This is a genomic window from Streptomyces sp. NBC_00989 (assembly GCF_045162655.1).
In the GTDB taxonomy this organism is placed as follows: Bacteria; Actinomycetota; Actinomycetes; order Streptomycetales; family Streptomycetaceae; genus Streptomyces.
Window position 1 is genome coordinate 170,363 of record NZ_CP108729.1, and the last position, 57,671, is coordinate 228,033.

Here is a 57,671-nt window from a genome sequence, read left to right on the forward strand (position 1 = left end):
AGTGGCCGTCCTCGGAAAGGACATCGAGAACCGCGGCTGGCCGCCCGGGAGCTTCCGCGGACTGATCCTCGTCCACGCCGGCCTCGACACCGACCGTGCGGCCCTGCGCCACCTGCCCCACGACCTGGAGCTGCCCAGGGGTGCGGTGGTGGCCGTCGCCCGGATCTCCGGGGCGCACACCGACTGTGACGGACAGTGCAGTACCTGGGCCGACCTCGAGGCGGAGTGGCACTGGGAACTCTCCGACGTCGTCCAACTCCCCACCCCTGTCACAGGTGTGAAGGGACGCCAGCGGATCTGGGTGCCCGACGACGACCTGCGTCACCGCGTAGCAGCAGCGCTCCCCCAAACCGCTGCCGGCCTCGCAGCCCATCTCCGCAGGGAACCCGCCGCGCCCACCTCCGACGCTGCCCGTCCGGCCGTGCCCGCGACGCCCGCACAACCCGGAGGGAGTTCAGCGTGTCTGTCCACACCCACCCGATGACCTTGAGGGGAACGCTCGCCGACCCCGCTGTACTCATCGACGGCCAGGCGTATTTCCGGCTGGCGTACACGCCCGAAAGCCACAACAGCGCCCCCGCGGGACACGAACTCGAAGTCCGCGAGGCGGTGCTGCCCTGCGCGCTCGCCGACCCCGAGGCCGCTGCGGACCTCGCCGCGCTGCCACCCGGAACCCCGGTGACGGTCAGCGGCTACCTCGCCCTACCCGACACCTACACCAGCGACCTGCGCCTGGTGGTCAACACCGCCGACACTCCGCCTCCAGAGCCGGGACAGCCCGTCGCATTACGGCCCGCGCTGCGACTGGTCCGCACGCGTAACCGCGCCGGATCGCCCGGCTGACCGCGCCCGTCACCACCCCGTTGAAGAAGGAACTCCCCAATGACGACTTCCGTCATGCCCAAGCCGCAACTGGCACTGACCGTCGCGCAGGCCGTCGCCCTGACCATGCTCCGCGACGGCTACCGGCAGCGCCAGATCACCTTCCGCACCGGCACCGAGCCCAACGACCTGTACCGCCTCGCCGCCCTCCACGACATCACCGCCCCGCACGGCACGGTCGAGGGACACAACTGCCACGAAGCCCGCGACGAAGACCCCTGCACCACGTGCACGCGCGCCCACGGGCGAGCACACGCCCGCGAGTACGCCCAACGACGCAGGACGGTCGGTGCCCTCCCCCGCGCGCTGCGCCCCCGCGGCCGGAAGATACGGAGGGCCGTGAGGTGACCGCACCCCTGCCCATCCCTTCCCCTGGTGAAGCCGACCGGCTGATCATCCTGGACGGCTACCTCGACGACGGGACGCTCCCCGACGGTCTGGCCGCCGAAGCGCCGGTCCGGTTCCAACTGGTCGTCTCTCCCACCGAAGACCGCATCGACGAACTCGTCATGCCCTGCACGGTCACCAACCCGGAACTCGCGTACGCGGTCGTCAACGACCTGGGCGCCAACGACCTGCTCCGCGTCAGCGGGCATCTCCTGCTCCCACACGACCCCCGTGACGGAATCCGGCTGGAGGTCAGCGCCATCCGCGCACTGGAAAACGGCATCGACCTCTGCCAGTCCACCAGCGAGGACGAACTGGGACCCGCAGTCCTCTCCGAGCACGGGTACATCGAGCGCTACGCCGACTACCAGACCTGGAACGACCCCGACACCTACCTCACCAGCATCTGGCACGCGTCCGGCGAATGGGTCAACTCCACCGACGACCCCAGCACCCTCAGCGACCTCATCGCCGCCCACCGACGGCGCTCAACACCCACTCCCGCCAACGACACACGTACGGAGCCCGCCCCCGTGCCCCCGCCCAGCAGGCGACGCCCGACGCGCCTGCACCGCGTCCGGAGCTGGCTCCGTCAGACCTGGCTGAGCAGCGTGGGGCATCCGTAGACCCTCTGACCAGCACCTCGAAACGGCCCGGGGCGGCCGCCGGCACGTGAGCCCGGCCGCCCCGGATGCCACCCCTCACGCACCAGGGAGCCCCTCGATGGACATTCGCATCACCTCGTTCGGGTACCTCCACGGGCCAGCCCCCGCCGGCGCCCACATCCAACTCGACCTGGCCCAACACTTCCGCGACCCGCACTTCGACCCGAGCCTCCGCGCCCTGACCGCCCGCCACCGCAAGGTCGTCCGGGCCGTACGGAACACGCCGGGCATCCGGCAACTGCTCGCCGCCACCGTTGCCCAAGCCCAGTCCTACGCCCGCGGCCCCGGCGCCGGGCAGTACCCGTTGCACATCGCGGTCGGCTGCGCAGGAGGGAGGCACCGCGCCGCCGTCACGGCCTACCTGCTGGCCCGACGCCTTCGCCGCCGCGGTCACCAGGTCGATCTCCAGCATCGCGACATGCACCGGCCCGTCGTCGAACACGCGGCCTGACGGCCCCCCGTGCCGCCCCACCCCCGCCGCGGGCTGGGGCGATGCGGAGGCCCGGACAGCCCGGCGCCTACCCCACAAGGAGCGTTCGTGAATCTCTCGTACTCCACCGCGCGCACCCTCGGCGCGGACCTGCTCGACAGCATGAGCGTGGTCGGCGGCGTGGTCGTCGGCACCACGGTCGGGCGCATCGCACACGCCCGCACCACCGACCAGCACGGCTCGGCCAGCCGCATCGCCGCCGCCGTGGCCGCCAGCCTGACGGCCGCCGTCATCACCGACGGCGTACTGAACACCGCCACCGGCTCGTGGCGCAGCACCCTGAACACCGCCGCCCTTGAAGCTCACGCCACGTCCTACGACCAGGCACGGCCCCGTATCGCGGCGCAGGCCGCCACCGAAGCCGCGCGAAAAGCCAGGTCCCGCTGGTACTGGAACGACCCGCGCAACCCCGCCGGGCATGACGCCCTCTGGCACGGCTACGAGGACGGCACCGCCACCTACTACCTGGCCCCCGGCCAGTACCTGCGCTACCAGCCCAAGCACAGCGAACTCGGCACCACGCTGTCCCTGGACTGGACCGAGCAATACACCCTGGAGACCGCGGACGGCACCACCGTCCTGACCGGACCGGCCCACCTGCTGCAGCTGCTCGACTCCCGCCACACCATGCCCATCCCCGCCATCGAGCGCACCGAGGAACTCGTCCGCATCGTCGACCGGGCTCTCGCCGAACAGCCCGGGGACGACCTGACGTGCCCGAGTATCACCAGCGACGCCATCCGTCGCCGGGCGGCCGCTCAAGGCATCGTCGACGTCACGCACACCGAGGCCGTCGACGTCATCAACGAGCGCCTCCACCAGCGCAGGCTCCGTCTCGCGCCCGACCCCGACGGCCACGACGAGCTGCCCACGCCGCACGCGGAGGCGGCCCGGTCATGAACGCACCCGCCATCGAACCGATCTGGGACCCCGTCGAACGGCTCGGCGACGCGCTGCGCGCGGGGCTCGGGGAGGCCTGGGAACCGACCATGGGCTCCGGCGCCCCAACCGCGATCCTCACCAACGCCGCCGCGCGCCGGTCGGTCGGCGCCGACCCCGACCCCGAGACATGCCGCATCACCCTCCAGGCATGGATCGACGGCGGCGACGGCCGCACGCCGACCGCGATCTACACCGCGGACATCACCGACCACCGCGACCTCGCCCACTGGCTGTCCTGCGGCGACCTCACCGGGCCCGCCGTGGTGATGGCCCGGACCCTACGCCTGCTGCTCGCCCAACTACCCTCCCCCAGCGGCTCGCAGGACAGGGGCGACAAGTGAGAGCACCTGCCCAGGCAGAGCAGGGATGGGACGAGGCGGCCTTCAACTGCGGGCGGTGCGGTGCCAGGAACCGTCACCACCGAGGACAACTACCTGAAGACCGTCGGCGCCCACCGCGACGCCCACGCGGTATTCGACCGCCTCAACCAGATCGAACGTGACGGCCTCGCCTCGACCCTGCGCGTGGTCCTGGCCGATCCGGACCTCGGCCGGGAGTTCCTGGCCCTCATGGACAACAGCAACCAACTACCCGTCTGAACCCCAACACCCAGGAAGGAGCGGCTCCGTGAGCCTGACCGGCAAAGAAGAAGGCATCGAGCACGGCACTCTGCGCGGCTACCGGCAGCACACCCGCAGGAAGGTTGAGGTCACCGAAGCGTGCGGCTGCCTGCAGGCCAAGCGCGACGACGAAACGGCCAAGTCCGAGGCGCGGCAGGCCGACAACGCCCCCCGAGCTGACCAGCACCGCTGGAACGGCGGGAAGTTCGCCGGCACCTCCCGCCCGGAGGCGAACACCGCCGTACGGGCGCCCTGCACCACCGACGGCTGCGGCCGGCAGTCCGTCGGCTCCTTCCCCGAGCATCGTGGCTGGGTCCGCGTCCACGTGGCGGGATCGACCGAGCCCGCCCGCGACTACTGCTCAGGCGCCTGCGCGACGTACGGCATCGCGCTCGCCGAACTCCGCATGGACACCGCTGCCGCCTGAGCTGACGGCCGCCCGTGCCACCCCAACCCCGCCTGCGGGTCGGGGTAGTGCGGCCGGCCGGACAGACCCGACCGGCCCCCAAGGAATCCCCGAGAGGAGGACCACCCTCATGACCGTTGTTCAATTCGACCCCGCCTCCCGCAGCGACCGTCCTCACGAGGACACCGGCCCTGAGCCGATCGTCGCCCTGCACCAACGGGTAGAAGCCTTCGACCTGTCGCAGCGCGAGCAGCAACGCGACGAAGAGGACGCCTTCCAGGCCGTCTTGAACGCCGGCGCCGTCCTCACCGGCTCCATGCCGGACACCCTCGACACTGTGGTGGAGCCGATGTCCTGGACCGGGCACCCGCCCGTCCCGGACCGGCAGTTGATGGCCTCTGCCGTCACCTACCTTGGCTCCGCAGGCGGAGAGCGCGGCTGGTGGCTTCACTACACCCGCCGCGACGAAGGCTCCGGTGAGGACGATGGCCTGGCCCACGTCCTCACCCTCATCGCCCCCTGCTCCTGCGGCACCTACCTCAGCGTGGAGTTGGCCGACGAGGACCACCTGATCGTCCTGCTGGACGAACTCGACACCGCCCCCGGCGCCCCCGTCGACTGCGACTACCGGCTGCGGATCCGCGCCAGCAGCTACGCCGACCCCGCCCACAGCAGCGTCGAGCCGTCTCCCTAGGCCCCGCTCGCCGCCCCATCGCGCGCGGACCGATGTACACCCACCCCTACCTGGTGACCTTCCGCCTGCGGCGCTGGCCCTGCCCGCCGCGCACGAGGCACTGCCCGATGACTACCAGCCAGTGCTGGGTCGTGTCGTCGAGGTCGCCAACCTCATCGGCATCCATCCGGACCAGGGCCATGCACTCCCTGGTCCGAGCGTGGCAGTCACCGCTGGGAACTCAGCACCATGCGGCGCCTCCAGCCGGTCAGGGCCCGCGGAGTACAGGGCCTCTGAACTCCTCAACAGTCCCTGCTCGACAAGATCGCCGCCGACAACCCGGCCCACGCCATACGGCTCGCCGCATAGCCCTCGCCACCGCACCCACCAGGGCGGAAAACCGGAGGGCCAGCCCATTCCCTGGCCTGACGCTCCCGGCCGCCTCACACCACAGACAGGAAACCGCTCGTGAAGATCACCGTGGAACACGCCGCTTTCGCCGCCGCCGTCACCTACGTCTCACGCGCGCTCCCCGCCCGGCCGCCCGTCCCCGTCCTCGCCGGACTCCGCCTCGACGCGAACAACGGCCGACTACGCGTCAGCGGCTACGACTACGAGGTCTCCACCGACACCTCGGTCGCCGCAACCGTGACCAAGAAAGGTCGTGCACTGGTCAGCGGGCGGCTGCTGTCCGACATCGTCTCCAGGATCCACGGTGACGTACATCTCGAACTCAAGGGCCCCCGCCTGGTACTCCGCGCCGGAGCCGCTCGGTTCACCCTGCACACGCTGCCCTTCAGCGAGTACCCCGCCTTCCCGGAACCCGGCAGCCCCGCCGGCACACTGCCCGGCCCGGCCTTCGCCGAGGCCGTCGCCCAAGTCGTGTGCGCGGTCAGCAAGGACGACACCCTTCCCTTCCTCACCGGCATTCAGCTGCACCACGACCAGAAGGCCGGCACCCTGACCCTGGCCGCCACCGACCGCTACCGATTCGCGGTGCGCACCATCCCCTGGAAGAACTGCGACCTCACGGCCGACCACACCGCACTCGCCCCCGGCAAGGCCCTCCTGGACGCCGTGAAGACCGCCGCCGCCGACACCACCGTCGACCTCACCCTCGCCGGAGTCGCCGGGGCCGACAGCCTGTTCGCGGTACGCGGCGAGCACAGCACCACCACACTGCGCGCCCTCGACGGCGCCCTGCCCACATTCAAGAACCTGTTCCCCACCAAGTTCCATCACACCGCGACCGTGAACACCGCCGCACTCAAGGCCGCCGTTCAGCGCGTCGCCCTAGTCGCGAGCAAGGACTCCCCGGTGAGGCTCACCTTCACCCACGACAACACCCTCCGTCTGGAGGCCGGCACCAGCGACGAATCCCAGGCCATCGACACCGTGGAGAGTCCCCTCGAAGGCGATGAACTCACCGTCGCCTTCAACGCCGTCTACCTCCTCGACGGCCTCAACGCCCTCACCGCCGACACGGTCGACTTCCACTTCGTCACCCCCACCAAGCCCGCCCTCCTACGCGGCCACGACACCGACGACCAGGCGCTGCAGTACCTCCTCATGCCGGTCCGCCTCAACGGCTGACCCGTCACGGAGACCGACCCGCGGACACCTTCCGCACCACACGATTCCTGAAGACGCCCCTCCGTCTTCACGCCGTCAAGACTCCTATCGACACCGGCAGCGAAGCCCCCGTGAGGAATCGCCCCCACATCCTGCGTAGCTATCCCCCCGCTCCACGGCGCTCCGGCGCCACCCCAGCCCGGGCCCGAGTGCTTCACAGCACACAGGCCCGGGCTTCCGCGTATCCGCCTGAACCCCGAGGGGAACCCTGATGTCGCTGGCCGCACCCCTCGCACCCCTGCACACCGAACGTGCCGATCCCGACGACCACCAGCAGATCATGCGGCTGGCCATCAACCGGGTCGCACGCGCACGCGGTCTCGCCGCTCCCTGGACCGTGGACCTGCCCCCGCAGACCAACGCCCGGGTCACCAAGCTCCTCGACCGCCAGGCCGACCTGGCCGGCTGGGACGAGAACCAACTGGGCGGACTACGCGAACAACTCCTGGACCCTGACCAGCGCAGCGCATCCGGCGCCTGGTACACCCCACCGCCCCTCGCCCACTCCCTCGCCGGCGGCGCCCTCCACACCCTGCTCGAACACGACCCGGACCACCGGCCGGAGCGGATCTGGGACACGATCGCCTTCGACCCGGCCTGCGGCAGCGGAGTCTTCCTCGCCTACACGGCGCGCCACCTCACGGCCTACTACACCGAGCTGCTGCGCTACCACGGCGCTCCCCGGCCCGACCAGGACAAACTCACCGCCGCGATCGCCCAGTCCTGCGTTTTCGGCATCGACACCGACCCCGTCGCGGTCGATCTCGCCAAATCCGCCTGCTGGTTCGCCGCCAACGGCGCGGCGCCCATCGACTTCCTCGACGACAACATCGTCCACGGGAACGCGTTGAACGCCGACCTTCCGCCGGCCGTCACGGACCGCATCACCCACGACGTCCCCCTCGCGATCGTCGGCAACCCGCCGTACAAGGACAAGGCCCGAGGCGCCGCGCCCTGGATCGAGAAGCGGCGCAGCAAGAAGCCCACCCCGGAAGACCTCGCGCGCCCCAGCCTCGACGAATTCCGGACCCCCGGCCAGGGCCGCATCGAGCACCACCTGTCCAACCTCTACGTGTACTTCTGGCGCTGGGCCCTGTGGCGCGCGTTCGAAACCCGCCAGCACGCAGCCACGATCGCCTTCGTGTCCCCGTCGGCCTGGCTGATCAGCCCCACCTTCAACGAGATGCGCAGCCGCATGCGGGCCACCGCCGACCACGGCTGGGTCATCGACCTCACCCCGGAAGGCAAACGGCCCCCACTGGACACACGGATCTTCCCGGGCGTCGGCCTCCCCCTCTGCGCCGTGGTCCTACGCCGGCTCGGAGGACCTCGCCCCGACGAGATCGCCGACATCAAGTGGCAGAAGGTCACCGGCAGCCGCGACGAGAAACTCGACGCCGTCGACCGCGTCCTCTACGAAGCCCTCGTCTTCTGACCACCCCGGCCCGACGGGCCCGTCCCAGAAACGCGAGACGCAATGTCCCCAGATCGCAGCAAGGCGGCCAAGCCCGCCCGTATCCGCCGCATGCGCACCAAGGGCTGGCGAGCCGGAGAAGCGAAGATCGTCGACCGCAGCAGCCGCTACGGCAACCCCTGGCGCATCAAAGGCAGTGTCCTCATCAACCCTGACGACACCACCCAGAACCTGCCGACTCCCGAAGCGGCCCGGGAGGAAACCAGCAACCGCTACCGGACCTGGCTGGACGGCCACGGCCCCGACACCTACACCGTCGGCCGTAAGACCTTCGACCGGCGCCGCGTCCTCACCGGCCTGCCCCGTCTGAAGGGACGTGACCTGGCCTGCACTTGCTCGCTGCCCCGTGCAGGCGAGCCCGACCACTGCCACGCGGGCGTCCTCCTGGACCTTGCCGCCCAGCCCGAGAGGAGCACCACGTGACTGGCCGCATAACGGTCCCCTCGCCCTGCGGCTACCCTGCCGCGACCCTGCACCTGACCATCGACACCGCCGAACACCGCCGCCGCCAGGAGATCGGGCTCGGGCACATCAGGGACTCCCACTGCGCCCTGCTCGACACACTGATGTCCCTCCCCGCCGGCATTCCCGTCCCGCTCGACGTCCTGAGCCGACGTCAGCAGCAGGCCGTGAGCCGAGCCCCCGCCGGCGTCCTCGACCTGGCCCTCGGCATCGTCACGCGGCACGCCGTCCGACCCTGCCGCGTCGACCTCGCCACTGTCCATGCCACCTGCACCCGCGACAGCATCGCCCGGGCCAGCAACTACGCCCCCATCTGCACCCGCGCCGTCGTCACACCCACACCACCCCGCCGCAACTACCTGCTCTCCGAAGCGGACTTCTGGGGAATCGGCGTCTTCCTCGACCACGGCCACGGCGACCTCGAGACACTCGTCCCGCCTGAACCATGGCGGCCGAAGCGGCACACGCCAGCCGCATGGCGGTTCGCGGAGACCGCATACGCCTCCTACCTCACTCACGCCTCCACCTCCGCAACCACGATCCCCAGCCACGCAGGAGAAGCACCCCGTGGGTGACAGCACCGGCATCGAATGGACAGACCGCACCTTCAACCCCTGGTGGGGATGCTCACGGGTCTCAACCGGGTGCAAGAACTGCTACGCAGACGACAACGCCCGCCGCTGGGGCCACGACCTGTTCCACCGGGACGGCGACCGCCGCATGATGTCCGAGCAGTACTGGCGGAAACCCCGGACCTGGAACCGCGAGGCAGAGCGCACGGGCGTACCCCTCCGGGTGTTCACGGCCTCCATGGCCGACGTCTTCGAGGACCACCCTCTCGTCACCGCGGCCCGCGAACGGCTCTGGCACCTCATCGAGGAGACCCCGTGGCTGCGGTGGCAACTGCTGACCAAGAGGCCGGAGAACATCGCCACCATGGCGCCGTGGGGAGAGACGTGGCCCGACCACGTGTGGATCGGCACCACCGCCGAAGACCAGCGCTGCGCCGACGAACGGATCCCCCATCTTCTCCGGATCAAGGCCCTCAGGTTCCTGTCCTGCGAGCCACTCGTAGAACAGATCAACCTGGAGCCATACCTCGGCAGCAGGCGGCCCGACACAGATTCTCGCGACGCGCGCATCAGCTGGGTCATCACCGGCGGCGAGTCAGGAGCGAAAGCCCGGCCGATGAACCCGGACTGGGCCCGCAACCTTCGCGATCAGTGCCGCCAGGCGGACACGGACTTCTTCTTCAAACAGTGGGGAACATGGGGTCCCTCGGGCCGTATCGCCATCGGCGGCAATAGGCCCGGCATCATGCTGGTCGGCGATCCAGTCGACAACCTCGGACACCGCACAGAGATGATCCGCCGCGGGAAGAAACAGGCCGGCCGACTCCTGGACGGCCACCTCCACGACGCCGTGCCGTCCCTCAGCCCTGCCGCACGATAGCGCCCCGGGTCTGACTGCCCGCGCCAGACCAACGCCCGGCTCCAGACCCCGTCTTGCGCGCTGCCGTGACGCAGGTCGGGACAACTCCCCCGCCCTCTCTACGGCGGAACGACCGCGAGCCATCTCTCGGGAGCCGCGGGGGACAGACCGTTCACCCATACATGGACCGCCGCCCAGGGGCGCCGCGGCCGCCGACGACCTTCACGAAGGAAGCAGCAATGTCCGCGAGCACGGACTACATCGAACCTGCCCACCGCCCCGCCACCTGGGCGGCCATGGCCCGCGACTACGCCGCACGCGGCTGGCTCCGCCACGAGATCGCCTCCGCCCTGTGTGTCGACGAGCCGACCGTCGACCGGCTCCTCGCCGCCGGAGATGCCTCGCCCGATACTGCTGCCGCTGAAGACACCAGCGAGCGCGCGTCCGAGACCGAACCCACCACGCCGGATGTGCATTCCGTCTGGGAGGACCTCGGTTCGTGACCGCGCCAGCTACCCGCACTTGGCGTCCGGACGGGCCAGGCTCGTTCCAAGCGCCCCAGGGCGTGCACGCCGTACGGGACCAGCACGGCCGCCTCTGGACTCGCGGCCCCACTCGGTGGACATGCACCGGCTCGCACTGGATCCGATGGCGTGTCCTCGTCGCCGAGCACGGACCGGTCACGGAAGCGTGCGCCCTCCCCGCCCACCAAGACACGCCCGGCAAGGGGCAAGCGGCAGCCACAACCGCCCAGATCCCCGCTGACCATCCGCCTGGATGCGATCTGTAGCCGGGCCGCGAGCACGGCTCACCACCGTCGGCTCGGGCTGATCCGAGCCCACACCTCTACACCGGAAGTACAGCAGTCCGCCCCGCGAGCCCGGGGCGGGCCGTCAACCCTGCCCAACTCCCCTGCCGAAGGAACCCATGACGACCAACCCCCAGGAACCTCATACCGCGGCAGCCGCCGCAGCGACCGCCCTGATCGCCGCGCACCCCTCCCTCGCTGCGGAATCGGTGGACGTCACTGACGTGACAGGGCTCGGACCAGCCGCCCTGATCCAAGTCGACGACAGAGAGACCCTGCGCGCCTGGGCACAGGCTCTGAACACGACCGGCCACACGACGGGCGCAAGCGCCTACGGCACCACGGAGCCCAGCCACGACGGCATGCCGGACTGGCTGTGGTGGCGCATGACGTACATCGACACGACCGTCGACCAGACACCCATCCGACTGTGGACTATGGAGACGTCCAACCAGCCGCGCGCCCTGGCCGCCCTCCTCGCCGCCACGGCACACGCGGCCAACGGAACTACGCGGCGGACCGCGGAACCCTGCCTGTGACCGCTCGGCGATCCTGCACATCGCGGACACCGACCCCTCGACCACGAAACAGACCGCTGATGACGCGACGCATACGCACCTCACCCCGTCCGATACGACGCTCCGCAGTCCTGTCCGCGTGCGGCCGGTACCGCAACCTGCTCGCACGCGAATGGGCAGACACCGGCAAGACAGCCTGCTTCCTCCTCTTGAACCCCTCCACCGCCGACGCCACCACCGACGACAACACCAGCAAACGCTGCATCTCGTACGCCCAGGCCTGGGGCTGCGGAAGCCTCCTCATCGTCAACCTGTACGCGTGGCGGGCCACCCAACCCCGCGACCTCGAAGCCGCGGACGACCCGGTCGGCCCGGACAACGACGCCTACATCCAAACAGCCGCTGCGGTTGCCGAGCACACCAGCGGCCCGCTCGTTGCCGGTTGGGGGACTCACGCTCTCCCCGATCGTGTCGCGGACGTGCTCGCTCTTCCCGGTATGCACCGGCTGAGCACGCTCGCCACCACCAAAGCCGGCCACCCCCACCACCCCCTGCGCCTCCATGACGGACTCACTCCGCAACCCTGGGAAGCCCGGCCCGAGCACCGCCTGGACTCCCAGGACGATCGCTACGCGGTCGTCCTCGCACGACCTGATCTGCCCGACATCCGTCTCGGCCCCTACGACTACCTCCACCAGGCGATGTCCTTCTCCACCAGCCTCCGCCTGCAGAGGCACAACACCCAGCATGTCGCCGGCACGACCGTGGGCGTGCACCCCTTCCTTCCCGGGCTCGACCACGCCGACCCGCAGGTACCGAAAGACCCCTACGAACTGGCCACGTTGATGCACTACGAGCCGGGTGGGGACGGCACCGGCCGAGACTTCCCCGACCTATGGTCGCGCCTGTATGCGCAAGAGGGGTATGAGGGAGCTGTCCGTATCTGGAAGAGAGCGTGTGCCGCGTACGACGGGTTCCTCGGCTCCGCAAAGTCCGGATGACGCACCCGGCTCCAGCGACCGACTGCCCACACTGACGTGAGGCCCCGCTTCCCCGGAACTGTCCGGGGAAGCGGGGCCTTTTCTGTTTCCCGAGCCCGGCCGGAGCCGGACCGCACCGGCGTCTCCCAGAACGTCAGTCGCCCGGCGAGTAAGGGAGTTGGCCAGATTCGCGCTACCGCGGGAATGGACCGGGCTCGGAGACTCTGGCGAGCGCGGCGATCATCCGCTCCAGACCCCAGCTGGCATCGACCAACTTGGGTAGCCTCCCCCTCTTCTTCAACTCCCCCAGGTGATCCTCGAACTCGTCGTGCTCCTTCTCCGGCGCGAAGACCACGACCAGGTCCTCGAAGTCGAAGTCGAAGTCGCTGACGTGGCGCCACTCCCGCTCCCACCAGAACTCCTTGCGGGTCTCTCGCGGCTTGCCCATTGTTTCGATGAAAGGGGTCAAACGCAGGATGTCTGCCTTCGCTGCCGCCTCCACTCCTCCCTCGGACGAATCGCCGGCGATTCTCAGGACCTCATCGACCATGTTGTCGATCGGGTTGGTCAGAAAGTCGTGACCGGGCGTCATGTCGAGGTACCACACAGGGTTGGCGCCCCTACGCCGCACGAAGGTGCGGGTGAAGGCCAGGCCGTAGCCGTTGAACTTCATGGTGCGGTTGGGGATCTGCTCGCACATCATCCACGCATGTTCGAGCGGCGTCTCGGTGAAGCAGACGGTCCGCTGAGTGTCTGCTACGGCCTCGTGCTTCGCGGCAAGGTCGCGTGCCATACCGAAGACGTTGCGGGCCTCGATCGAGCGATCTCTCAAGATCGCCTTTAGGTTGTCGCTGGCGGTGTCGCCCGCGGTGGCACGAGTGAAGTGGACCACGAAGGCGGACAAGTCGGTGCGCCGATGGAGCAGGGCCTCGATCGATGGCATGGATGTCTCTCCTGGAAGATGCCGTGACGGGGTGACCAGTGACAACGCAGCGAGTCTGGCCAACTCTCCGGCGACTGGCCAGGTTTGGCGCCTGGCCACATCGACTGCGGGAACGTCGCTGACTGTTGGATTCACAGACTGTGAATCAACCGGGGAAGGCAGACTGCTTCCATGGCACGTCCCTCCCGGAAACCGACTCCACCTACAAAGCCGCTGCTCAAAGCACCCATGCGGATCGGGAGTTTCAATGCTGCCGCCACCATCAGCGAGTTGCGCCGCCTCCATGCGGCAGCCGAGGACCCGGACCTCGACCAGATGGCGGCCGACGACGAGGTGTACCAAGCTCTTCTCTACCTCGAAGCGCACGCTGGCGCCCTGAAGACCGAAAGCGCACAACGGGAAGCCGCGGTCTACCGCGTGAAGCTCTGGGAGTACGTACGAGAGCAGACCGACGTCCACCAGGCGAAGGCCATCGCCCATGCGCGCGCCGCAGGTGTGGAGTGGGCGGACCTGGCTCCGGCGATGGCCGTCAACGCCCCGAGCGCGGCGTACAACAAGGCCGTACGCATGCGGGCTGCACTCCTCGTTGACCCTGACACCGGCGGACGGGCCCTGCGCCGCACACCCGAAGCAGTCCTGGAGGCCGAGCGTGCGGCATCTGCACGAGTTGCCGCCGAGCACCGCGCCCAGGCTGAGGCAGAACGTCGGCACCGAGTCCTCGCGCCCGTCGCCCAGCGCCTCCTCGATCACCGTTCCGGCCTCGACAACGAGGAGAACGTCACCTACTGGCTGGACCAGATCGATGCCGTACTCCCCTGCCAGACCCCCACCCAGTTCGTCAGTCTCGAAACCTACGTCCAGGCGACGGTCCGTGCGCTGCGGCAGGTCGAGCGAACAACGGCGCGGCCAGCAGCGACCACCGTCGACGCTCAACTCGCCTATGCGGCAGCGGTCGAACTCCTCCCCCAGTGAGACAGGCGACAGTCTCACCAGAGTCCCGCCCGATCCTGGACGCACTCCGGGGAGGCGGTCGCCGTCCAGCCCGGCGTACGCACTCCTGCCCCTGCGTCGTGCCGGCTGGAGCTGAAGCGGTCCTGCGGTGAACCGGCCGGCGGACGGACACACCGAAGGGCCACGAGAGAGCTCTGAGGGGACCTCCCGACCTAGCACACAGCGACGCGAGAGTCACAGAACGGACACGGCGGGCACCCCTGGCCGCTGCGCCGGTCATCATCGGTGACGTGATGACAGCGTGGTGGCGCAATTGGAGATTGCTCGTCGTTGCTGTCGGTGCCCTCCTTGGCCCCGCCTGTTTGGTCTATGGGAGTTGGCGCCTCGCGCAGGGCCAGTTCGACGTGATCGACGGCTTGCTCGTGGCCGGGGCGTTAGTCGGCTCCGGTTCCGCAGTCCGGACCCTTCTCGTCGTCACTGGAGTCTGGGCACCGAGCCTTCAGATGCGGAGACTTGAACTCCCGAGCGAGGTACGGATTGCTTTGCCCGGTGGTTCGGACTCGGATCAAGAAGCAATCGAGCTGCTCCTGGAGGAGAGCCGCTTCGACGGATCTGTTTCAACGGATGGCGGAGATACCTATGTCAACATCTTCGTCGCGCTGCCCGGCGAAACGGAATCGGTCGGACGGCTGGGCCTGTCCACGGACTACGAACTCCTCCTGAGCATCGGCCGCCGTCACACTGCCAGCATCGTGCAGGCCGCTGAGGCACGCTGGCCGGCCGAACTGCTCCCCGACGAGGGCTTCTGGCTGCGCGCAGCGCTCCTCATCGAGGGCCAGCAAGTCTCAGCAACGGCGCCGTTCTACCTGCCTTCGCGAGGCGAGAGTTTTACGTGTGACTGCGAGCCCGGTCTGCCGCACAAGGAGACGTGTTCGCCACGGCCGTGGGTACGTTTCCCATTCCGCACCCCTGATCTCTCCGGTCGCATCCGCGGCGAGCTGGTCGTCTACTACGAAGCGGCTGCGGTAGTGGTCGTGCAAGTCGTGCTTCCGGTCGACCGGCCCGGTCATCCGCGCGCGTCGGTCGTCAGGAAGCTGACCAGTTCATTCACGGATCTCGGCAAGCTGGCCGAGCGCACCGCGTCTGTGGTGATGCTGCCGCGGACGCAGCGGGTGGTCGTCAACGGTGTCGGCTTCCTCGACAGCCCGTTCGTGATCGGAGCTGGTGCAGCAGATACCTCGGCGCTCAATGGCCGCACCGCGTTGTTTGAAAGCCATTTCGAGGTGGTCAGGCGGTGGCCGCTGAGAGGCACGCGCCTCCGGTCCTGCTATGACCAGACATTCGCCAAGAGCCACGCTGAGTACGAACGCGATCTGCGGCGCCTGGCCCGGGAGGGAACCGAACTCTATGTACGGTTGTTCAGCCCGCCACGAACCGGCGACACTGCTTTCACTCTGCCGGCGCTACTCCGTCACGAGGCCCGCATCCGCGACAGGCCCCCGACGCTGCAGATCATGGACAAGTCCGATGAGATCGCCATGCTCTGGTCGGCCGTCTACGACCTTCCGATCGGCGGAGATCCCACCCGCTACCAACCGTGCCCGTCAGTGCGGAAGTTCGGACCGGAAGGCGATCACACCGGTCCGATACCACCGGTGTGTCCCTACGAAGACGCCCACCCCGACGACGTCCTCTGCCCCTACGGGTTCTGGGGACTCTCCTGCCTGCTGGAACAGCCGCCGATGGTCCAAGGAGACCTCGGCACGGTCGTCTACGACGGCACCGACAGCGTCGCCGTTCTCGCTGCGGTCGGAGGAACCCTCGACCAGGACCTCACCAACACACACGTGGGAAGACTCCGTGAAGGGCCACCCGCCTGCATGCTCCACCAGCCGGCGATCGCCACGGAAGAGGAATTGGTTTCCGCACTGACGCCGGAGGCCATGGACGTCGTCTACTTCTACTGCCACTGCGGATACGACCGCCGCAGCCCGCTGGCCGCCGCCGACCGCTACCTCGACTTCGGCGGCTACACCGTCAAACCCGTGGACATCACTCGGTGGGCACGCAGCTCTGCAACGGACGCACTGCGCTGGCGACGCCGCCGTCCATTGGTCGTGCTCAACGGATGCCACACCGCCGAGACGACCAGCGGGACCCTCAACAGCTTCGTCCCCGTCTTTACCGGCTGGGCCGGTGCCTCGGGCGTCCTGGGCACCGAAGTCGCTATCGAGCAGGGATTGGCCGGCTGGGCCATGGAGGAACTCTTCGCCCGTCTCCTAAACGGCGAAACCGTCACCGCCGCACTCCACAGTGTCCGCTGGACCATGCTCCGGCGCGGAAACGTCATGGGCCTGGCCTACACCGCCTACTGCCTCGCCAACCTGGTCCTGCGACCACCACCAACCACCCAGGAGTGAACGTGGCCTCGCACGTTGTCATGTCCGTCGGCGCCTGCTGTTTCGGCGTCGCGATCGGATACATCACTTATCGCACTCTGATCCGCACGGAGAAGGCGGCTGTCTCGGATCTCACGGCGGTCGTCGGCGCCGTGGGCGGTGCTGCGGTGACTGGACTCTTCGACCCTCAGCAGGGTGACACGTTCGGCTGGTACGCAATCGGACTGCTCACCGGGCTGGCCGCATTTTTCGGGCTCTTCCTGGCGCTGAACGGCAAGGCCAAGACTGCCACCGTCATGGGCGGCAGGGACCTCGGCAGCGGTGGCTCGGCACCCGGATCGGGGCGCGACCCAGCTGCGCCCGCAGGCCCGCAGCGTTGAACTGGAGAGCCAGTGCCGCCCACGGCCTTTGATCGCTGTGCAGTAAGGCATCCCGGGGCCCGGCGTCTTACCGAACGTCGTAAGCTCGATGGCACCTGAATCTGCGCACTCGGCGGCCATCGGATCGGCTGACACTGAGCGGGCACACCGAGGCAGGGCTGCCGCCTGACGGTCTCGCCGCAGGGAGGGATCACCGGATCCAGTATTCCGACGGAATATCAGCCCGCCACCAACGAGCGCCGTCTGACGCTGGATCACCGAGGACGCACCGGCGTGATAGCCGCGAAAGTGGATGAAACGATGTCCGTGAAGGCTCGGATATTCCGACGGAATACCGCCCCGTTGGCGAAGGGCAGACACCAAGACCGCTAGGGTCACCTCCAGTTAGTACCCTTTCGTCTCAGGAGCACCCCACATGGCCGCTGGAGCCTCCGGGCCCACGATGACCTTCGGCAAGAGGAAGAAAACCCGAAGTATCTGGGATGACCCCGATGCCAATGAGGTCATCGACATCCCCCTCGGGCAACTACACCCCAATCCTTTCAACCCCCGCCTCGTCTACCGCGACGAGGACATCGACGACCTCGCTGAGTCGATCAGGGCAGAAGACGGCGTCTTGCAGGACCTGTCGGTTGCTGAAGTAGAGGGATTCCTCGACTACTGGCGCGGCCGCCTCGCCGAGACACAGCCGGAGAAGCTGGAAGAGCTGGAAGACAAGCTCGGATCGGTTCCCGCAGGCGACTACGTCACCCTGATCGGGCACAACAGGAAACTCGCCCTGATCCGTGTCGGCAAGGACACCGCACCCTGCAAGGTCACCAACTCCAAGATTCCCAGGGCGCGGCTCCTCGGTCTGCCGGAGAACATGCGGCGGATCCCACTCAACCCGATCGAAGAGGCCCTGGGCTTCCAAGGCGCACTCGACGACGGGCTGACCCAGGCAGAGGTTGCCGCCCAGACCGCATGCAGGCAGCCGCATATCTCGCGTCGGGTCAAGCTCCTGAAACTCCCCACCGAGGTACAGCAGGCCGTCATGGACGGCCTCGCCGTCGGTGAAGCGGAGGTCCTGCTCGACAGGCTCACCACTCCGGACCAGCAAGTGCAGGCCTGGCGAGTGATGAAGGAAGAGGGCTTGAAGGCCGCCTTCGCTGCGGCCAGGGTTCTCGCACCCCCGGCCCCCACACCCTCTGAGGCCAAGCCGAAGGCGAAGCCGGCTCCCCCGGTCCCACAGCAGCAGACGCACTCCCCGGACGAGACAGCACCCGTGGCAGCCTCGGTATCGGATGCCGGTCCGACCGAGGCCACCCCTGCCGGTCCTGAAGAATCCGCCGTTGATCAGGAGACTGAGCGGACCGAGCCGGAGGTGCAGACCGAACCAGAGCCCGATCCGCGGGCCGAAGCCGCACAGCTGCGGGAGCAAGCGTGCCGCACGGTCGTGGCGTTGGGTGTCCCGGCTAATCCCCGGGAGACTCTGCGTCTTCTGGCCCCCGCCCTTCTCGTTGCCCCGAGTAAGACCGCGCGCGAGATGGCTCACGAGTGGTTGCGGTCAACGGCCAAGCCCGTCGGACCGGACGTGGAGAGGCCGGATAGGTACTTCACCGAGGTGTCCGCATCCGGCGACGTGAAGCTAACGGCTCACGTGGCCCTGGCCGTAGCTCTCGCGACGGCCGAGCAGCGAGCCGCCGACGACAAACGGTCCTGGGACGCACAGGACCGCGACTACGTCGCGCACCTCAAGTCCGCCGTCAACTATCAGCCCAGCGACTGGGAACTGGACCGCCTCGGCGGCATCTGAGGCACGCCCGTATTCCGTCGGAATATCGTCACCACAGCGCCAGCGGTATTCCGACGGAATATGAGGCGCCCCAGCACGACCCCTCAGGAGAATCGTTGCCAACCTCGAAGACCTCGATCGCGCCCGAAGACGGCGAGTGCCGTATCTTCGCCTGCACTGTCATCGCCGGTGGCGCCGGCAAGACCCAAGACGTCGTCAACCTCGCCGTCGAAGCGGCCGGACGAGGGCACTCCGTAGCCGTTGCCGACTTCGACCCGCAGCGCACCGCATCCCACATCCTCGGCTACCAAGACCCCCCCGAGGGCCAGCCGACCATCTTCGATGTTCTGCAGGGAAATCACCGTCTTGAGGAAGCCGTCGTACCGGCCCGCTATCGCATCGGGGAAGGCGAAGAGGACAGCGCGTTCCGCCGCATCCCCAACCTCGACCTGATCCTCGGCACGCCGGAGATGGCGGATGCGGAAGTCAACCTCGGTCTCGACCCGGCCGGTGTGCTGTGGCTGCAGAACGTCCTGGACGAGCAGATGCCCAAAGGACGCTGGAACATCATGTTCTTCGACTGTGGTCCGACACTTGGGATCCTTCTGCTGTCGATCGCCATGGTCGGTCCTGAGGTCATCGGATGCGTCGCGGACGAGTTCAAGTACATCATCGGCCTGCAAGACCTCGAAGAGACCCTGGCCAAGGGAGCTCGTAAGTTCCGCCGCTTCGGCTTCAAGACCGAGGTCCAGCACATCCTTGCCACGAACATCCCCATGGACGCCGAAGGCAAGATTCGGCGCAGCGGCGGAGCCGTCGCGGACGACGCCATCAAAGCCATCCGGGGCAACCCGGACTGGGATGGCAAGCTGTTGCCCATCATCCGGCGCAAGCAGCGCTTCAAGGACACCATCGTGACCCAGCGCCCACTGCGATTCCTCGATCCCCGCAACGAGGCACTTCAGGACATCGCCGCCGTCGCAGATAACCTCGGCATCCAACGCCTCAACTCCACACGGAAGCGATGAAGAGTATTCCGACGGAATACTGCGCAGCGGCGCCTGACCCGAGTGCGGGGTGGGCGCCGCGTCGCTGTCTCGACTCCTCGTAGGGACACCGTCTGCATCCCAGCGATTCTCAAGCGCCGGAGCGGGACCCGCTACGGACCTTCGTTGCGGCGAACGGACTGATCGGGGCCAGAGGGAGGATGAGCCTGTCCTGTACCAATGTGCGGAGCTGAGGCCGCTTGGGGGAGTGCGCGTCCCAACTCAAGTTTCAGCCCTCAGCGTCGGCCTCACGCCTCGCCAACCACGGAACACCGTTCTGAGACGTAAGTTCCAAGAAGGATCAACGGGTCAGGCACGCTCGGTTGCGCACTGGAACGATGGGCAGCCCGTCTGCACATCAAACACGCCTAGGCGGTCGTCACGGCGGCCGACGTCGAGAGCACCTGTGCAGGCGATCACTTTTCGCTGACGATCTGCAGTTGGCGACATCTGAACCGCAGCAACCCCAGCTGCATCGTGGGAGTGTGAGAGTTGCTCAGTTGTGAGGCTCGAACTAGGGGAGTGGGACGTGAACAGGGGGAGCGGCGAGGTACCGCAGCCAACCCGGGAAAGCCGGATCCAGTTGACGCGGGTACACCGGATCCTCATTGGCGTGGTCGTCGCTGGCGCCGTCATCATCGCCGGGATCGGCTTCGCCGGGTCCTACGTCGCCGTGCGGGAACTCGCTCTCCAAAAGGGCTTCGGGAACTTCGCGTACGTCTTCCCGATCGGCATCGACGCTGGCATCTGCGTCCTCCTCGCCCTGGACCTGCTGCTCACCTGGATCCGCATCCCCTTCCCGCTCCTGCGCCAGACCGCGTGGCTCCTGACTGCCGGGACAGTGGCCTTCAACGGCGCTAGTGCGTGGCCCGATCCGCTCGGCGTCGGCATGCACGCTGTCATCCCCGTGCTGTTCATCGTCGCCGTCGAAGCCGCCCGCCACGCGATCGGCCGGATCGCGGACATCACCGCGGACAAGCACATGGAGGGCGTCCGCCTCACCCGCTGGCTCCTCTCGCCCGTACCGACATTCCTGCTGTGGCGAAGGATGAAGCTGTGGGAGCTGCGCTCCTACGAGCAGGTCATCAAGCTCGAACAGGAGCGACTCGTCTACCAGACCAGCCTCCGCTCCCGGTTCGGGAAGGCCTGGCGCCGCAAGGCGCCCGTCGAGGCACTGATGCCGTTGCGCTTGGCCCGCTACGGCATTCCCCTCGCCGAGACCGCGCCCGCCGGTCTCGCAGCCGCCGGCATCGCTGAACTTCCGATCCTCTTCACCGTTGAACGGGTCTCCGCCCCCGCTCAGCCCGAAGACTCCGCAGTCGAGGAGATGCCGGACCAAGAGCCGGAGGCAGAGGAACTGGGGAGCGCGGATCAGGTGCAAGCTCGCGTCCCGGCGCCCCGGCAGGCCGGTGAGCCAGTGGGATCCGTCGGGGAGGACGCTGAGCCGTTCGCTGAGGCCTACCAGGCATTCATCACGCAGTTCCAGGTCGAGCCGACTTCCGCGCAGTGGGCCCTCTGGCTCCGCGACGCTTACGGCATCACCACCGGGGTCGGAGGCCCGCTCTCGGAAGAGCAGGTGCAGCCTCTGCTTCTGGTCCTCCAAGAGCGCTACGGGGTGCGAGCTGAGGAGCCCGTCGCGGCCGATGAGCTGCAGGCGACCGGCCAACCGGCGGACCAGTGGTACGACTACTTCTACAGCGCCTGGAGCGCTTATGCGGAGGAGTACGGCACCTACCCGGATGCTGCTGCTCTCGCGGCGTATCTCTATGAGCGGGACGCGATCACGGGAGACGGCGGTCGGCCCATCACGGGCGACGACCTGGCGGCTTTCGTCGTGAGCTTCCAGGAGCGTGAGGCCGCCGCCGAGCCGTCTGTCGGGGAAGCCGGCAATCCCGGCGAGCCGGTCGCTGAAGCGCCCCTCGCCCGGGAGGAGGCCCCTGAGGAGGCGTTCGCCGGTGCGGGAACTCAGGCCGCCAAGGAAGGGCGTAGCCCTGGGGTGAGCGCCTCGATCGACGATCACTCGACGACGGGACTGGAGAGTTCAGCGGGGGAGCGCGCTGTCCTCACTACGGTTGACCGCTACTACCTGGCGTGGAGTCAGTTCCAGACCGAGCACGGTGACGAACCGACTGACGAGCAACTGTCCGTCCATCTCGCAGCGCAGGGCATGCATGGGCGTGGTGGGAAACCGGTCAGCCCGGCCACCTTGCGCCGCTATCTTCTGCCGTTCCGCGTCTACAACGTCTGGGCCGAGCACCGGATGCGCAACGACAATCCGGACGCCGGCGCCGTTGCGCAGGAGTGCGCAGTCCGCGGAATCACCGGCCAGTACAACAAGCCCGTCACCGCCGAATACGTCACCGCGTCGGTCGACGATTTCGACCGACGCGGGCAGGCCCTCGCCCGGCATCACGTCGAAGCGCAGCAGTAGCCAGCAGGTGCGCACCGCTTGCGCATGAGGCATCCGGTCAACCCCGCCAACCTGCGCAATCAGCAGAAACGCCAGGTCAGGCATGCATTGCGCAGACAGGTAGATCATTGCGCAGACCCTGCGCCGCAGATGCCGGGACGCTCCTCACTCCCGTTCCTGACCCGAAGAGGAAGATCCATGCGAGCACTGCGCATCGACCCGGACGCCACCGTCACGGACATCAACCTCCCGGAATCCGATGCGCAATCGGCGATCCGGGACCATGTGGGATCACCCGATGCAGTCGACCAGGGCGTGTACCACCGGAGGGCCGTTCTGCACCTTCACGGCAGCGGCCGGGTGATCGGGCTCGACGCGAACCTCGCCGCGTGGGCCCTGGCGAGCGCCTGGCGTGGGACGCCTCTATACCCGCTCCACGGGACCGTCGTCGTCACCGGCCGCGGACAGGACGGGGGAGTGAACCCGCTGGACGACGAACTGGCCCAGCACGGGCACACAGTTGCGCAGACGGTGCGGGACACGCTCGCGACCTGGCGGATCCGGCCGCCCGCATCGAACCACGCCGCCGTGGATGAGCTCCTCGCGTACGCGACACGGGATATCACCCCCCCCCGCACGTAGCGTCGCGCTCCGCGGCCGCACCCCGGGAGGACATCCCGACCACGCGCGCCCGCGCAATGGCTACAGGGCCTTGCGTTGCAAGGTCCGCGGAATCGTGGGCAGAGGCTCCTGCCGAAACGGTGGAATCGGCGTGCAGTTGGCAGTGGCGGCGGCGGTTCTTTACTGACGATCAGTGGATCCCGCTGGGCCGGCTTGCAACAGCGTGTGAGCCGACTAGCGGCAGCGATGCAAGACGCTTGGTTATCTGCCCGTAGAAGCCGACGGCCCGAGGTCGTCGTCCGTCATCTGGTCCTGAACTCCAGGGACGGCCGCTCAGCTTGCCCCGACGACGCCCAGATCCCGCATACGCTCGTATACAGCCAAGACCGCCTCCGGTTCCAGTACGGCCAGCGGTGGCAGCGCGGTCTCCCAGTGGGTCTCGGTGAGAGCCACTCTGACGCAGCGACGGGCAAGTGGCCTCAGCGCCGGATTCCCCGGACACTTTGGGTCACCGATCAGCGCCTCGGCCAGCTCGTCCATCAACAAGGGGTAGTCCTCACCGAACATGCGCTCCACCGGCTCGACGGCGAGGTCGGGCGCGGTCACGGCCAGTACGGCGATCCGGTCGACCGACTGGAGCTCTTCTCGGTCCGTGTGCGGCACCTGGCCGACGAGTCGCGCGGCGCGTCGCTGGTCGAGGTGGAGCAGGGCCCGTGCCAGCCCGTACTGCCTCAGGGGCGGCCAGTCGTCCGTGGCACGCAGGTCCTCAGCGAAGTCGCCAAGGACACGCTCGGCCCGGTTCGGCGCCGCATGGGTCAGTACGTCGAACAGTCCCTTCCAGCGCTTGTCGGCGTTGGTCCGGCCGCGGACGCGGGCAATCGCCCGCTCGACCAGGATGCGGGCGCGGTCGGGAGCAAGTTCCTCCAGAGCCGCCGACGCCTTGGCCAGATCTTCGATGCTGATCTTTTGGAGAGGCTGGCCGTCCGGACCTCGCCACCTGGCCCGGTCGTCGACACCGCTGAGCAGGCGCAGTGTGTCCTCCGGTGCCGTCCGGGCATGGGCCAGCGCCATATCGGCTCGCAGCGACGCGGGCATCCCGCCTGCCCGGTACACGTCTTCGACCGCGTCCGGGCGGCCCAGCCGCACCAGCGCGCGGGCGAGGCACTCCTTCGTCTTCTCCCAAGTGTCGTAGTGCGGATGCTCACGTGCCCTCTGTTCCGCCTCCGTCGCCAGTTCGACGGCGAGGGTCCGGTCGACATCGACCGAGGCCGCCGCCATCTGCGCCAGCAGATCCGGGCCCTCCGCCGACCGCCTTGCCCACTCCGCGGCTTCAAGGAGCAGGTTGTGCCTCTCGTCGGCACCGTCGCGGGCGTGGCGGACCAGTGCGCAGCATGCCTCCACTCGAGGCCGGAGCGGGAGGAGAGGGTGCCGAAGCAATGCGCGGACCTCCTTCTGACGGCCCGTGCGAGTGAGGACGGAAAGCAGTTCGCGCCATCCGTAGATGATGTCGAGGTCGAAATCCCAGCCCGCGTTCGTGACCGCCTGCTCATCCAGCGCGAGGAACTCGGCGAGGTACCGCTGAGCCCATTCCCCCGCGCGGGACCCGTCGGCCTCGGCCAGCGCGGACAGCCCGCGAGACCGCCCGTACATGAGCCGAGCTCCCCGGCTGGCCTCCAGAACGCTGTCGATCTCGGCCCCGAGGCGCTCCTCCGTCCACGCCGGACCCACCACGGCGGCCGTCCTCAGCAGCCCGCAGACCATCACGCCGGAGAAGCTGATTCGGCCGACTTCGGACAACGTACCGAAGGCACGCAGAGCGTCGTAGATGATCAGTAGGGCCCGTTCGGCGTTGTTCGGTGCCATGGCGAGCGAGACCTGTAGGTGCTCCATAACCGTCTCGGGCAAGCTCGGCTCGGAGTCGTCCACCAGAGCCGGGACCTTCTCGACGATCAGCGTGGCGTTCGCGGGAAATGGCCTGAGGATGTCCAGCAGGTCGATCAACAGCTCCAGGGTGGCGCTGTAGGTCGGCATGGCCTCCATCGTCGCCAGCGCTCCGGCCGTCAACGCTCCCACCTGGTCCGGGTCTTCCGCCACTGCACGCCTGAGCAACGCGGCCCACACTGCGAGTTGGTCGTACCCGGGGTGCTGCCGGGCCACCTCTGCGGCGTCGTCGTAGTGCCCGGCCTCGACCAGCGCCAGGCCGTACTCCGCGAGTGGCTCGTCGTAGAGGAACTCGCTCAGCTCGGCGGCGTGGCCGAGGTATCCGAGCCGCGCCCATACGGCGGCCAGTTCGTTCGGGACCTTCGTACTGCGGTCGGCCAACCGATTACGTTCGAGCGCCAGGAGCGCCGGGCGCGTCAGATCCGGTGCCCCGGCGAGGAGTTCCCTTGCGGCGTCGGTCTCGCCAAGCGCGGCACTGTCCGTGCGGAAGCGGGCGAGCATGCGATCGTGCCGACGCCAGTCCAGGGCCAGTTCCGCCAGGCGATCGGCTTCCGCGCGTTCCGCGAGCATGCGGGCGTACGGCTCCAGGAGGTAGCGCGGGGTGCCGTCGGGCCAGCCGAGGTCCCGGTAACGCAGCGCCCAGGCGTACAGGCGGTCGCGGTAGGCGGGTAGTTCAGGGCCGAGGAACTGCTCCGCTGTATCCCGGAGGGTCTCGTGGGCGAACAGGAAGACCTGGTCGTCGGCGATTCTACGATCGGTGAAGGCGCGGCCGAAGACACTGTCGAGGTCCCAGACGACCTCGTAGTAGCGGCGTTCGGTGAGCTCGGCCAGGTCGGCGGAGGTGAGGCCGCCGCCGCTCGCGGTGAACAGGGCAACGACCTCGCTGCCGTCAGGTCCGGATCGGACCAGGTCGTTCAGTTCGGCCCGAGCCCTGAGCTCCAGGTCCTGGGCGTAGGCGGAGGGCTTAAGAGGGCGGATCCGGCAGCTGCGCAGGGGGTGGTCACCCGGCACGTCGTCGGGCAGGCCGGGGTGGTGGCGGCTGGTGACCAGGACGCGCAGGTTGTCCGGTGGGCGGCGCGGCAGCAGTGCGGCGACACTCGGTCTGGCTCCCTGGTCCTCGTCGAGACCGTCGACGACCAGGACGAGGCGTTCACCGCGCCCGGCGCATCGCCCGGCCGCCTCGGTGAGCAGCAGTGCGAGCAGGCCGGGGCCGCCCGCACCGAGTGGAAGGGGCCGCTCCGCGATCTCCGACAGCTGCCTGATCACCGAGGAACTGAAGGCGGCGGCGTCCGCCTGCCCGGCGAGCCGGGCGGTGATGAAGAACGACACGACCCTCACGCCGTCCGGTGGGGCGACCGAGAAGGACGAGACCAGCGCTGTCTTGCCTGCCCAGGGGCCCGCCTGCCACCACAGATAAGGGTCCGTGCCCGAGCAGAACTCCGTGAGTTCTGCCAGTTCGGCGTCCCGGCCGAACAGGCGGAGGGGCGCGATGGACGCGACCTCGGCCTGGTGCATTTCCAGTTCCAGGGACCGGGTCACCGGCGGCAGGACGTCCGGGAGGTCCTCGCACAGGGGCGGCAGCCCGAGGGCGTCACGGAACTCGTCGGCACCGGAGCGGTACAGGGCGTCGATGCGGTGTGCCTCCAGCCTGCCCGCGCCTTCCAAGGCGTGATTCGCGGTGACGACGGCGATGAGGCGGCCCGCTGCGAAGACCGGTGCTCCCGACATGCCCTCCCAGGCCGAGTACGCCGGGTCGGGATCGGGATCCGGTGGGCTCGAAACCGTGATCTCCAGAGTTCCGCTGCGCCGGTTCGACAGCACCGGCGCGGAGCCGACCAGATGGCACAGGTCCCGGTAAGTACCCGACGACGCGTCGCCACGGAACTTGAACCTGGGGAAACCGAGACCTGTGCAGGCGAGCACGGCATCCCGCTCGGGAACACGGCCGTAGCGGACGGGGGTGAGCTCGTCGGGCCGGCCGACGGCCAGGACGGCAAGGTCTCCGTCCTGGCCGAGAACTCGCGCGTCCTGCGTCCACTCCTCAGAGGTGTCGGCATTGCAGCGCACCCGCACCTGCACCGCTCCGCTGACCACATGGGAGGCGGTCAGGACGGTACTGCCCGTGATCCGGTAGCCGGATCCCCGTCGGCCCGGACCCTGGGCCGACTCGACGATGACCTCCACCGCCCGAGTGACGTCGAGCCCTTCAGCGCTCCTGGTCACCAGTCTGCCCGGACACCTCGGGGCGGCGGCCCGTGGACACCAGCTTCGGCTCCAGGGTCAGCCGGATCAACTGAGTGGTGGAGCTGCCGGCCCTGCCCTGGCCGTCCGCCTCTATCACCCAGAACTTGACCTTGCCGCCGGCTGACGCCTCCCGGCTGATCGCCACGGTGACCTCAAGCTCGATCGGTCCAACCTCGAAGCGCAAGTTCTGCCCGCCAGCGTCCATGATCGCCTGGTCCAGCTCCGACCGGAGTTCCCGGATCACTTCGGCCAGCTCGATCACGGTTCCTCCGTTGGGTGCAGACACTCTCACGGTGGGACTTTAGGGCTTCTCATGGGCGAGAACCCATGAGTCGGCCTAATCCGCCCGGCCGAAGTGCGGCCACCACAATCTCGTCATGAGGAGACTGCCCCGTACGCCACCCCAAGCAGGCTGCGGAGGATCGGTAGCTCGCACCCTGAGAAGATCGAAGCAGCCCCGCCGACGACCGCTACTGGACGTAGTCGTTGTCAACGGGACCGCGGATTTGCCAATCCGCTGCCAACGAGGTGCCGTCGTTGTCAGCGGAGTCGCGGATCCTAGATGCGTGCCACGCTGCCCGTGCCGTTGAGGAGATCGTTGATGAGTTGCTCGGTCTCCAGCTCCAGTGAACAGTCCAGCGCCCGGTTCACCTGCTGAACACGGGCGATGGCGGTGTGCAGACCCTGCCGGTTTCCGGCCGCGCTCTCGATCCGGAGCCAGTCCCGGTACAACAGCTCCGCCGTGCTGTCGACGTCGAGGCCGGTCGCGACGGCTTGGCGGGCCGCGCTGAGATCGTGGTGAGGGCCCGCGGGGGTTCGGTAGGTGGCCACCGTGTGCGCCACGTCGATGATGCGGGTGATCATCTCTTGCTGGTAGGGCTCGGCCCACGGCATCGGCCTGCCGCCGAACGGGCGGCCCCGCACCAGAGTGAGCGCCTTCTCCAGATCGGGCAGGCCGGACGGCCCCAGCGGTAGCGCGCGTTCAACGAGTTGCAGGAAGCGGCCCCAGTCGCAGCGTACGTCGGGAGAGATCCGGTAAGGGTCTTCGCCGGACCTGCGGCGCGGCACGTAGGGGTTGCCGGCGGAGTCGTTGCCCAACGCGCCCCGCAGTCCCTGCATCCGGGCGTTGAGGGTGGCGGTCGACCAGGGGCTGATGGGATCCATGTCGGAGCACAGAACATCGGCGCCCCGTCCGGGCCGGAAGAAGAGCAACGCGGCAAGCTGCGCCATCCGCGGGCCGTGGCCGGTGTGTTCCACGCCGCTCACTTCGACCGGACCCAGTACTCGGATCTCCGGTGCGTGCAGGTCATGAGCCTCGCCCTCCTCGGCACCGTCCCGCTCTTCAGCCTTCAGTGCCTCCGCGGCGGGGGATGCTGCCGAGGTACCGCCCGGGGACTGGTCCTTCTCGGGCTGAGGCGGGGTTTCGGCGGTGGGCAGTAGCCGGAGTCCGGACGGGTCGGCGGTGGCGGCGAGCAGGGCCGGGAAGATCTCGCTGCCGCGTTCTGCCGCCGGCGTCAACGACGTGCTCGTGGTGGCACCGTCGGCCGTAGGCGGGGCCGGGGGTGCCACCGGGGTGCTCTGGCGCGGCTGCTGCATCCCGTCGGGCTCGTCCGGCACGTCTTGCCAGGGCCCCTCGGCCGGGTGGGCGGATTGGGCGGACATCCTCAACGCGTCGGTGATCTGGAGATAGGCGCCGTGCTCCAGGCGCTGCACGGTGATGTCGGTGCCGACGGACTCGAGGTGCTGCGGTGTGCTGAGCGAGGCGTTGAGGATCTCCGCCTCGGGGAAGTGCGCGGCCGTCGTGCTCGCCGGCGCGATCAGGGTGACAGGAACCGTCGTGGCCTTGTCGATGACGTCGGCGACTTCCCAGGCCGTGTCCGCGTCCAACGATGACGCACACAGCAGCAGGTAGGGCTGGTGGCTGGTCTCGGGCAACTGGTGTGCTTCCAGCAGCCGCTCGCTCAGATCGCGCAGCGCGTGCGCGGGCTGCCGCATGTGTGCGATCCGCGCGGTGGGCAGCAGACCGGGGAGGTCCTCGCCGAACCCGAGGGTGACGACCTCGACGTCGTTGGCCCACGGGCTCATCCCGAGTTCCAAGGCGAGCGAGATGCACACCTCGGTGATGTGGACGGGGTTGCCGTCCAGGAGCACGGCGGACACACGGGCGAGGTTGAGCAGCAGAAGGTCACCCGCTTCGGTGCTGCCGATCGTGGCCAGCCCCGGATACGGCGCCGGCACCTGGCGGGCAGTCTCCTCGTCGAGGAGATCGGCGTCGGCGGACAGGGCCCACCAGCCGGCTTTCCCGGAGGTGAAGGGCGCCGCCGGCTCCTGGGCGAGGTCTTCGGGCAGCACCTCCACCGTGCGCGCGCCGATCCGCGCGGCCCGCAGCGACGGCAGGTTCGCATCCTCCGCTTCCCCGGCCAGATAGTGAGTCATCGTGCGCAGCGCCACGTCCAGGCGGACAGCGCCGACGGGTTCGGCGGTCGCGGCCAGTTGAGCTTCGGCAGGGGAGGGCTCCGACGCGATGGCGATCGTCTCGCCCGGTTTGCGGCGGCGGCGCTGCAGCATCCTGCGCAGCGCGAGAGCGCCGGTGATGGCGGCCGCCAGCAGCGCGCCGGCGCCGAGCACGGTGCGCAGGTTCAGCGAGCTGCCTGCCGGAGCCGGCACCGGCGTGGCGGACGGTGCGGCGGTAGGGGAGGAGACAGCGGAGCCTGGCTCCGCAGCCGACGCAGATGCTGACGGACCGGCGGCAGAGGGAGAGGAACTGGTGCTGGGCCCGGGAGTCGCGGACGCCGTCACGGAGGGAGAGCCCTGTTCCTGGCCGGGCGCCTCGGCGGCATGGCTGCTCGGGACGCTGGAGGGCGTGGACGACGGCTCGGGTGCAGCCGGGGTGGCGGTGCCCGGAGTCGGCGTCCGCTCATCTCCCGCGCCAGTACCCGGCTTCTTGCCGTCGGGCGTCTGGGTGGCCGGGGGAGTGGTCTCCGGGCTGCCGGTGTCCTCGCCGTCGTCACTGTCGTGCGACGGCGTGTGCTGGTCGGAGGGGACGCCGGGCACGGTGACCTGCTGCCCCGCGAAGACTTCATCCGGGTCGGTGATGGCGGGCAGCCCGTCCGGCTGCGCCTTGCCCCGGCTGGCCTCGTACAGCTTCGGCCATTCGTTGCCGTCGCCGAGCTCCGCTTGCGCGATCTTCGACAGGTAGTCGCCCGGGTGGACGGTGACGACGTGCGTGCTCTCGTTGTCAGCAGCGGGCGGAGCATCGCCGCCCGTCTGTGCCCGGAGGCCTCCCGCGGCGGCACTACGGGGCATCCTGAGTTGCCAGCCGGGCTGCAGGAAGCTGTTCGCGCGGAAGACCTCACCCCCTGCCATGGTGCGGCCCTCGTTGAGGGCGGCGATCTCCCGCCACCGCTCGCCGTCGCCGAGCTCCTTCTCGGCGATGCTCCACAAGCTCTCCGCCGGCCGCACCTCCCGCACCGTGTACGTCGCGTTCCGGGTGCTGTCGGCGGCCGCCGCCCGGTCCCCGGTGGCGCTCTCCGTGCTTACCTGCCCCGGCAGTTGGACGGCCGTGGCGCTCGGCGCGGCCTGCGCGGGGGTGGCCAGCGCGGAGCCGGTGGGCAGCAGCACCAGGATCCCGCCGATCAGGACGGCCGCGGCGCGCTGCGAGGCACCCAGCCCGCGCGGAGCGCGCCAGGACCGGCCGCGCAGCTGCGCGCTCAACTCCCATACGGCGCAGAACGTGAACTGCAACCACCCGGTCCAGCCCACGGCGACGAGGAGCAGCAGGAAAGCCCCGCCGGTGTCCTGCCGGTCCAGCAGGTGGGTGAGGTCGTCGTGGCCGGCAGCCCACAGGACGGGGGTCACCCACACCAGCAGCAGCGGCAGCCCGGCGACCGCGCCGGCCAGGACCAGCAGACTGCCGGCCGCGATGACGATCCGGGCCGTCAGGGAGCGCGCGGTGGCGGGGGAGCGGGGGGCGCGCATTCAGTTTCCTTGGGGTGCGGTGACGCCGTGCAGGAGAGTCGCTTCGCCGTGGCCGGTCACCGCGAGAGAGCCAATCCCGACCACGGGCAGGAACTTGGTGGCGTACGAGTCGGTGACGGTGACGTTGATGGTCTTACCGTCCCCGGAAACGCTGACCGATCCCGTCGCACCGGCGGAGCGCAAGTAGGCCTGGGCTGCGGCCTGCGCGTCCTGCGGATCCACCACGATCGCCTTGCCGGTGATGGCCTGGGCCGGGTCGATGGCCTGCCCGCCCGCCCGGGCAGCCTCACCGGCGATGTAGTCGGCGCGCTCAGTGGCGCGCATCTTGCTGCCGCCGTCGACACAGACGCCGATGATGCCGATCAGCGCGACCACGCACACGGCCACGAAAATGGTGACGCCACCCCGGTCGTCCACCCGGCCCCGGTACCGGCCCGCAAGCCACGCGATCATCAGTCCCCCCGCTGCCGGTACTGGTCAACGACCGACGTCGCCGTCGACGTCAGGGTCCGGGCCCCGGGCACGCCCGGAAGCAGAAGATCGGACAGGTTGACGGTGCAGTTCACGGTCACGGTGACCGTTCCCACCTGCCCGACGGGCACGTTGAGCCCGCTGGTGTTCACGCTGACGATGGCGGACGCGCACTTGATGCCCTGATCGTCCAGAGACTCGAGGGCGGCCGCGTGCGCGGCGTCCTGCGCGGCGGCCGCGGTGCGGTGGATGGAGGCCTCCCGCGCCGCGTCCTCGGCCGCCGAGTCGATTTTCGCGCCGGACATGACGAGGCGTCCGCCCGCGATCGCCAGACACAGGAACATGATCAGTGGCGGAAGGACGATGGCGGCCTCGACCGCGACACTGCCCTCGTCCCCACCGGCGGTCCGCTTCCAACGGCCCCTGATACGCAACGGATTCACCCCCCTGCCGTCGTCCAGCGCTCAACAGGCCCCGACGCCGACTGCGTGATCTTGAGACCCGACAGGCCCGGGATCATCGACAGGGCCGTACCAGAAACCTGTATCCGTACGCGTTGTCCGTCGGTGCTGGCCGAGACGCCGTAGCCGTGCAGGCTGTCGCCCGCGCTGCGGCCGAGGACCTCCTGCGCGCGGGCCGTACCGTCGGCGGGGGACGCCTGGTAGGCGCGGGCCGCGGTGAGGCCTTCGCGGGCGGCGGTCAGGGCGATCTCCCGTGCGTAGTACCACATGGAGGCCTGGATGACGGCGATCGTGGTGAGCAGGATGACCGGGAAGACGATCGCCATCTGGATAGAGGCGTCCCCGCGGTCGTCGCCCCAGCGCCGCCCGCGCCACCAGGCCCGGATACGGGCGCCATTGACCATCAGACCCCGCTCAGGCTCAGGTTGTACTTCGCGATCACTACGGCGATCGTGCCGGCGATCGCCAGGGCGCCGCCGACGGCGGCAACCCAGATGATGACGGTGGTGATGCTGATATCGCCCCGGTCCGGCTGGCGGGAAGCCTCCTCTAAGCGTGTGGTCAGCCAGCGGACGGCGCGGTAGGACCGGATCTCGGTGAACTTCATCGTGCGTGCTCCCAGGGGTTGAGCGAGTTCGAAGGTCGAAATGGATCAGACGGTGAGCATGCGGATCACCGCGGGGAACGCCATCAGCAACATGACCAGGACGGCGAGGAGAGCGCCGGGGGCGGTCATCTGCTCGCTGGCGGCGTTGGCCTCGGCGGCCTGGTCGGCAAGCAGTTCGGTGTTCAGCGCGGCGGTGCGGGCCCGCAGGGCCTTGTAGACGGCGGCGCCGTCGGTGGCCGAGCCGCGCATGATGTCGGCGACATCCGTCAGGACCGGTAGGTCGTACTCGTCGGCGAGTTCGGACAAGGCCTGATAGGGCGGGATCTTCTCCAGCCGGGCCCGGCGCAGCGCGCCCTGCAGATACAGGAACGGCCAGCCCCGCCCGACTGCGGCAGCCTTCTCCAGTGCCGCCGCGGGCCCGGCGTCGGCGGCCCGCTTGAGCGCCACCAGGTCCAGGTAGGCGGACAGAGCGTGCGCGAACTCTTCCCGCGCCCGCTTGGCCTGGTCGCGTACCGCGAGATCGGGGGTGATGAACAGGAGGGCGGCGATGGCGAGTCCGGCGGCCGCGGGCACGTAGAAAGGCAGGTCGACGCCCGCGACGATCCAGGGGACGGACACCAGCACGGGGCACAGCAGGCCCAGCGCGGCCAGCGCGGTCTTCCTCAGCATGAACTGCCCCCGGCCCTGTCCGAGGAGGGCGAGGTTCTTGGCCGGGATGCGTACGCCGGGCAGGTGCTCAAGGTGGGCCAGCAGCCACCGCCCCCACACCTCCTCCCGGTCCAGCTCCGGCTCGGGCATGCTCAGACTCGCGGGCCCGGTGCGCTGCAAGGCCGCCGCCAACGCGGGCTGCGGCTGTAGGAGTTCACGCACGAACAGGGCGACGCCGGCGCCCACCGTGCCCCCGGCCAGTACGACAGGAACAAGGTTCACGGACCGACTCCTTCCAGGTGGCGTTCCGTGGCCGGCTCCACCAGGGGCGCGGGCAGGCGGACGGTGCTGCGGGCATCGGCGATCAGGAACCGCGCGATGTGCCGGAAGGTGCCCAGCGAGCGCATCAGGGCGAGCGTGGCGATGAACCCGGCGGTCAGGAACGCCAACACCAGTTGTCCCAGCAGGGTGTTGTAGGGGCTGGTGAAGGACGGCACGAAGAACCCGGCGACGACGATGCCCAGGGTGATGAGGGTCATCCACCGTACGGTCGTCCTGGACTTGGCGCGGTCCGCCTCGACCTTCCGCTTGCCGGCGACCTCGTCGCGGACGGTCGCGGCCAGGTCCTCCAGGCCCTGGGCGAGGCCCGGGCCGCGGTCATTGACCGAGAGGATCAGCGCGGCCGCGACCTTGTCTGCGGTGATGTCGTCGAGTTCGTCGGCGAAAGCACGCAGGGCCTCCTCTGGACGCCATCCCAGCCGGAGCCGGTCGGACAGGTTGACGATCTGCCCGGCCAGCTCCTCCGGGGCACCCCGTCGGCTGGCGATCATCGCCTGTTCCAGGCCCATGCCCAGCCGCAGCAGCCCGGCCAGCTTCTGCGTCCACTCGCTCAGCGCCTCCAACTGCCCGATGCGTTCCTGCGCGATCTGCGCCGGCGAGATCAGCCACGGCACCCCGACCACGGCCGCACCCAGCAGCGCACCGGCCACGAAATTCCCGGAGACGAGCCACACGGCCACGAACACCACCACTGCCGCGACCGTCAGCGTGCGCCGCCGACGCCGGACAGCCTCGCCCAGCTCCGCCCCGCCGTGGCCGGCCTTCCACCGCTCGATCAGCGAGGCCCGGCGTGGCGCCGACGTCCCCACCACACCGAAGATGAGGCCGAGCAGACCGCCGACAACGGCCATGCCGCTGAGCAGCGCCCACAACAGGATCACCGGCCGGCCCCCACCTTCAGGGCAAGCGGATGCTCCCAGGCCCCGTAGGGCAGCTGGAGCAGGCCGGAGTCGAAGCCCACCCGGCGCAGGTCGTCGACACACGCCGGATCCATCCGCGGCACCGCCCGCAGGTCCCCGAACTCCGTTCCGGGGGAGAAGATCTCGTTGGTCGCCGGGCGCCCGGACTCACCGATGCCAGTCACCTCCAGGACGTGGGAGACGTAGCGGTGGCGGTGGCCACCGATACGCGTCTCGTCCGTCATGTCGACGTACACGATGAAGTCCAGGCCGTTGGCGGTCTGCCGGTAGGCGAGCTGCTCGGACAGGTTGCCCTGGGCCAGCGCGTACAGTTCGGCGATCCGGTCGAAGACGATGTCGGGGCGACGCGCGTGGATGGTGCACAGGTTGCCGCCCGACCCGTTCGTCAATGCCTGCATCATCGCGACGACTTCGGGGCCGCGGACCTCACCGACCACGATCCGCTCCAGCGACATCCGCAGCGCGGGATGCATCAGGTCCAGCAGGGTGAACTCGCCGGCGCCGCGGCCGGTGACGTCCTTCTCCCCGTTGGACTCCCGCCCGACCAGGGAGACGACCTGGCGGTGGTAGCCGTTGTTGTGGGCGAACAGTTCGTCCTCGGTCTGGATGGTCGCGAAGCGGCACTCCGGGTCGAACTCGCGGAGCATTGCCCGCAACAATGTGGTTTTCCCAGCCTTCTGCTTCCCCGCGATCATGACGTTCTTCTCCGCACGGACGCAGGCGCCGAGGAACTCCCGCAGGATCGGGTCGATCGTGCCGAACTGCACCAGGTCGTCGAGTCCGGCGTGGGAGACCCGATGGCGGCGGATGACCGCATACGTCATCGGCCCCAGCCCGGTGATCGCCTGCAGGCGGGAGCCGTCCTGGAGCGAGAGGGCGAGGGTGGGGTTCGCGGTGGAGATGGTCCGCTCGCTGTGCCCGGAGTCTCGGGCCAACTCCCTCAGCAGTTCGAGGAGTTCCTCCTCCGAGTCCGCGATCGGGCCGACCATCCGGCGTGCACCGTCGCCGTAGTCCAGCCACACCTCGCCCGGGCCCTGGATGATGATGTCCTCGACCTGCCGGTCGTCCAGATACGGCTGCAGCCGCCCGGCCCGGTAGAGCAGGTCGTAGACGGCACGCCGCAGCGCCTCGTCCTCGTGCGGTGTCATCGCGTTCGCCACCGACCACTGCGCGACCGCCTCGTTGATCCAGTTCAGGCAGAGCTGCTCCTCGCTGTCCCGGTCCATGTCCGGGACGGTCTTGAGTAACTCCTCGCGTTTCCGCGCGACTTGAGCCGCGATGTTCCGGGCGGCCTGGTAGTCGACGGTGATCTGAGGTGCTGCGGCGCCAACCGTGTGCGGACTCGAAGCGGTTCCGGCCCCAGTCCGGTACGCCTGCTGAGGGCGGCCGGGCAGGGGAGCAACGGAGGGATCCGGGTGCAGGGGCCTAGCGTCCACGGTTCACCTCCCCGCCCGCGAAGGCGCGGCGCCGATCGAGGCGCGAGCGGCGTACGGCGGCCCGCTGCACCGACAGGGCACTGCCCGTGCGGGCGGCCTTCATCAGCGGCGACTTCGTGAAGCGGCGGGGCTGCTCGGCACCGTCGGACAGCACCCGGGCGTCCGCCGGCGCGTACGGCAGTGTCGCCACGACCGGAACGTTCAGCACGCGCTGGATTTCGCCGGCGGGGTAGGGGCCTTCGTCGATCACCAGCAGGCCGACGTCCCCGACGCGGTCCTCCAGCGCCGTCACCCCTGCCTGGGCGGCCTTCAGGCAGCGCAGGGTGTTGCGCACCACCACGAGCACGGAATCAGCCTGATCGGCCAGCACCCCGGAAGGACCGAAGGCCCCGCTGCGGCCGAGATCAATCAGTACGTCGTGGCCGTAGTCGGCCTCAATGCCCCGGAACATGGCCGCCAGCCCTTTCCATACCGAGCCCAGACTCGCCGCCTGCGCGGGGTCGGTGATGCCCGGCAGGAGCAGCCGGTCACGCGGTGACTCCCGCTGGCCGCCCCCATCGTTCAGATCAATAAGCTGCCGCCAGAAGGCGTTGCCGAACTCCCCCGTGCGGGCGGCCACCGACAGGTTGCGCAGCCCGTACCGTTCGCCGAGCGTGCCCTGCAGCAGCCCGTGCAGGACGGCTCCGCCGTCCGGGTCGCACTCGGCCAAGATCATCTTCCGGCCCGGCTCCAGCGGCCACGACAACAGCAGCGCGAGCGCAGTGGTCGTCACCCCGGGTGCGCCGGTGCAGCCGGCCAGCGCGATGACGGCCATCAGCTGCCGTCCGCAGCGGTGAGGACCAGGCGCAGTGCGTTCGCCGACACCCACGCGGCGACGGTCGGGCCGTCGGTGGCGGAGGTCGCGACGTCGACGACCACGATTCCGGTGCCGGGAGCGGCTTTGGATGCTTTCACGACGCGTCCGGTGATCGTCTCCGGCGCGGTGGACGTCTTGACGGTGTCCGTGGTGCCCTGCGCGGGCACGTGAACCAGCTCGACCTTCTGGCCGGGCACCAGGCTGGTGGCGGGAACCTGTTCGGGCTTGAGCCCGATCGGCACCAACTGCTCGCCCGCCTTGACCAGGGAGTCCTTGGTGACCTGTGACGGAGTCAGCAGCGAGCCGGGCCTCAGCTCCACGGCCGCCCGCTTGCCCACCACGGCCTTCACATCGTCCGCGTGGACGGCTTTCACCGCCGGGTCCAGGGAGATCGAGGCCGTCCCCAGATCCTGTTCGGTGAGAATCTGGCCGACCTGGACGTCGCGGACCACGGTGACCACCTGGGTGCGGTGGCCGACCTGCAGCAGCAGGACGGCAACCCCCGCGCCGCCGGCGGCGATCAGCGCCAGCGACAGGGCGATCACGCCCGGCCGGCGCCGGCGGGCCGACACTCGTGGCGGAGCGACCGGTGCGGACACCTGCCCCTGCTGGGGGACTCCGGTCGCACTTGTTGTCTCCGGGCGTTGTTGGGTCTTGGTCCTGCTCAACGTTCATCCTTCCGGTGGCGTTACCTGACGACCTGGAGTTCGCCGATCGCCACCTGCATCTGGGACTGACGGGTTTCGGCGAACTGGCCGGTCTCTCCGGCACCCCCGACGACCTGCCAGTTGACTGTCCACGTGGCTGTCGCGGTCACGGCGTACTTGCCTCCGGCCTTAGCGGCGGACGCCGTGCTGTACGTGTGGCCGCAGGTCGGGGACTCCCGCTTGCCGTACGTGGCCGCGTACGCGGTGCCGGGCCCGGTACAGGTGACCGCGCTTCCATCGCCCAACGACCAGACGATTGTGCTGACCTTCGCTGTTGCGGTGACCGTCACACCGGCCAGTGACGCGGACGCGGTGTTGGGTCCGTAGGTGGTGGCGCTCTCGTTGACCCACATCCACATCGGCACGCCGACCAGGTACTGCCCCGCGGCGCGAGGGCTGGCGATGCTCGGGCCCGTCAGCAGCATCCGGTCCACGGCCTCGCGCGCCAGTTGCTCGGGGTCGACGTTGACCGCGGGGGCCTGGGCCGCCCAGAAGACCTGGGGGACGATCTGTGCTCCGGCAGCGGCCGCGAGTGCGTCGCTCAGGCAGATGCGCGTGTAGATCGCTCCGTCGCCGGGCTTGTGGCCGTCCCAGACCGGGTCGCTGGCGGGAGGCTGCGGATCGAGACGCTTCACCGAGCACAGTTGGGGGCCGGTGTCCTTGTCGGATCCCTTGGCGGTCGGATCGCCCGATGGGCTTTGCCCGTTCGAGGTTCCCGGCTGCTGTTCGCAGACCGTGACGTAGGAGCTCGCGCCGGGGCAGTCGCCGCCGATCACCGGGTCGTCGTCGGCGCTCGCCGACGTCGCAGGCAGCGTGCAGAGCGCGGCGGTAGCCAGGAACGTGGCCAGTAGGAAGCGATTCAGCATGTGCGCGTTCCGTCTGGCGTGACCTCTGTGATCATCCACTGTTTTCCCCACTTCTCTGCCTTGGCTGTCGTCACGTATCGCAAGGGCTGAGTCGACGGGAACGGCCGCACGACGCCCGTCTTCCTCTTGACGGTCTTCCAGTTCGAGATGTCCAGGCAGTCCTGCACCGTGGCTTTGGGCGTTGCGCCGGTGAGCGTCAGGGACGTGACCTTCGCGTCGTGCGTCGGAGCGCCCGTGGTGGCGGTGCCGGCCTTCTGCATGACCAGCACGTCGCCCATCGCGCGGCCCAGGGCCTTCTTCGTGGCGTACTTCTCCAGGTCCGTGCCCTTGATGCTGGCCTTTGCGTACGCCTTGACCTGGGCGTCCCAGAAACCGTCGTACGCCGTGAGAACGTCGGCCTTGGCCTGAGCCTGCGGATCCGTACGGGCCGAAGCGGCCGGCGGCGTCGAGGTGCTCCTGGCCGGCGGCGAATTCTCGGCGGACGAGCCGGACTCGCCGCCGCCTCCGCAGGCGGTCACCAGCAGCAGACCGCCGGCGATCAGGACAGCGGTTGCGTACTCCCGGATGCGGACAGCGGTGAGCCCTCCCGGGCCTCGTTGTGCACGTGTCACATTGTCTCCCCGTACGATGTGGTGCGGCATGATCACTGGCGGTCGTCGGCGCACGACGGTCTGGGCTCGCGGTCAGAGCTGGCCGTGGTGATGCGTCTGCGGAGCCGCACGTTCGCGCATTTGCCAGTCAACTTCCCAGCTTGTTCAGTGAGTTCACTCGCGCAACTCGGGATGTACCTGGTCACGTTCAGAACTGGATGTCGGTTCGTCGTGCCGGCTCCTCCTCCCTCCTGGGGCCAACGTCACGTCCGCGAGAAGGAGATCTCGACGCGACGGTTCGCTCTCCGGCCGGCCTCCGTGGTGTTCGACGCGACCGGATCACGTTCGCCGAAACCCCGGGTCTCGAAGCTGACCGTCGACGGGAGCCCGCCTGCCAGGACCCCCCGTACGGCCTGGGCCCGCTGCGCGGACAGCACGTCGCCGTGGGCTGAGGAGCCGAGGTTGTCGGTGAAGCCGAAAATGCGGACCCTCACCGGCTGCTGCCGGCTGATCGCGCGGGCGATCGCGGTGATGCGGGACTGCGCCGAACCGCTCAGCTTCGCGCTGTCCTTGGCGAACAGCACCTCGGCCTGGAGCGCGTACGTCACTTCCGCGTTCGTGTCCGTGCGCCGTTCGGAGCCGTCCTGGTCCGCGACCACTCGGCTGACGGCGACAGGGTCCGAGCCGATATCGAGAATCTTGGGCGGGGCGAGTGTGGCACCGCCGCGCAGCGCGAGGCCGGTGCCGCTGTGGTTCGGGAAGGCCACGGTCTCCTGGACACCGCCGGCGGCGGTCGCGCTGAGGGCCGCAGCCAGGGTGGTGAGCGCGAGGAGCCCGACCGTGAGGCGAGACGGTAGTGGCCGCATGGAGTACCTCACCTCACCCGGAGATCTTGATGGTCGCGGTGTCGAACAGAGGGAGCTGGAAGCCGACCGAGGTCGTACTCGCCGGTGGTGCGGGGAACTGCATGAAGACGTGGACGCTCTCCCCGGCATTCAGGGTGGAGAGGCCTGTCGTGGTGAGGGGATGGCCGCTCGTGTCGCGCAGCACGTAATAGCGCTTGTGCTGCACGAAGTCGGTGACCGTGGCTCCGGCCAGCGACGGTCCGGTCCTGAGAACGGCGAGCTCGTCGCCGCGCAACTCAGCGGGTACGACGGCCGTTTGGGCCCCGTCGTTCTTGAGGTCGCCGCGGACGGTGAGGTAGCCGGCCGGATCCCGGTCGGCGGATGTGATCGTCAGCGCCAGGCCGTTCTGGCCCTGGAGGTCAGCCAGCCCTGTGCCGGTCAGGCCCTGCTTCCCGGGCGGGGCGGAGCCGTTGGTTGCCGAAGCCGTGGCCAACGCGCCGCCGTCTTGGTTGCCGCCGCCTGCGCAGCCTGAGGCTCCCAGGATCAGAGCTGCGGCAAGGACCGGGGTGAGCAGTTGTCTGCGCAGCGCGATGGTGAAGCCCGTTCTCATGGCGCTATGTCCGTCCTTTCTGGCAGATGGTCCTGGTCGGAGTGGTTCTTGCCCTCTCCGCGCGCGATCTGTTGCTCCGCCGGATCAACTGCTCGCGTGAGGAGGCGGCCCGTACGGCGCGACCTGATGTCATGAGATCTGCCCGCCAGGCCAGAGGACGAGAACGTCGTCGTCGAGCGTGACGTAGCGTCCGGGATGGCTCGTGCGGACATCGTGGAGTTCCTTCTCGGAGAACTTTCCGTGCACCACGACCGCCGTCTTGAGGGCCTTGGCCCTGCTGGTGGTGGACCGAGCGGCGACGATCTCCAGCCCGCACAGCCCTTGGTGTGTGGGTGCGGGACAGGTAAAGCCGGCCCTTGCTCGCGGCCGACGGAAGCGGGGCATGAGTCCTCCTCAACCCGGAGTGCACCGGTCGAGCGGTATCAGTCGGGATGTGCGCAGGAAGGCCGCCGGGCAGAGGCGGGGCCGGACGGACGCCAGATGCGTCGTGCCGGAACTCGCCCACCGGGCTCGGCACTCGGTGCGGGCACGTGACGGGGGCCTGATGTGACTGCCTGGTCAGCCAGTCAGGCCCCCGTCCGCAGCTCCAGGCGCCGACCGGTACGGGGAGCCGGTACGCGCCGGGAGCGGTCATGGCGGCCACTCAGGCCTGTGCGGCGCAGGCGTGGGCGCCGGCCGGATACATGCCTGCGGGATCTCCGTGAGCATGGCCGACGGCTGCGGAGAAGGCCGCCTGGGCGACCGGCCGAGCAGGTGAGCCGTCGTCGAGCACCTGGCCGGGCGGCTTGAGTCCCGCGGGCATTGTGCTGTTCACCGGCGGCGGTTGCTGTGGAGGAGGGCTCCCGTACCCGCTCAGGACGATCATCCGGAGACGGTGGTCGAGGTGGTGCACCTCGTGACGCGCCCAACCAGCGCCGATATCGCTGAGATGCGCCTCGGTGAGCCCGAGATCGAACGAGGCCGGGTCCACGGGAGCGCTGTCGTGAGCCTTCCGCTCGGTGGCGTCGTCGCGGTCAGGGTCCGGGGTGACGCGCACGAGTGCGGAGAACACGCCGTCCGGCTTCAGCCAGCGGCCCACGTCCGTGAGGAGCCGGCCGGGTTCCAGATACGGCAGGCCGTAGCGGCAGGTGACCATATCGAGGCTGCCGGGGGCCAGAAGGCCGGGTATCGGATCGGCGACGATGTCCCAGAGTGCGTACGACAGGCCTTCGCGAGGCGCTGCCGCTTGGGCCTGCCCCAGGGCCTCGTCGGAGAAGTCGTAGCCGGTCACCGTGATGCCCCAGGAGGCAAGTTGGCGTGTCCACTGGCCCGTGCCGCACGCGAGATCGATGGCGGTCATACCGGGGTGCGGGGTGGCCGCCTGCTGGAAGAGTGCGCTCTCGGCCGGACTGACGGCGACCGGCGGGAAAGACGCGGCCCACTGGTTCCAGTCTGCTGCCGACAGCCTGTGGGTTCTTAAGACAGTGGTGGTCATGGCATGTTCTCCGGCGGCGCGTCGGTGCAGCGGACCCGGCGCAGCCGACTCAGGTCGAAGGAGGGAGTGGTTACCTCACCCGCGGGCACTCCGAACAGGTTCACCGGCGAGGGCTCGTCCGGTAGGTGCGGCAGGGCGGACAAGGCGGCCTGCGGCTCTCGGACCGGGAGGTGCTCTTCGGCCGGCGTCGCCGGCCCGGGCATGACCGCATCCGCTGCCGGGGCGGCACGCCAACGGCTTCGGCGTCCCGCCCTGCCGCGGTGTGTCAGCGGTGACTTGCTCATGAGCGCGTCCTTCCTGCGAGGTTGGTGCGGCGAGAGCGGAGAACGAGGAGGTCCGTCACTTGGCCCGCGGCGCCGGGCGGCGCTGCACGCGCTGTCTTCCGTGCGGATTGGCTGCTCGGTGACGCTGGCGCCTGCACGGCTGCGGTCCGATGCGTGAGCACGGGCGGCGGTTGCTGGACCGTGGGCGGGAGCCGGTCCTGCGACGCTGGGAAGTACCGGGCCCCGCCCGGAACTTCCGGCAGCCCCCGCTAGGGGGTTCGGAGGGCGTCCGGAAGCAGTGGGAGGAGCTGCCCCACACCGCGGCGGCGGGAACCAAACCGGGCGCGGGGTGTGTCAGTTGGTGTGCGTGGCGCGTGCAAGGGTGTCTCCCCAGGGGTTGGGTGCGGTCCGACAGCACCAACGACGGTGATCACGCCTGGTAGTCGGATGATTCACCTCCGCTGCCCCGTGATATTGCAACGCGCAAACACCATGTGTCAACGATGGTTCTGAGATTAAGAACGATCGTTCCGTCGTGAGGGTTGGTCGGGCGACGTCTCCTTGCGGACGTCGGGGAGGGGGTCTGGCCCCATCCGCGAAGAACGCCGGGAATTTAACGATCGCACGTGGCCAATAAACGATCGTTGAGAACAGTGGGGGGTGCGCGTACCCTGCCATGCACATGTAGGCAGGAGCCGCTGCCCCCACGGGCCCGTAGGGAGAACCTCGTTGGAGCCATCCACTTCCTTGGACGAGACGCTGCGACGTCTGGACGAGCTGATCACAGAACGAGGCCTCAAGCGTGAGGACATCTTCGACGTCGGGACGCTGGCCGCGCAGACGGCTCTGCCGGACGCGGTCGTCAGACGCCTGCTGAAGGGCCGCAAACCGACGCCCGATACGGTCGTCGAACGTGTCTGCGCGCGAATGAAGGTGGTCAGTGCCGCCCATTTGGCTCGCAGCGGCAAACGCATGTCGGAGCTGGCCGCCGACATCCACAGAGTGCTGAACATCTCCGACGTCTGGGCGCGCAGTGTCTGTGAGGGCAAGAGGATGCCCAACGTCGCTCTTCTGCACCACCTGGCGGCGTACTTCGGCGTCGAAGACGGCGAACGCTACTTCACGGCCCCGGCCGACGAAGCACTCAACCGCGTACTGCTGCCCACCCTGCGGCAGTTGGAGGTCCCCGAGGCAGACGCTTTGACGCTGCTCCTGCGCCAGTACGGCGTGGAATCCGCGCATCTGAGGCAGGACGGCTCCATGACACGACAGCAGATCGAACGTGTCCTCAAGGGAGTGCTGCGATCGGTGCTGCCGCAGGAGGGAGAGTCCGGCAAATGAGCGCCAAAGCGATGAAATCGCTGCTCAGTGCCCTGGGTGAGGAAGCATCGAAATCACTCCAGCGCCCGGCTGAACCCCGAGACGTCATGCAGGAGTTCTGCCGGGCCATGAGCGTCCGCAAAGGACGGCCCATCACGCTTAAATTCCATTCGTTTCCGCCGGAGGCCGGGATGAGCGGTGTGCGCCTGGACTTCGGGGACCGATCTCTCATCGTCGTCGAGGAAGCCACCGCTCCTGAGGCTCAACTCGTCATCCTCGGCCACGAGTTGTGGCACGAGGAGGAAGAGGACACAGACCATCACACGGCCGGGATGTCGGCGGCAGCCCGCGCGCTCGGAGCCCCCCGGCCGCCCGGAGCAGTCCGCCGCGCCGTAGATCAGATCCTCGACGAACACGATGCGTCCCGCGAGGCCGTCCTCACGGTGACGGCCCGGGCCCAGTCCGTCGATGAACACGAGGTGTACGCAGAGACCTTCGGCCTCCTGTTCGGCCGCGCCGTACGCCCCTGGATGAGAGGGCGGTACGCGCAAGGACCGGTCAGCGACGCGACCGTCGAGGGACGCATCAACCTCTCCCTGCTCAACCGTGGCGTCAACCTCTTATGAACTACTACTTCCACATCCCCTACTCCATCCCCACCGCGCTCCTGGCGATCGCCGTCCTCCTCAAATTACCCACCCTCGTGCGGGCCTGGCGCGACCCCAATGTCAAGGCCACCACGCTCCTGCTGTCCTTCGCCACCGCCGTACACATCGTCGTCACGCCCGTCAACATCGAACGCCTCAATCAGTTGACCGGTGTCCCCAACATCGCATCACCCTGGGCCTATAGCTTCCTGACCGGCTTCTGCGCCACCGCCCTCACCATGATCATGCGATGGCGGGAGGAACCGTCCGCCCAGCGTCAGCGCCGGATGCGGCGTATCTACTGGATCTACGCTGGCATCATCGTGATGCTGTGGGTGACGTTCCTGCTGGCCCATGTGCCCGAGCCGAGGATTTACGACCTCGACACCTACTACGCCAGCACCCCGTGGATGACCGAGCACATCCTCTTGTACCTGAGCGCCCACATGGTGACGTCCGTGGTCGCCACCTACATGCTGGTCAAGTGGTCCCCCGAGGTCGAAAACCGCTGGCTCAAATCGGGTGTCGTCTTCCTCCAGCTCGGCTTCACCTCCGGACTCCTCTTCGACGTGGCGAAACTGATAGCGATCAGCGCCCGCTGGTCCGGTCACGACTGGGACGGCTTCAGCACATACATCGCGCCGCCCTTCGCCCTCCTGTCCGGCATCCTCGTCGCCATGGGGTTCATCGTTCCCCAGGCCGGACCCCTCCAGCAGAAGTGGATCCGCGACCGGCGCGAGTACTGGCGCCTGCGCTCACTGTGGCGGGCCCTGCGTGACGTGACACCCTCTGCGGCCCCCGCCCGATTCGGCCTCTGGGTGCCCCTGGACCTCCGCCTGGTCCAGCGTCAACAGCGCATTCACGACGCTCTGCGTGTCCTGGCCCCCTACTTCGACCGGGACCTCTACCAGAAAGCGTGCCGCGCAGCCCCGGCCGGCTACACCGAGGAGAAGGTCCACGACGTGGCCCTTGCCGTCACCATCTGCGCGGCCATCGACGCCCACCGCAGCGGTGTGTCCCGCCCGGAGAGCCTCACGGCTCGGCAGCTCGAGTTCGGCACGGACATCCACGAGCACATCGACACCATCGCGCAGGCCCTGCACCGCCCCCGTCTCGTCGACAGCATCCGCCAGCGGGTGACCACAGAAAGCGCCGATACATATGCCTCGTAGTGCTCCGAACCGTCGCCCTACTGCCGTCGTCATCGGGGCAAGCGCGGCTGGGCTCTTCGCGGCAGCCGCCCTGACCGAGGTCGCCGACGTCACCATCGTCGAACGCGACCTGCTGCCCGACGGAGCCGAACCCCGCCGCGGCGTCCCGCAGGCCCGCCACGCCCACCTGGTGTGGAGCGGCGGTGTAAAAGCCTTCAACGACCTGCTCCCCGGCGTCACCGACGACGTCGTCTCCAAGGGCGGCCGCCTGGTCCGCATCATGGGCGACATGGTCTCCCGAAGCCCCAACGAACTGTGGTTCCGGCGCTTCGAAGCAACCCATCACCGCAATCTCGTCTGCTCCCGCGACCTCCTCGACTCCGTACTGCGCCACCACGTCCGCGCCCTGGCGAACGTCACGTTCCGCGAGAACACCACTGCACTCGGACTCGTCGGCGATGCCACCCGGATCACCGGCCTGCGCGTCGGCACCGGAGGTGACGAGCTCACCCTGAACGCCGACCTCGTCGTCGACGCCTCCGGCCGCGGCTCCCACAGCCCCGCCTGGCTCGCAGAACTCGGCTTGCCCGAAACTCCTGAGCGGGAAGTCAACGCCGGCGTCGCCTACGCCACCCGCCGCTACCGGGCCCCGCGAACCACCGCCGACATCAACTTCCCGCTCGTCAACGTCCAGGCCAACCCAGCCAAGGCCCCAGGACAGGGCGGGATCATCCTGCCCATCGAAGACAACCAGTGGATCGTCACCCTCTCCGGAACCCGCGGCGGAGAACCGACCAGCGACCCGGACTCCTTCGAGGACTTCGCCCTCAACCTCGGCGACCCCGTCATCGGCCAACTCCTCAAGGACGCCGAACCGATCGGAGACATCGCCACCACACGCAGCACCGCCAACACCCGCCGCTACTACGAGAAGACGCAACACTGGCCCGACGGCTACACGGTCCTCGGCGACGCCATCGCCGCCTACAACCCCGTCTACGGCCACGGCCTGACGGTCGCCGCCCAGTGCGCGATAGCCGTCCGGAACATCCTGCGCACCACCAGCATCACCGCACCCGGCACCGCCAAGCGCCTCCAGCGTGCCGCCGCCCGCCCGGTCGCCGCCGCCTGGGACCTCGCCGTCGGACAGGATGCCTTCTACCCCGGCGCCACCGACACACCCCCCAACGCACTGGAGCGGCTCCTCGCCCGATTCGTCGACCAGACGGTGGCCACCGGGGCCCGTAATCCACGTGCGCTCGCGGCTCTGCTGGACGTGATGAGTCTGGAGAAGCCAGCTACGCGGCTCCTCTCGCCGGACATGCTCATCCCCATGATCTTCGGCCCGAAGAAGCCCCACCTGAGCCGGGCGCCGCTGAGCGAACAGGAATGGAAGAGCGCTTCCTAACTGTCCGATGCCAGGCAGCCGAATCCATGGGGAGACGAACGTGGAGCACGCCAGCGGACCGCACAGCGACGATGCGGTCCACGTTACGGTCCTGGCCTTCGAGCCCGACGCGACGTACCACTCACGAGACCATCCATGCGCCCGCTGCCTGTGGCGTACGGATACCGATCTCACAGCCGCAACGGATCACGACATGGACCTGCTGGCACGAGCCAACGGCAGACCGCCGCGCGAACAAGCGAACTTTGAGGCCCCTGTCGTGGACTGCTCCCTCGAACAGCCCGACGGCGCCCAACCGTTGCCCTTGTGTGCCGGGTGGCTCGCAGTGATCGGACAACACCACCTGGCAGTTCAACTGGCGATCGCGTTACAGCGCCTGCCCCACGGCACGCTGGCGCCCCCCAGCACCTGGCCGCGCTTATACCCCACCTTGGAGGCGCTCCTCGAAGCTCGCGAGGAGCAGCTTCAGCGCCGACGAGCCGGCCGCGAAAGGCGCGCGTGACGGCGGCGGCCACCACCAACACGACCCGTGGGAACCCCGGGTACCAGCGCAGCCAGCCGGGATCGGTCGCTGTCGGCGCCGGCCGACCGGCCGCGGTTCGTACGACCACGTGCAGCTGATGGGTGGAGCCACGCGGTGCTGGGCGAGCGCGGCCAAGAGCTGATGCATGAGAAGTCTCCACAGGGCTGGGGCGTGAATCCCGCCGATACGGTCTGTGCTGAGCGGCGGTCAGTTCCAACCGTTGTCCTTCGACAGGCGGACAGCGGCGCCGACAGGGGTGTGCGCGGCGAGGAAGGCGGTGACGCGGCCGAGCTGCCCGGCGGCACGGCCGGTGAGCTGGTCGAGGGGCAGCGCCCCAGCGTTCGCTTGGGCGGCCCGCTCCAGCGCGGGGACGTTGTTCGGGCGGGCCTGGGCGGCGAAGACGTCGTCGAGGTGGGGCCCGCGCAACTGGACGGGCCCGACGCGATGGCCGCGCACGTTCATGGAGACGTAGTGCTCGAAGCGTTCCATGGTGGCGACCCGGTCCGGGCTCGGATTGTCGCCCCACTCCGCGGTGATCGATGCGATCGCGGATATCGACCCGGCCGTGGTGGCCAGGGTGGATGCGTTCTGTACCAGGGACAGCCGGACCGGGGTGGGCAGGCGGGGCAGCAGTTGGGTCATGCCGTGGACGTGGCAGCGGTACTTGCGCAGGTCCTCGAACATCGCGGCGATGGTCTCCGGGGCCGCGCCGGTCAGGGTGATCAGTTCGTCGAAGTACGGCCGGAACGGCACCCGCTGGTCTTCGGGAGTGTCACGTCGGGAGCGCGCGGCCCGCAGCAGATCGCGGGCGAGCAGCGCGGTCAGGAGGCGGTCGGTGGGCCCGTTGCCGCCTGGGCACACCCACACGATCATCCTGGAGTCCATCGCGGTGCGAATGTTGTAGGCGCCGACCGGCTGGCCGAGGAACGCGCGGGTGACCGGGTTGGAGGAGAGACGGGCGATCGGGTTGAGGACCACGGCGAACGCGTCCGGCGACAGAGTCGGGAAGACCACCTTCCACCAGGAACGGGTTTCGTCATCCAGTTGGCCAGCCACCGCGGCGAGCGCCGCCGTACGGAACGCTGCGTCGCTGAGCAGAGCCCGGACGTGGAAGATCGTGGCCTGGTCCTCGGGCCGGCCGGCCTGGCAGGCCGCCGCGTTGACGGCGACCAGGACGGTGAGCGTGGCGGTGAGGATGGTGAGGGCGCGCGGAGCGGTCGCATCGTCCCAGGCCAGGACGGAGGCGTAGGCGTCGGTGATCGCCTCGACGACTTCGTGTGCCGCCTGCCCGTGATGCATGCCGAGCGGATTCCACGAACTCACCCGCGGGTTGGGGCCGAGACCGTTGAGGTCGACCAGCGCGATCCGCGGTGCCAGGTGCTCGTGAGCGAGGAACGTGATGGCCCTGGGCCAGGAGTCGCGGTGCGGGTCGACGAAGACCAGTCCTCCGCCGGCATGTGCCCAGCCGATCGCCTGCGCCAGGGCCCGCTCGGTCTTGCCGCCGCCCGCCTTGCCCGTCCCCACCTCGAACAGGGTCTCCTCGGCGTACGTGGCAACGAGCCGCTGCCGGCCGTCCGGTCCCCGGTAGATGCCCTGGAGCAGCAACTCCGGGTCGCCGAACACGAAGGTGGGCAGGTCCCCGGCGAGTACCGGCAGCCTGCAGTGCACCGTCGGGGGCTTGAGCAGGCCGGTGATCTCCTCCAGCCGCACCCAGTTCGCGCGGGGCGGCTGGCAGTGCCCCAGGTTCCAGCGGCGCTGGAAGCCACGGCGGGTGGGCCAGTGGTCGGCGCCGATCCGCCACGGTCCCAGCCGCCATCCGCGCATGGACCACCGTGAGCGGCCGCCGAACACGTCGAGGGCGGCCTGGAGTTGGGAGAGCCGGGCCTGCGCACGGCCCTCAATGTTGGAGGCGCACATCACGAGGAGCTGGACCCGGACCAGGTGGTCGTCCTCGGCGAGCTTGCCCAGCGCCACGGCCGGCTCCACTCGGTGGGGCACCGGCGGCATCACCAGCCGTCGGCCGGAACCTGATCCGGGGCGGTCGCTGAGGAGTTGCTGCAACTGCCCGCCCCAGGAGTCCTCGATGCCGCTCGCGTCCTGTCGCAGCCAGCGCGCGGCCCGCTGAGCTTCCCGTCGCTCGGACCGGCGCGCGGCGCTCATGAGCTGCAGGCGGCGTGCCCGCAGGGCCCACTTCGGGGCGCGCTGGATATCGAGGCGGATCTCGGCGAGGTCGCCGAGCTCAGCGCGGAGGTCGGATACCGCGTCGATGAGCGGCTGGAGCGGGTCGGGGGCGAGCGGGACCTCGCGCAGCGGAGAGATGAGCTTGCCGCGCAGGATGAACTCGGCCCGTACCGTGTGCGTCCGGGGCTCGTCGACGATCGGGCGGGCCCGGTTGACGGTGATGTCCGGGCCGAACGGGGTGATGGACAGTAGCCGTTCACCGCCGACCGGGCCTTCGACGCGGTAGCGCAGCGGGGTGCTGCCGTCGGCACGTAGCCGGATCTGTACCGTCTTCGCCCGGCGGGGCGCCCACCAGGGCATCGCCGTGGACGCGCGGGCGAGCTGGACACCGCGCCGGAAGATCTCCTCCAGGCCCGGGTCGAAGTGCCGGTTGGAGACGAGCTCCAGGGCCATTCGCTCGGCGGAGGCCCGCTCCGCGAGCCGGCGGATCACCAGTTCCCCCACGCTCCAGCAGGCGGCGATGGTCAGGGCGAGCAGGTACCAGTGGTCGTAGAGCCAGTCGACGGCGTCGATCAGGCCGGTGAGCAGGCCGAGTACCTGCCCGGCGGCCGCGTCGTCGGCCCGGCTGGTCAGGTGCGGGGCTGCGGAGTCCACGTCGTGGTTCCCTTCTTGACGGTGCGGGTGAAGTGCCAGTCGGTGATGCGGAGGTCGGTGAAGATGCCCCCGCGGTCGGTGCCGGCCCACACGAGATGGACCACTGCCTTCTCGGGGCTGTGGTCGCGGCGGGCGATCGCGGCCTGGATACGGAAACCGGTGGAGGCGAACGCCGGGGCCACCGCCCCATCCGGGTCGGGGAAGACCGTGGGCCACTGCGTGCGGCCGATGCCGGTGGCGTCCGCGCGCAGCAGTGCCCGGCCGGCGGCGAGCAACACCCGCTCGTCGGCGGCGGGAAGGTCGCTGGGCCAGGCCGCCTCCAGGTTCCGCTGGACGGCCGGGTCGCCGGCGATGCCCTCGCCGTGCGGCGGCAGAGCGGACTCCAGGACCGAGGGGGCCGATGCGGCGGGAGACGTACTGGCGGTCGGCCTGCCGGCAGGAGACACAGCGGCCGCAGACGACGGATCCGTGTCGGCGCGAGCGTCGGTCGCTGCCGGCTTCGTCGTGGCCTGGGGTACCTGGCCGTGCGGCATGCCCAGCAAGGTGATGCCGGCGACGGCGAGCACGACGGCGCTCAACAACAGAAGACGCGGCGAGCGCGGAGCGGTGGTCACAGCAATCGTGCTCCCCCCGCGTAGCCGGACATGGTGCTGACGGAGTCCAGTCGGACCACGGTGCCCGGGCGGGCGGCGTTGACCATCTGTCCGCTGCCCAGGTAGATCCCGACGTGATAGATCGTGGAATCACGTCCGGGCGCGGTGGCGAAGAAAACCAGGTCCCCGGGCTTGAGGAAGAGCGGGCCGAGGCCGGCGGGGATCCGCTGACCGGCACCGGCCTGGGCGGCCGCGACGCGCGGCAGACGGATACCGGCCCTCGCGTAGGCGTACTGGGTCAGCCCGGAGCAGTCGAAGCCCTTGATGCTCGCGCCGCTCTTGCCGCTCGGCGAGCAACAGGTGCCGTACGACGTGCCGTTCGTGCCGCCGCCGCCCCACGAGTACGGGACACCTCGCTGGGAGAGTGCCGCCTCGATGACGGTGCGGACGGTGCCCGTGACGTTCTTCAGGTCCGGGTCCTTGGCGGCCGCCGTGTACTGGTCGATCCACCCGAGCACGTCCGTGACGTACGCATCCGAGTGGTTGTACTGCAGGATCGCGGACTTCAGCTGTGAACGCCGGGTCAGGTCACGTCCGTTGCCACACAGGTAGACGGCGGCGCCGAGCGCGGCGTCATCGGCGTTGTGCGGGTCGGCGGTCTTGTCGCCGTTGCCGTCCTTCCCGGTCGACTCCCAGGTGGAGGGCAGGAACTGGAACGGCCCTACGGCGCGTTCACCGGTCGCGGTGCCGTCCCACTTGCCGCCGTCAGTGTCCGCGACGGCGGTGGTGTTGCCGCCGGCACCGGAACCGTTGAGGAGAACCCCGTAGATCTTCGGGCGGATGTCACCGTTGTCAGCGATGTTCCGACCGACAGCGTGGTTGGACTCGACCTTGGCGATCCCGGCCAGGATCGGCCAGCGCATCCCCTGACACCTGGGCACGTACTGGCCGACCTGCTGGACGGCCTTCTTGTAGGCGGTGAGCATGCGGGCCGGGATGTCCGCGGCACTGCCGCCCTCGGCGATCCCGCCGTCGTCGCTCACCCCCGTCTTCAGTGCCACGTAGGCGCCGATTGCGTCGGACACCGGTGCGGCGCAGCACACGGCGGCGAACATCAACAGCGCTATCACGCATGCCCACCGCCTGATCCGTTTCGTACGGCGCCCGGGCCGGCTCACTCGTCCTCACCGTCCTCGTCGCGCCGACGGGCCCGCTCCTGTCGCAGACGTTCCGCCTCGGGCGCGGTCCGCCGCATCAGCTCCCGCATCCGGGCCCGCGCCTCCTGGCGCGTCTGGCTCCGCGCGCTCCTGCCGCCGGGAAGAACGGCCCCGCCGGGATCGGACCGGGGCGCGGGTGCAGGACCGCTCCGGCGCGGTGGCGGTGGCGTGGTGGCCGTCGGCGGCGCGGGCCGTGCGGGGGCTGGGGCTGGACGGGGAGGAGCCGGCCGGGGCGTGCCGCCAGGCGACGTTGGCGGTCCAACTGGCAAGCGCTGCCTGCTGAAGGGCCCTGCGCCACCCCTGTCAGAGGGTTGGTCCCGCATGGCCCGGGCCACGTGGCGGCCGGTGTCGCCCCAGACGCGGGCGTCCTCGCGCACGGTGTTGGCCCACACCCGTACCTGCTGGTGTGCGTCCTGCGTGTAGCGCGAGCCGCCCTCGCGGGCGCGGCGGACGTTGGCCGGCAGACCGACTGTCCCTCCGTACGCGGCCCGGCCGCCCCGGTTGAGGATGCGGTAGCCGCGGAAGCGGACCAGACGGTTGTGGGCGCGCGTGGACAGCAGGGTGCGGTCGGAGGTCTGATCGTGCAGCACCTGCCCGGTGGTGGGGTTGACGATCTGGCCCTGGTCGTTGCGGTACCGGTCGGGCGGCCCTCCGGGCCTGCGCGGCCCCCCACCGGACCCATCCGGGTCGCCCGGTGCGCCGTTCGGCGGGCCGCCGGCGTTCGGGTCGCCGTCCGCGGTGGGCTTGCGCCACCTGGCCAGCTGCTCGTGGTCTGGCCGCCTGCCGATCAGCAGCCAGTGGGAGCCCTTCAGCCCGAGGCGTGCCCCCAGCCCGCCGACGGCTGCCGCGGCAGTGAGCGGGGCGAGACCGCGCCCGGCTTCGGCGGTGGCGTCGGCGAGCATCGCGCCGGTGTCCATCGGCATGCCGGCGCCGTCGACGAGGGAGGTGAGCGCGCTCAGCAGCCGGTAGCGAGTGCCCAGCATTCCGAACCGGCCGCCCCCACCGCCGGCGAACATGCGCAGCCCACCACCGTAACCACCCATCGCGGCAGGGGAGTTCATCGCGAGAGCCGCGCCGAGCTCGGAGGAATCGCCGGGCAGATGCGTGCCGCCGACCTTGGCGTACCGCATCCGCATCGCCGAGCGCCGGCCGAAGGAAGCGATGCCGCTCAGCATGCGGCGGTGCCCGGCCGCGCCGGCGATCGCCAGCACGTCGATCAGCAGGATCCGCTCGACCATGAGGTCGGGGCCATTGGTGATGGTGGCGTCGACGGCAATGCCGAAGAACGGGATGAACGCGCATTCCGCTTCGAGCGCGAGGATCGAGATCCCCCACACCGACAACCATTTCCACACGCTCTGGCGCGGCGGCCCGGGCAGCATGCCCGCGATAAAGGTGACACCGCCGGCGGCCGCTGCCCCGGCACAGATGCCCTGAGTGCCGAGCAGGACAATGGCGGCGGACAGCAGCATGCCGCAGATGAACAGCGCGGCGACCAGCAGCAGTCCGGCGCCGCCGACCCGCCACCAGGTGGGCTTCTGCGCGTAGGAGGCGCACGCCTTGCCGACCGGGCCCGCCTTCTTCATGTCGTCCAGGAACAGGGAGAAGGAACGGTCCTCGTCGGTGATGAGCGCAGGGGAAGACGTGTCCAGGAGTTCGCCGCCGGAGGTGAGCGGCGGGAGATTCGAGTCGCCGTCCGAACCGGTCCACGCCTTGTCGTGATCCTTCTCGCAGAGGTCCTTCGCATCGCCGATGAGGAGTCGGCAGGCGTGCTTCGCCTCGTCGGAGGGGGTCCAGTCCGGGTTCGGCAGGTATCCGCCGGTGACCCACTTCAGATGGACGGCGTACGCCTTGCGGTCGGAGGCCTTGCCCGGGTCGAGGATGCGCCCGTACTCCAGCAGCATGTACGGCTTGACGATCAGCGCGTTGGTGATCGAGTCCTGCAAGGGGCGGGCCACCTCCGCCGCGGAGACGGGGCCCCCTTCTTCTAGTTGCAGGCACTTGAGTTCGGCGTTGCCGGCCATCCCCGCGCAGGGGTCGGTGGAGGCGATCTTCCCGCCCCAGTCATAGGAGTTGACGCTCTGCTGGGCGACGGAGGCGGCCACCTGCTGCGCCTGTCCGAGCGGGCCGTCCTGGCCGAGGAGGTAGTCGGGGCGCACGAACGTGGAGGCGGCGAGCGCACCGATCAGCAGGGTAAGGAAGATCTCGCCCAGCCCGCGGCCGACCCGACCGCGCACGATCATGAAACAGGCGAAGACGAAACCCCAGGCCAGCAGCAGTCCCTTCAGCCCGAGCGTGTCGACGACCACATGGTTGTAGGCGTCGGCGACCTTCTGGGACGGGTGGATCAGGATCTTCAACAGCGGGAAGCGGAAGGCGAGTTCGATCGCCCACCCCGCCAGCCCGACCAGCAGCCGAATCACGGTGAACAAGCCCGACAACGCGAACGCGAGGGTCTGGCCCTTGAAGTCGAGGATGGAGCCGCCCTCGGCATTCAGGTCGTAGCCGTTGATCGGCACCCCCTCGGAGGAGGTGATGTTCAGCGGCGCGAGGAGACCTCCCGTCTCGCCGCCGTTGCTCGCCGCGTACACGACCTGGGTGTTGACCATCACGAACACGCCGGTGAGCAGCAGGACGAATCCGGCCGAGCGCAGGGTGGCGCGGTCTGGACGCCACATGTCAGCGCCGCCTCTGCCCGGCGGCGCGGTGCCACCACACGACGAGACCGCTCAGGCCCGCACCGACCGACAGCAGTCGCCACGCTGCCTCAGCCCCGCCGTGGTGTTCGGCCGTGGCGGCGCGTGTGGTGCCGCGCTCGCAGTACTTCTTGGCCTCACCCACGATCAGCTGGCACGGATCATCGTGCGCCGGCGGTGAACTGGCGGCGAAGGCCTGCCCGGTGTGCGGCCACCAGGCGTCCGGCACGTCCACCCGGAGGGCCAGGACGAGCACGCCGATGGTCACGGCAATCAAGGTGAGGACGGCCGCAGCCGCGCGGATACGCCGGGAGCGGTCCCAGGAGGAAGAGATCATTGAACGCGCTCCTTCGGAAGGGCGACGGCTTCACCGGCGAGCGGCTTGGTCGCTGAACCCGTGTGGTGCGAGGCGTTGCTGGGGTGGTGTCCTGGTGTGGTGGTGATGGACGACTCGATGCGCGCGATGCGGGGGATGACGGCCTTGACGCGGCCGGTGTTCTGTCGCGGGCAGGCCAGCAGGACCTCGCCCTCCCGGCCCTTGCGGCCGACGGGGGACAAGCCGGTGGTCACCAGGCGCAGCAGTTCCGGGTCGTGCGCGTCGAGGCCGACGAACTCCAGGCCGCGGCGGGCGCGTTCGCGGTCGGTGGTGCGGGCGAGCGCCCGGTAGGCCATGAGGCCGCGGTCGGGGCCGAGTTCTTCGGCGTCGTGGGATGCGCCGAGGAGGCCGGCGCCGTGCTTGCGGCCGTCGTGGAGGATCTCGTGGACCAGGGCGGTGCCCTCGGCGGACGAGGTGAGCCAGTACAGCTCGTCCAGGACCACGGCGGTGAACCGTTCGGGATCCTCGAATGCGGTCTGACGGGCGATCGCGGCGATCAGGTAGAGCACCGCACGGCCGATCAGCGCCTCCAGCGGCTGCTGGAGGAGAACCTCCGGCTTGTCGAACGCGGCCTTCGGCGGCAGCTTCAGTCCCGTGGTCGTGATCACGATCATGTCGGAGGTGCTGGAGGCGTCCAGCCGCACCGGCGGCAGCGCCGGGTCGAAGACCATCGCAGCAAGAGAGTTGGTGGCCACGACGCGGATCAGGCCGGCGAGCGTGGCGGCCGCGTCCTGACGCTTGCCCACCTCGCGGACAGCCATCTCCTCAAGGACCTCGACCACGCGGTGCATGGACGGCTCCGGGCCGGCGGCGGCCTGCTCCACGGCGTGGTGCAGCACCTCCCCGTTGGTGCTCATCGGGCCGATGCCGAGCTGCAGGGTGAGGTAGGACAGGGCGTAGTGGCGGCCCTCAGGGCCGTCGAACATCCGCAGCGGGTCGATGGAGACCTCGGCCCGGGCGGCGTCGATGATCTGAACGCGTCCCTTCGCCGCGGTCCGCGCGAAGGTCGCCCACTCACGTACCGGGGTGCGGTCGATACAGATCGCGCAGCCGCCGCGCGCCCACACCGCCTCCGCGATCAGCTTCTGCAGCACGGACTTGCCCGCGCCGAGGTCGCCGACGATGCCCATCGACGCGGATGCGTCCTGCTTCGGGGCGTCCGCCACGTTGATCATGACGGGGCGGGTGGTGCCCGAGTCCAGGTCGATGCCGAGGAACATGCCGGCCGGGTCACCCACCTCCGTGGCGGTGAAGGCGCCGCCGAGCGCCCAGTCCTCGGAGACCTGGTGCTGGGTGAACTCCCGCACCACGCCCGGCCGTACGGTGCCGGGCAGGCCGAGGGTGAACAGGGCCTCCTGGAGGCCGGCCGGGCGGACGGCCCGGTAGTCGGCGCCGCCCAGTAGCGCGGCCAGGGCCCGGGCGCGGGCGTCGCAGACGGCTGCGGTGGGCCCCCACACGGTCAGGACGGTCACGGACTGGACCTCGACCTCGACGGAGGTGCGCGAGAGGCGGGCGTCCAGTTCGCCGAGATCGCGTGCGGCCTCGGAGAGGGAGGCGGGCATGCCGGTGGGGCGGGCGTCGTACTGGTCGGCCTGGTCGATCAACTCGTTTTTCTTGCGCCGTACTTGATCTCGCGCCTTCTCGGCGGGCACCAGGGTGAGGTCGATGGTGTAGTCGACGGGAAAGTCCAGGCTTTCCAGCTGGGCGAAGAGATCGGCGGAGTCCTGCGCGACGGCGGGCGGGCACTCGGCAAGCGCCAACTGCGCCTGGTAGCCGACCCCCGTGTCGGATTCGACCTGCAGCCAGCGCCGCCGCAGCGGGGAGTCCGTCTTCAGCCGCCACCAGGCTGTGCGGCCCGACCGCGTTATCTGTCCGGCGCTCCCCAGGTCGTCTGCGTCGTCGAGTTCGGGGTCGATACCGCCTTCCTGGAGGCGTACTTGGCCGAGGTCGGCGTAGCTGGGGGAGTGCAGCACGCCCTCACGGACCTGCCCTCCGTACAGTGCGCTGGCCTCGGCCTCGGCCAGCAGGGGTTCCGCCAGGCCGCGGTGGAGGGCGTGCTGGATCATCCACACGATCTCGGCGGGGCGGGCGGGGCGGAAGGCGATACCGCCGGCGAGCGCGGCCTCAACCCGGGATGCCTGCTCGCGGTAGGCGGTCACCTCACGCCGCGCTACGGGAGCCGGCCGCATGCCCAGCGCCGGGGACAGTTCCGCCCACATCGCACCGAGCGACGCCGACATCCGCAGGCCGGCGCTCTCGGTCTGCAGGGGCACCGCCAGCCACAGGGTGCGGCGGTGCATCTCCTGACCGTCCAGCAGATCGAGGGTGGCTTCGACGTTCTCCACCCACGGATGCGGACCGTTGCTCGGGGCCGTGTCGGTCGGCTCGATGCCCTCGATCATGCGCAGGGCGATCTCCCCGGGATCGACCTGCGCGCACAGTCCGAACAGGCGTGGAGCTCCGGACAGGGAGCGGATCAGGTGTGTGATCTTGGCGAGCTGTTCGTCGCGGACCGCGGCAGGCACGTAGGTGCCCTGGACGGTTTCCTCGTTGCGGCCGCGGGCGTCCGGGCCGGGGTGCAGCCGGTAGATCGCCCACACGCTGCCGTGCGTCGACCAGACGAGGTGTCCGGCGATGTGACGGATCGGCACCCTCATCGCGCATCCCCGCTCTGCGCGGTGAGGGCGAGCAGCTGCTGCACACCCGACACCGGACCCACCGGCGCCACCGGCGCAGCCGACTCCGTGCGGCGGCG

At 69.3% G+C, this 57,671-nt stretch carries 56 protein-coding genes (2 of these 56 running past the window's edge); 30 read left to right on the plus strand and 26 right to left on the minus strand.

All coding sequences use genetic code 11. From position 1 onward, the window contains the following. From OG714_RS55090 to OG714_RS55175, 18 genes are all read left to right on the plus strand, one after another. Positions 1-484 carry the 3' portion of a hypothetical protein gene (locus OG714_RS55090; protein WP_331732422.1) on the plus strand. 71 nt of this gene lie to the left of the window's left edge, so 484 of the gene's 555 nt are visible here — the last part of the coding sequence; its start codon lies beyond the left edge, outside the window; it ends in the stop codon at positions 482-484. Next, positions 460-843, plus strand: a complete 384-nt coding sequence (locus tag OG714_RS55095) for a hypothetical protein (protein WP_331732425.1) — start codon at positions 460-462, stop codon at positions 841-843. The genes OG714_RS55090 and OG714_RS55095 overlap by 25 nt, the downstream gene beginning before the upstream one ends. Before the next feature lie 39 nt (positions 844-882). Then, entirely contained in the window at positions 883-1,230 is a 348-nt protein-coding gene (locus OG714_RS55100; protein WP_331732428.1) for a hypothetical protein, read from the plus strand. Continuing rightward, a complete protein-coding gene (locus OG714_RS55105) occupies positions 1,227-1,895 on the plus strand; it encodes a hypothetical protein (protein WP_331732430.1) in 669 nt (222 codons plus the stop codon). The genes OG714_RS55100 and OG714_RS55105 overlap by 4 nt, the downstream gene beginning before the upstream one ends. Positions 1,896-1,992: 97 nt before the next feature. Further along, positions 1,993-2,385 carry an RNase adapter RapZ gene (locus tag OG714_RS55110; protein WP_331732433.1) on the plus strand — a complete coding sequence of 131 codons (393 nt, stop codon included), beginning with the start codon at positions 1,993-1,995 and terminating at the stop codon, positions 2,383-2,385. Positions 2,386-2,472: 87 nt separating this feature from the next. Next, positions 2,473-3,324 carry a hypothetical protein gene (locus OG714_RS55115; RefSeq protein WP_331732436.1) on the plus strand — a complete coding sequence of 284 codons (852 nt, stop codon included), beginning with the start codon at positions 2,473-2,475 and terminating at the stop codon, positions 3,322-3,324. After that, entirely contained in the window at positions 3,321-3,707 is a 387-nt protein-coding gene (locus OG714_RS55120) for a hypothetical protein (RefSeq protein WP_331732439.1), read from the plus strand. Before OG714_RS55115 ends, OG714_RS55120 begins: the two co-directional genes overlap by 4 nt. 60 nt (positions 3,708-3,767) lie before the next feature. Beyond that, the gene (locus OG714_RS55125; RefSeq protein WP_331732442.1) at positions 3,768-3,965 is read left to right on the plus strand and encodes a hypothetical protein; all 198 of its coding nucleotides are present in this window, start codon (positions 3,768-3,770) and stop codon (positions 3,963-3,965) included. Between the two features lie 28 nt (positions 3,966-3,993). After that, positions 3,994-4,413, plus strand: coding sequence for a hypothetical protein (locus OG714_RS55130; RefSeq protein ID WP_331732445.1), 420 nt, complete (start codon positions 3,994-3,996; stop codon positions 4,411-4,413). Between the two features lie 109 nt (positions 4,414-4,522). Further along, complete coding sequence (locus OG714_RS55135; protein WP_331732448.1) at positions 4,523-5,086, plus strand: hypothetical protein; 564 nt, start codon at positions 4,523-4,525, stop codon at positions 5,084-5,086. Positions 5,087-5,533: 447 nt separating this feature from the next. Next, on the plus strand, positions 5,534-6,658 hold the full coding sequence (gene dnaN / locus OG714_RS55140; RefSeq protein WP_331732455.1) for a DNA polymerase III subunit beta: 1,125 nt from the start codon (positions 5,534-5,536) through the stop codon (positions 6,656-6,658). Positions 6,659-6,908: 250 nt separating this feature from the next. Continuing rightward, positions 6,909-8,132, plus strand: coding sequence for a DNA methyltransferase (locus OG714_RS55145; RefSeq protein ID WP_331732458.1), 1,224 nt, complete (start codon positions 6,909-6,911; stop codon positions 8,130-8,132). Positions 8,133-8,174: 42 nt separating this feature from the next. After that, the gene (locus OG714_RS55150; protein ID WP_331732461.1) at positions 8,175-8,594 is read left to right on the plus strand and encodes a DUF4326 domain-containing protein; all 420 of its coding nucleotides are present in this window, start codon (positions 8,175-8,177) and stop codon (positions 8,592-8,594) included. Then, positions 8,591-9,208: a hypothetical protein gene (locus OG714_RS55155; protein WP_331732464.1), complete on the plus strand. Its 618-nt coding sequence runs from the start codon at positions 8,591-8,593 to the stop codon at positions 9,206-9,208. The genes OG714_RS55150 and OG714_RS55155 overlap by 4 nt, the downstream gene beginning before the upstream one ends. Then, on the plus strand, positions 9,201-10,085 hold the full coding sequence (locus OG714_RS55160) for a phage Gp37/Gp68 family protein (protein ID WP_331732467.1): 885 nt from the start codon (positions 9,201-9,203) through the stop codon (positions 10,083-10,085). Before OG714_RS55155 ends, OG714_RS55160 begins: the two co-directional genes overlap by 8 nt. Positions 10,086-10,303: 218 nt before the next feature. Beyond that, the gene (locus tag OG714_RS55165) at positions 10,304-10,567 is read left to right on the plus strand and encodes a hypothetical protein (RefSeq protein ID WP_331732470.1); all 264 of its coding nucleotides are present in this window, start codon (positions 10,304-10,306) and stop codon (positions 10,565-10,567) included. 424 nt (positions 10,568-10,991) lie between these two features. Then, positions 10,992-11,411, plus strand: coding sequence for a hypothetical protein (locus tag OG714_RS55170; RefSeq protein ID WP_331732473.1), 420 nt, complete (start codon positions 10,992-10,994; stop codon positions 11,409-11,411). A gap of 59 nt (positions 11,412-11,470) precedes the next feature. Next, positions 11,471-12,391: a DUF1643 domain-containing protein gene (locus tag OG714_RS55175; RefSeq protein WP_331732476.1), complete on the plus strand. Its 921-nt coding sequence runs from the start codon at positions 11,471-11,473 to the stop codon at positions 12,389-12,391. A 172-nt stretch (positions 12,392-12,563) separates the two neighbouring features. Here the strand turns inward: OG714_RS55175 and OG714_RS55180 are convergent, their stop codons facing one another. Then, positions 12,564-13,313 carry an abortive infection system antitoxin AbiGi family protein gene (locus tag OG714_RS55180; RefSeq protein ID WP_331732479.1) on the minus strand — a complete coding sequence of 250 codons (750 nt, stop codon included), beginning with the start codon at positions 13,311-13,313 and terminating at the stop codon, positions 12,564-12,566. A gap of 171 nt (positions 13,314-13,484) precedes the next feature. On the opposite strand from OG714_RS55180, the gene OG714_RS55185 reads away from it, so the two are divergent. From OG714_RS55185 to OG714_RS55215, 7 genes are all read left to right on the plus strand, one after another. After that, positions 13,485-14,285 carry a hypothetical protein gene (locus OG714_RS55185; RefSeq protein ID WP_331732482.1) on the plus strand — a complete coding sequence of 267 codons (801 nt, stop codon included), beginning with the start codon at positions 13,485-13,487 and terminating at the stop codon, positions 14,283-14,285. Positions 14,286-14,557: 272 nt separating this feature from the next. Beyond that, a complete protein-coding gene (locus OG714_RS55190) occupies positions 14,558-16,684 on the plus strand; it encodes a CHAT domain-containing protein (RefSeq protein ID WP_406132328.1) in 2,127 nt (708 codons plus the stop codon). Positions 16,685-16,686: 2 nt separating this feature from the next. Next, entirely contained in the window at positions 16,687-17,043 is a 357-nt protein-coding gene (locus OG714_RS55195; protein ID WP_331732489.1) for a hypothetical protein, read from the plus strand. A 415-nt stretch (positions 17,044-17,458) separates the two neighbouring features. Next, positions 17,459-18,838, plus strand: coding sequence for a hypothetical protein (locus OG714_RS55200; RefSeq protein ID WP_331732492.1), 1,380 nt, complete (start codon positions 17,459-17,461; stop codon positions 18,836-18,838). A gap of 95 nt (positions 18,839-18,933) precedes the next feature. Beyond that, positions 18,934-19,845 carry a ParA family protein gene (locus OG714_RS55205; RefSeq protein ID WP_331732494.1) on the plus strand — a complete coding sequence of 304 codons (912 nt, stop codon included), beginning with the start codon at positions 18,934-18,936 and terminating at the stop codon, positions 19,843-19,845. 547 nt (positions 19,846-20,392) lie between these two features. Next, a complete protein-coding gene (locus OG714_RS55210; protein WP_406132311.1) occupies positions 20,393-22,294 on the plus strand; it encodes a DUF2637 domain-containing protein in 1,902 nt (633 codons plus the stop codon). 177 nt (positions 22,295-22,471) lie between these two features. After that, positions 22,472-22,915 (plus strand): hypothetical protein, encoded by a 444-nt coding sequence (locus OG714_RS55215; protein WP_331732498.1) that lies wholly within the window; start codon positions 22,472-22,474, stop codon positions 22,913-22,915. Positions 22,916-23,227: 312 nt separating this feature from the next. On the opposite strand, the gene OG714_RS55220 is transcribed toward OG714_RS55215, so the two are convergent. From OG714_RS55220 to OG714_RS55305, 18 genes are all read right to left on the minus strand, one after another. After that, positions 23,228-27,058: a serine protease gene (locus OG714_RS55220; RefSeq protein WP_331732501.1), complete on the minus strand. Its 3,831-nt coding sequence runs from the start codon at positions 27,056-27,058 to the stop codon at positions 23,228-23,230. Then, positions 27,042-27,341, minus strand: coding sequence for a trypco2 family protein (locus OG714_RS55225; RefSeq protein WP_331732504.1), 300 nt, complete (start codon positions 27,339-27,341; stop codon positions 27,042-27,044). The genes OG714_RS55220 and OG714_RS55225 overlap by 17 nt, the downstream gene beginning before the upstream one ends. 296 nt (positions 27,342-27,637) lie before the next feature. Continuing rightward, positions 27,638-31,057 (minus strand): hypothetical protein, encoded by a 3,420-nt coding sequence (locus OG714_RS55230; protein WP_331732507.1) that lies wholly within the window; start codon positions 31,055-31,057, stop codon positions 27,638-27,640. Then, positions 31,058-31,510 (minus strand): pilus assembly protein TadG-related protein, encoded by a 453-nt coding sequence (locus tag OG714_RS55235; protein ID WP_331732510.1) that lies wholly within the window; start codon positions 31,508-31,510, stop codon positions 31,058-31,060. Beyond that, positions 31,510-31,962: a TadE/TadG family type IV pilus assembly protein gene (locus OG714_RS55240; protein ID WP_406132313.1), complete on the minus strand. Its 453-nt coding sequence runs from the start codon at positions 31,960-31,962 to the stop codon at positions 31,510-31,512. The genes OG714_RS55235 and OG714_RS55240 overlap by 1 nt, the downstream gene beginning before the upstream one ends. 5 nt (positions 31,963-31,967) lie before the next feature. Continuing rightward, positions 31,968-32,393, minus strand: a complete 426-nt coding sequence (locus tag OG714_RS55245; protein WP_331732517.1) for a TadE family protein — start codon at positions 32,391-32,393, stop codon at positions 31,968-31,970. After that, entirely contained in the window at positions 32,393-32,596 is a 204-nt protein-coding gene (locus OG714_RS55250; protein WP_331732520.1) for a hypothetical protein, read from the minus strand. Before OG714_RS55250 ends, OG714_RS55245 begins: the two co-directional genes overlap by 1 nt. Positions 32,597-32,641: 45 nt before the next feature. Continuing rightward, complete coding sequence (locus tag OG714_RS55255; RefSeq protein ID WP_331732523.1) at positions 32,642-33,526, minus strand: type II secretion system F family protein; 885 nt, start codon at positions 33,524-33,526, stop codon at positions 32,642-32,644. After that, positions 33,523-34,464, minus strand: a complete 942-nt coding sequence (locus OG714_RS55260; protein WP_331732526.1) for a type II secretion system F family protein — start codon at positions 34,462-34,464, stop codon at positions 33,523-33,525. The genes OG714_RS55255 and OG714_RS55260 overlap by 4 nt, the downstream gene beginning before the upstream one ends. Next, positions 34,461-35,939, minus strand: a complete 1,479-nt coding sequence (locus OG714_RS55265; RefSeq protein ID WP_331732529.1) for a CpaF/VirB11 family protein — start codon at positions 35,937-35,939, stop codon at positions 34,461-34,463. Before OG714_RS55265 ends, OG714_RS55260 begins: the two co-directional genes overlap by 4 nt. Continuing rightward, positions 35,929-36,753, minus strand: coding sequence for a hypothetical protein (locus tag OG714_RS55270; protein ID WP_331732532.1), 825 nt, complete (start codon positions 36,751-36,753; stop codon positions 35,929-35,931). Before OG714_RS55270 ends, OG714_RS55265 begins: the two co-directional genes overlap by 11 nt. Then, a complete protein-coding gene (locus OG714_RS55275) occupies positions 36,753-37,394 on the minus strand; it encodes an SAF domain-containing protein (RefSeq protein WP_331732722.1) in 642 nt (213 codons plus the stop codon). Before OG714_RS55275 ends, OG714_RS55270 begins: the two co-directional genes overlap by 1 nt. An 89-nt stretch (positions 37,395-37,483) precedes the next feature. Next, on the minus strand, positions 37,484-38,368 hold the full coding sequence (locus OG714_RS55280) for an ATP/GTP-binding protein (RefSeq protein WP_331732535.1): 885 nt from the start codon (positions 38,366-38,368) through the stop codon (positions 37,484-37,486). After that, entirely contained in the window at positions 38,362-38,979 is a 618-nt protein-coding gene (locus tag OG714_RS55285) for a hypothetical protein (protein WP_406132314.1), read from the minus strand. Before OG714_RS55285 ends, OG714_RS55280 begins: the two co-directional genes overlap by 7 nt. A gap of 242 nt (positions 38,980-39,221) precedes the next feature. Continuing rightward, positions 39,222-39,824: an OmpA family protein gene (locus OG714_RS55290; protein ID WP_331732541.1), complete on the minus strand. Its 603-nt coding sequence runs from the start codon at positions 39,822-39,824 to the stop codon at positions 39,222-39,224. A 13-nt stretch (positions 39,825-39,837) separates the two neighbouring features. Further along, a complete protein-coding gene (locus OG714_RS55295; RefSeq protein ID WP_331732544.1) occupies positions 39,838-40,413 on the minus strand; it encodes a hypothetical protein in 576 nt (191 codons plus the stop codon). A 129-nt stretch (positions 40,414-40,542) separates the two neighbouring features. Further along, the gene (locus OG714_RS55300; RefSeq protein ID WP_331732546.1) at positions 40,543-40,797 is read right to left on the minus strand and encodes a hypothetical protein; all 255 of its coding nucleotides are present in this window, start codon (positions 40,795-40,797) and stop codon (positions 40,543-40,545) included. A gap of 259 nt (positions 40,798-41,056) precedes the next feature. Further along, a complete protein-coding gene (locus tag OG714_RS55305) occupies positions 41,057-41,887 on the minus strand; it encodes a methyltransferase domain-containing protein (RefSeq protein WP_331732549.1) in 831 nt (276 codons plus the stop codon). 1,010 nt (positions 41,888-42,897) lie between these two features. Here OG714_RS55305 and OG714_RS55310 point away from each other — a divergent pair. From OG714_RS55310 to OG714_RS55330, 5 genes are all read left to right on the plus strand, one after another. Further along, positions 42,898-43,491 carry a hypothetical protein gene (locus tag OG714_RS55310; protein ID WP_331732555.1) on the plus strand — a complete coding sequence of 198 codons (594 nt, stop codon included), beginning with the start codon at positions 42,898-42,900 and terminating at the stop codon, positions 43,489-43,491. A 170-nt stretch (positions 43,492-43,661) separates the two neighbouring features. Beyond that, positions 43,662-44,096, plus strand: coding sequence for a toxin (locus OG714_RS55315; protein WP_406132315.1), 435 nt, complete (start codon positions 43,662-43,664; stop codon positions 44,094-44,096). Beyond that, positions 44,093-45,289, plus strand: a complete 1,197-nt coding sequence (locus OG714_RS55320; RefSeq protein ID WP_331732561.1) for an MAB_1171c family putative transporter — start codon at positions 44,093-44,095, stop codon at positions 45,287-45,289. The genes OG714_RS55315 and OG714_RS55320 overlap by 4 nt, the downstream gene beginning before the upstream one ends. After that, positions 45,279-46,676, plus strand: a complete 1,398-nt coding sequence (locus OG714_RS55325) for an FAD-dependent monooxygenase (protein ID WP_331732564.1) — start codon at positions 45,279-45,281, stop codon at positions 46,674-46,676. The genes OG714_RS55320 and OG714_RS55325 overlap by 11 nt, the downstream gene beginning before the upstream one ends. 7 nt (positions 46,677-46,683) lie before the next feature. Further along, complete coding sequence (locus OG714_RS55330) at positions 46,684-47,178, plus strand: DUF6283 family protein (RefSeq protein WP_406132316.1); 495 nt, start codon at positions 46,684-46,686, stop codon at positions 47,176-47,178. A gap of 228 nt (positions 47,179-47,406) precedes the next feature. On the opposite strand, the gene OG714_RS55335 is transcribed toward OG714_RS55330, so the two are convergent. The 7 genes from OG714_RS55335 to OG714_RS55365 form a co-directional block, all read right to left on the minus strand. After that, positions 47,407-50,034 (minus strand): ATP/GTP-binding protein, encoded by a 2,628-nt coding sequence (locus OG714_RS55335; protein WP_331732567.1) that lies wholly within the window; start codon positions 50,032-50,034, stop codon positions 47,407-47,409. Then, on the minus strand, positions 50,010-50,648 hold the full coding sequence (locus OG714_RS55340) for a hypothetical protein (protein WP_331732570.1): 639 nt from the start codon (positions 50,646-50,648) through the stop codon (positions 50,010-50,012). Before OG714_RS55340 ends, OG714_RS55335 begins: the two co-directional genes overlap by 25 nt. After that, positions 50,645-51,712, minus strand: coding sequence for a C40 family peptidase (locus OG714_RS55345; RefSeq protein WP_406132317.1), 1,068 nt, complete (start codon positions 51,710-51,712; stop codon positions 50,645-50,647). Before OG714_RS55345 ends, OG714_RS55340 begins: the two co-directional genes overlap by 4 nt. An 89-nt stretch (positions 51,713-51,801) precedes the next feature. Then, a complete protein-coding gene (locus OG714_RS55350; protein WP_331732576.1) occupies positions 51,802-54,522 on the minus strand; it encodes a hypothetical protein in 2,721 nt (906 codons plus the stop codon). A 1-nt stretch (position 54,523) separates the two neighbouring features. After that, entirely contained in the window at positions 54,524-54,877 is a 354-nt protein-coding gene (locus tag OG714_RS55355; RefSeq protein ID WP_331732578.1) for a hypothetical protein, read from the minus strand. Further along, positions 54,874-57,573: an ATP-binding protein gene (locus tag OG714_RS55360; RefSeq protein ID WP_331732581.1), complete on the minus strand. Its 2,700-nt coding sequence runs from the start codon at positions 57,571-57,573 to the stop codon at positions 54,874-54,876. The genes OG714_RS55355 and OG714_RS55360 overlap by 4 nt, the downstream gene beginning before the upstream one ends. After that, a protein-coding gene (locus tag OG714_RS55365; protein WP_331732584.1) for a hypothetical protein crosses the window boundary here: on the minus strand, positions 57,570-57,671 show its 3' end. It continues 477 nt past the right edge of the window; only the last 102 of its 579 coding nucleotides appear in the window; the start codon falls outside the window, past its right edge; it ends in the stop codon at positions 57,570-57,572. The genes OG714_RS55360 and OG714_RS55365 overlap by 4 nt, the downstream gene beginning before the upstream one ends.

Bases quoted from the DNA above. Each gene is read 5' to 3' on its own strand.
- OG714_RS55100 (WP_331732428.1), top strand. From the start codon at position 883: ATGACGACTTCCGTCATGCCCAAGCCGCAACTGGCACTGACCGTCGCG.
- OG714_RS55110 (WP_331732433.1), top strand. From the start codon at position 1,993: ATGGACATTCGCATCACCTCGTTCGGGTACCTCCACGGGCCAGCCCCC.
- OG714_RS55120 (WP_331732439.1), top strand. From the start codon at position 3,321: ATGAACGCACCCGCCATCGAACCGATCTGGGACCCCGTCGAACGGCTC.
- OG714_RS55135 (WP_331732448.1), top strand. From the start codon at position 4,523: ATGACCGTTGTTCAATTCGACCCCGCCTCCCGCAGCGACCGTCCTCAC.
- OG714_RS55145 (WP_331732458.1), top strand. From the start codon at position 6,909: ATGTCGCTGGCCGCACCCCTCGCACCCCTGCACACCGAACGTGCCGAT.
- OG714_RS55150 (WP_331732461.1), top strand. From the start codon at position 8,175: ATGTCCCCAGATCGCAGCAAGGCGGCCAAGCCCGCCCGTATCCGCCGC.
- OG714_RS55165 (WP_331732470.1), top strand. From the start codon at position 10,304: ATGTCCGCGAGCACGGACTACATCGAACCTGCCCACCGCCCCGCCACC.
- OG714_RS55170 (WP_331732473.1), top strand. From the start codon at position 10,992: ATGACGACCAACCCCCAGGAACCTCATACCGCGGCAGCCGCCGCAGCG.
- OG714_RS55175 (WP_331732476.1), top strand. From the start codon at position 11,471: ATGACGCGACGCATACGCACCTCACCCCGTCCGATACGACGCTCCGCA.
- OG714_RS55180 (WP_331732479.1), bottom strand. From the start codon at position 13,313: ATGCCATCGATCGAGGCCCTGCTCCATCGGCGCACCGACTTGTCCGCC.
- OG714_RS55185 (WP_331732482.1), top strand. From the start codon at position 13,485: ATGGCACGTCCCTCCCGGAAACCGACTCCACCTACAAAGCCGCTGCTC.
- OG714_RS55190 (WP_406132328.1), top strand. From the start codon at position 14,558: ATGACAGCGTGGTGGCGCAATTGGAGATTGCTCGTCGTTGCTGTCGGT.
- OG714_RS55200 (WP_331732492.1), top strand. From the start codon at position 17,459: ATGGCCGCTGGAGCCTCCGGGCCCACGATGACCTTCGGCAAGAGGAAG.
- OG714_RS55215 (WP_331732498.1), top strand. From the start codon at position 22,472: ATGCGAGCACTGCGCATCGACCCGGACGCCACCGTCACGGACATCAAC.
- OG714_RS55230 (WP_331732507.1), bottom strand. From the start codon at position 31,057: ATGCGCGCCCCCCGCTCCCCCGCCACCGCGCGCTCCCTGACGGCCCGG.
- OG714_RS55235 (WP_331732510.1), bottom strand. From the start codon at position 31,510: ATGATCGCGTGGCTTGCGGGCCGGTACCGGGGCCGGGTGGACGACCGG.
- OG714_RS55245 (WP_331732517.1), bottom strand. From the start codon at position 32,393: ATGGTCAATGGCGCCCGTATCCGGGCCTGGTGGCGCGGGCGGCGCTGG.
- OG714_RS55250 (WP_331732520.1), bottom strand. From the start codon at position 32,596: ATGAAGTTCACCGAGATCCGGTCCTACCGCGCCGTCCGCTGGCTGACC.
- OG714_RS55270 (WP_331732532.1), bottom strand. From the start codon at position 36,753: ATGGCCGTCATCGCGCTGGCCGGCTGCACCGGCGCACCCGGGGTGACG.
- OG714_RS55280 (WP_331732535.1), bottom strand. From the start codon at position 38,368: ATGCTGAATCGCTTCCTACTGGCCACGTTCCTGGCTACCGCCGCGCTC.
- OG714_RS55290 (WP_331732541.1), bottom strand. From the start codon at position 39,824: ATGCGGCCACTACCGTCTCGCCTCACGGTCGGGCTCCTCGCGCTCACC.
- OG714_RS55295 (WP_331732544.1), bottom strand. From the start codon at position 40,413: ATGAGAACGGGCTTCACCATCGCGCTGCGCAGACAACTGCTCACCCCG.
- OG714_RS55300 (WP_331732546.1), bottom strand. From the start codon at position 40,797: ATGCCCCGCTTCCGTCGGCCGCGAGCAAGGGCCGGCTTTACCTGTCCC.
- OG714_RS55305 (WP_331732549.1), bottom strand. From the start codon at position 41,887: ATGACCACCACTGTCTTAAGAACCCACAGGCTGTCGGCAGCAGACTGG.
- OG714_RS55315 (WP_406132315.1), top strand. From the start codon at position 43,662: ATGAGCGGTGTGCGCCTGGACTTCGGGGACCGATCTCTCATCGTCGTC.
- OG714_RS55320 (WP_331732561.1), top strand. From the start codon at position 44,093: ATGAACTACTACTTCCACATCCCCTACTCCATCCCCACCGCGCTCCTG.
- OG714_RS55325 (WP_331732564.1), top strand. From the start codon at position 45,279: ATGCCTCGTAGTGCTCCGAACCGTCGCCCTACTGCCGTCGTCATCGGG.
- OG714_RS55330 (WP_406132316.1), top strand. From the start codon at position 46,684: ATGCCAGGCAGCCGAATCCATGGGGAGACGAACGTGGAGCACGCCAGC.
- OG714_RS55350 (WP_331732576.1), bottom strand. From the start codon at position 54,522: ATGTGGCGTCCAGACCGCGCCACCCTGCGCTCGGCCGGATTCGTCCTG.
- OG714_RS55355 (WP_331732578.1), bottom strand. From the start codon at position 54,877: ATGATCTCTTCCTCCTGGGACCGCTCCCGGCGTATCCGCGCGGCTGCG.
- OG714_RS55360 (WP_331732581.1), bottom strand. From the start codon at position 57,573: ATGAGGGTGCCGATCCGTCACATCGCCGGACACCTCGTCTGGTCGACG.